At 60.0% G+C, this 57,280-nt stretch carries 51 protein-coding genes (1 of these 51 cut by a window edge); 20 read left to right on the top strand and 31 right to left on the bottom strand.

The window, feature by feature from the left end; translation table 11 throughout:
* Window positions 1–63 precede the first annotated feature (63 nt).
* From hslU to AC07UI_RS27605, 5 genes are all read right to left on the bottom strand, one after another.
* A complete protein-coding gene (gene hslU, locus AC07UI_RS27585) occupies window positions 64–1,401 on the bottom strand; it encodes an ATP-dependent protease ATPase subunit HslU (protein WP_494995468.1) in 1,338 nt (445 codons plus the stop codon).
* A 57-nt stretch (window positions 1,402–1,458) separates the two neighbouring features.
* Complete coding sequence (hslV, locus tag AC07UI_RS27590; RefSeq protein WP_494995469.1) at window positions 1,459–1,989, bottom strand: ATP-dependent protease subunit HslV; 531 nt, start codon at window positions 1,987–1,989, stop codon at window positions 1,459–1,461.
* Between the two features lie 242 nt (window positions 1,990–2,231).
* Window positions 2,232–2,936 (bottom strand): SPOR domain-containing protein, encoded by a 705-nt coding sequence (locus tag AC07UI_RS27595; RefSeq protein WP_494995470.1) that lies wholly within the window; start codon window positions 2,934–2,936, stop codon window positions 2,232–2,234.
* Between the two features lies 1 nt (window position 2,937).
* Window positions 2,938–4,674, bottom strand: a complete 1,737-nt coding sequence (gene argS / locus AC07UI_RS27600) for an arginine--tRNA ligase (protein ID WP_494995471.1) — start codon at window positions 4,672–4,674, stop codon at window positions 2,938–2,940.
* A 150-nt stretch (window positions 4,675–4,824) separates the two neighbouring features.
* Entirely contained in the window at window positions 4,825–7,044 is a 2,220-nt protein-coding gene (locus AC07UI_RS27605; RefSeq protein WP_494995472.1) for a primosomal protein N', read from the bottom strand.
* A 169-nt stretch (window positions 7,045–7,213) separates the two neighbouring features.
* On the opposite strand from AC07UI_RS27605, the gene rpmE reads away from it, so the two are divergent.
* The 3 genes from rpmE to AC07UI_RS27620 all read left to right on the top strand — a co-directional run bounded on the left by rpmE (window position 7,214) and on the right by AC07UI_RS27620 (window position 9,711).
* Window positions 7,214–7,435 carry a 50S ribosomal protein L31 gene (gene rpmE, locus AC07UI_RS27610; protein WP_494995473.1) on the top strand — a complete coding sequence of 74 codons (222 nt, stop codon included), beginning with the start codon at window positions 7,214–7,216 and terminating at the stop codon, window positions 7,433–7,435.
* 41 nt (window positions 7,436–7,476) lie between these two features.
* The gene (locus AC07UI_RS27615; RefSeq protein WP_494995474.1) at window positions 7,477–8,259 is read left to right on the top strand and encodes a thermonuclease family protein; all 783 of its coding nucleotides are present in this window, start codon (window positions 7,477–7,479) and stop codon (window positions 8,257–8,259) included.
* Between the two features lie 183 nt (window positions 8,260–8,442).
* Window positions 8,443–9,711, top strand: coding sequence for a malic enzyme-like NAD(P)-binding protein (locus tag AC07UI_RS27620; protein WP_494995475.1), 1,269 nt, complete (start codon window positions 8,443–8,445; stop codon window positions 9,709–9,711).
* A gap of 285 nt (window positions 9,712–9,996) precedes the next feature.
* Here the strand turns inward: AC07UI_RS27620 and AC07UI_RS27625 are convergent, their stop codons facing one another.
* Window positions 9,997–12,435 (bottom strand): penicillin-binding protein 1A, encoded by a 2,439-nt coding sequence (locus AC07UI_RS27625; protein WP_494995526.1) that lies wholly within the window; start codon window positions 12,433–12,435, stop codon window positions 9,997–9,999.
* 220 nt (window positions 12,436–12,655) lie between these two features.
* Here AC07UI_RS27625 and AC07UI_RS27630 point away from each other — a divergent pair, with 220 nt between their 5' ends.
* The 11 genes from AC07UI_RS27630 to hemE all read left to right on the top strand — a co-directional run bounded on the left by AC07UI_RS27630 (window position 12,656) and on the right by hemE (window position 28,430).
* Window positions 12,656–13,729, top strand: coding sequence for a pilus assembly protein PilM (locus AC07UI_RS27630; RefSeq protein WP_494995476.1), 1,074 nt, complete (start codon window positions 12,656–12,658; stop codon window positions 13,727–13,729).
* The gene (locus AC07UI_RS27635; RefSeq protein WP_494995477.1) at window positions 13,720–14,289 is read left to right on the top strand and encodes a PilN domain-containing protein; all 570 of its coding nucleotides are present in this window, start codon (window positions 13,720–13,722) and stop codon (window positions 14,287–14,289) included. Before AC07UI_RS27630 ends, AC07UI_RS27635 begins: the two co-directional genes overlap by 10 nt.
* On the top strand, window positions 14,286–14,909 hold the full coding sequence (gene pilO, locus AC07UI_RS27640) for a type 4a pilus biogenesis protein PilO (protein ID WP_494995478.1): 624 nt from the start codon (window positions 14,286–14,288) through the stop codon (window positions 14,907–14,909). Before AC07UI_RS27635 ends, pilO begins: the two co-directional genes overlap by 4 nt.
* Window positions 14,906–15,433: a pilus assembly protein PilP gene (locus AC07UI_RS27645; RefSeq protein WP_494995479.1), complete on the top strand. Its 528-nt coding sequence runs from the start codon at window positions 14,906–14,908 to the stop codon at window positions 15,431–15,433. Before pilO ends, AC07UI_RS27645 begins: the two co-directional genes overlap by 4 nt.
* A 13-nt stretch (window positions 15,434–15,446) precedes the next feature.
* Window positions 15,447–17,489 (top strand): type IV pilus secretin PilQ, encoded by a 2,043-nt coding sequence (locus AC07UI_RS27650; RefSeq protein ID WP_494995480.1) that lies wholly within the window; start codon window positions 15,447–15,449, stop codon window positions 17,487–17,489.
* A gap of 4 nt (window positions 17,490–17,493) precedes the next feature.
* The gene (aroK, locus tag AC07UI_RS27655; RefSeq protein WP_494995481.1) at window positions 17,494–18,012 is read left to right on the top strand and encodes a shikimate kinase AroK; all 519 of its coding nucleotides are present in this window, start codon (window positions 17,494–17,496) and stop codon (window positions 18,010–18,012) included.
* A 148-nt stretch (window positions 18,013–18,160) separates the two neighbouring features.
* The gene (gene aroB, locus AC07UI_RS27660; protein ID WP_494995482.1) at window positions 18,161–19,261 is read left to right on the top strand and encodes a 3-dehydroquinate synthase; all 1,101 of its coding nucleotides are present in this window, start codon (window positions 18,161–18,163) and stop codon (window positions 19,259–19,261) included.
* Window positions 19,262–19,271: 10 nt separating this feature from the next.
* A complete protein-coding gene (locus AC07UI_RS27665; protein WP_494995483.1) occupies window positions 19,272–20,882 on the top strand; it encodes an AAA family ATPase in 1,611 nt (536 codons plus the stop codon).
* Window positions 20,883–21,231: 349 nt separating this feature from the next.
* A complete protein-coding gene (gene gltB, locus AC07UI_RS27670; protein ID WP_494995484.1) occupies window positions 21,232–25,680 on the top strand; it encodes a glutamate synthase large subunit in 4,449 nt (1,482 codons plus the stop codon).
* Window positions 25,681–25,712: 32 nt separating this feature from the next.
* Window positions 25,713–27,131, top strand: a complete 1,419-nt coding sequence (locus AC07UI_RS27675) for an FAD-dependent oxidoreductase (protein WP_494995485.1) — start codon at window positions 25,713–25,715, stop codon at window positions 27,129–27,131.
* Window positions 27,132–27,362: 231 nt separating this feature from the next.
* Entirely contained in the window at window positions 27,363–28,430 is a 1,068-nt protein-coding gene (hemE, locus tag AC07UI_RS27680) for a uroporphyrinogen decarboxylase (RefSeq protein ID WP_494995486.1), read from the top strand.
* Window positions 28,431–28,498: 68 nt separating this feature from the next.
* On the opposite strand, the gene AC07UI_RS27685 is transcribed toward hemE, so the two are convergent.
* Complete coding sequence (locus tag AC07UI_RS27685; RefSeq protein ID WP_494995487.1) at window positions 28,499–29,743, bottom strand: MFS transporter; 1,245 nt, start codon at window positions 29,741–29,743, stop codon at window positions 28,499–28,501.
* A 152-nt stretch (window positions 29,744–29,895) separates the two neighbouring features.
* On the opposite strand from AC07UI_RS27685, the gene AC07UI_RS27690 reads away from it, so the two are divergent.
* From AC07UI_RS27690 to AC07UI_RS27700, 3 genes are all read left to right on the top strand, one after another.
* Complete coding sequence (locus AC07UI_RS27690) at window positions 29,896–30,795, top strand: LysR family transcriptional regulator (protein WP_494995488.1); 900 nt, start codon at window positions 29,896–29,898, stop codon at window positions 30,793–30,795.
* 151 nt (window positions 30,796–30,946) lie between these two features.
* Window positions 30,947–31,252 carry a type II toxin-antitoxin system RelE/ParE family toxin gene (locus AC07UI_RS27695; RefSeq protein WP_494995489.1) on the top strand — a complete coding sequence of 102 codons (306 nt, stop codon included), beginning with the start codon at window positions 30,947–30,949 and terminating at the stop codon, window positions 31,250–31,252.
* Window positions 31,249–31,536, top strand: coding sequence for an addiction module antidote protein (locus AC07UI_RS27700; protein WP_092395574.1), 288 nt, complete (start codon window positions 31,249–31,251; stop codon window positions 31,534–31,536). The genes AC07UI_RS27695 and AC07UI_RS27700 overlap by 4 nt, the downstream gene beginning before the upstream one ends.
* A gap of 320 nt (window positions 31,537–31,856) precedes the next feature.
* On the opposite strand, the gene AC07UI_RS27705 is transcribed toward AC07UI_RS27700, so the two are convergent.
* The 20 genes from AC07UI_RS27705 to AC07UI_RS27800 all read right to left on the bottom strand — a co-directional run bounded on the left by AC07UI_RS27705 (window position 31,857) and on the right by AC07UI_RS27800 (window position 49,960).
* Entirely contained in the window at window positions 31,857–33,083 is a 1,227-nt protein-coding gene (locus AC07UI_RS27705; RefSeq protein ID WP_494995490.1) for a beta-ketoacyl-ACP synthase, read from the bottom strand.
* Complete coding sequence (gene fabG / locus AC07UI_RS27710; protein WP_494995491.1) at window positions 33,083–33,811, bottom strand: 3-oxoacyl-ACP reductase FabG; 729 nt, start codon at window positions 33,809–33,811, stop codon at window positions 33,083–33,085. Before fabG ends, AC07UI_RS27705 begins: the two co-directional genes overlap by 1 nt.
* Window positions 33,804–34,268: a hotdog family protein gene (locus AC07UI_RS27715; protein ID WP_494995492.1), complete on the bottom strand. Its 465-nt coding sequence runs from the start codon at window positions 34,266–34,268 to the stop codon at window positions 33,804–33,806. Before AC07UI_RS27715 ends, fabG begins: the two co-directional genes overlap by 8 nt.
* Entirely contained in the window at window positions 34,265–35,461 is a 1,197-nt protein-coding gene (locus AC07UI_RS27720) for a beta-ketoacyl-[acyl-carrier-protein] synthase family protein (protein WP_494995493.1), read from the bottom strand. Before AC07UI_RS27720 ends, AC07UI_RS27715 begins: the two co-directional genes overlap by 4 nt.
* The gene (locus tag AC07UI_RS27725) at window positions 35,458–35,943 is read right to left on the bottom strand and encodes a hypothetical protein (protein WP_494995494.1); all 486 of its coding nucleotides are present in this window, start codon (window positions 35,941–35,943) and stop codon (window positions 35,458–35,460) included. Before AC07UI_RS27725 ends, AC07UI_RS27720 begins: the two co-directional genes overlap by 4 nt.
* Window positions 35,943–36,674, bottom strand: a complete 732-nt coding sequence (locus AC07UI_RS27730; protein WP_494995495.1) for a class I SAM-dependent methyltransferase — start codon at window positions 36,672–36,674, stop codon at window positions 35,943–35,945. Before AC07UI_RS27730 ends, AC07UI_RS27725 begins: the two co-directional genes overlap by 1 nt.
* Window positions 36,671–37,918 carry an NAD(P)/FAD-dependent oxidoreductase gene (locus AC07UI_RS27735; RefSeq protein ID WP_494995496.1) on the bottom strand — a complete coding sequence of 416 codons (1,248 nt, stop codon included), beginning with the start codon at window positions 37,916–37,918 and terminating at the stop codon, window positions 36,671–36,673. The genes AC07UI_RS27730 and AC07UI_RS27735 overlap by 4 nt, the downstream gene beginning before the upstream one ends.
* A complete protein-coding gene (locus AC07UI_RS27740; protein ID WP_494995497.1) occupies window positions 37,905–39,065 on the bottom strand; it encodes a cation:proton antiporter in 1,161 nt (386 codons plus the stop codon). Before AC07UI_RS27740 ends, AC07UI_RS27735 begins: the two co-directional genes overlap by 14 nt.
* Window positions 39,062–41,401 carry an MMPL family transporter gene (locus AC07UI_RS27745; protein WP_494995498.1) on the bottom strand — a complete coding sequence of 780 codons (2,340 nt, stop codon included), beginning with the start codon at window positions 41,399–41,401 and terminating at the stop codon, window positions 39,062–39,064. The genes AC07UI_RS27740 and AC07UI_RS27745 overlap by 4 nt, the downstream gene beginning before the upstream one ends.
* On the bottom strand, window positions 41,385–41,951 hold the full coding sequence (locus AC07UI_RS27750; protein WP_494995527.1) for an outer membrane lipoprotein carrier protein LolA: 567 nt from the start codon (window positions 41,949–41,951) through the stop codon (window positions 41,385–41,387). Before AC07UI_RS27750 ends, AC07UI_RS27745 begins: the two co-directional genes overlap by 17 nt.
* Window positions 41,952–42,103: 152 nt before the next feature.
* Window positions 42,104–42,529 carry an acyl-CoA thioesterase gene (locus tag AC07UI_RS27755; protein ID WP_494995499.1) on the bottom strand — a complete coding sequence of 142 codons (426 nt, stop codon included), beginning with the start codon at window positions 42,527–42,529 and terminating at the stop codon, window positions 42,104–42,106.
* Complete coding sequence (locus AC07UI_RS27760; RefSeq protein ID WP_494995500.1) at window positions 42,522–44,066, bottom strand: HAL/PAL/TAL family ammonia-lyase; 1,545 nt, start codon at window positions 44,064–44,066, stop codon at window positions 42,522–42,524. Before AC07UI_RS27760 ends, AC07UI_RS27755 begins: the two co-directional genes overlap by 8 nt.
* Window positions 44,047–44,991 carry a lysophospholipid acyltransferase family protein gene (locus AC07UI_RS27765; RefSeq protein WP_494995501.1) on the bottom strand — a complete coding sequence of 315 codons (945 nt, stop codon included), beginning with the start codon at window positions 44,989–44,991 and terminating at the stop codon, window positions 44,047–44,049. The genes AC07UI_RS27760 and AC07UI_RS27765 overlap by 20 nt, the downstream gene beginning before the upstream one ends.
* Entirely contained in the window at window positions 44,988–45,722 is a 735-nt protein-coding gene (locus tag AC07UI_RS27770; RefSeq protein ID WP_494995502.1) for a glycosyltransferase family 2 protein, read from the bottom strand. The genes AC07UI_RS27765 and AC07UI_RS27770 overlap by 4 nt, the downstream gene beginning before the upstream one ends.
* Complete coding sequence (locus AC07UI_RS27775; RefSeq protein ID WP_494995503.1) at window positions 45,715–47,394, bottom strand: ApeI family dehydratase; 1,680 nt, start codon at window positions 47,392–47,394, stop codon at window positions 45,715–45,717. Before AC07UI_RS27775 ends, AC07UI_RS27770 begins: the two co-directional genes overlap by 8 nt.
* Window positions 47,391–47,936, bottom strand: coding sequence for a COG4648 family protein (locus tag AC07UI_RS27780; protein WP_494995504.1), 546 nt, complete (start codon window positions 47,934–47,936; stop codon window positions 47,391–47,393). The genes AC07UI_RS27775 and AC07UI_RS27780 overlap by 4 nt, the downstream gene beginning before the upstream one ends.
* Window positions 47,933–48,187 (bottom strand): acyl carrier protein, encoded by a 255-nt coding sequence (locus AC07UI_RS27785; protein WP_494995505.1) that lies wholly within the window; start codon window positions 48,185–48,187, stop codon window positions 47,933–47,935. Before AC07UI_RS27785 ends, AC07UI_RS27780 begins: the two co-directional genes overlap by 4 nt.
* Window positions 48,188–48,196: 9 nt before the next feature.
* The gene (locus AC07UI_RS27790; RefSeq protein ID WP_494995506.1) at window positions 48,197–48,469 is read right to left on the bottom strand and encodes a phosphopantetheine-binding protein; all 273 of its coding nucleotides are present in this window, start codon (window positions 48,467–48,469) and stop codon (window positions 48,197–48,199) included.
* Complete coding sequence (locus AC07UI_RS27795; RefSeq protein ID WP_494995507.1) at window positions 48,438–49,259, bottom strand: lysophospholipid acyltransferase family protein; 822 nt, start codon at window positions 49,257–49,259, stop codon at window positions 48,438–48,440. The genes AC07UI_RS27790 and AC07UI_RS27795 overlap by 32 nt, the downstream gene beginning before the upstream one ends.
* Window positions 49,235–49,960, bottom strand: a complete 726-nt coding sequence (locus tag AC07UI_RS27800; protein WP_494995508.1) for a beta-ketoacyl synthase chain length factor — start codon at window positions 49,958–49,960, stop codon at window positions 49,235–49,237. The genes AC07UI_RS27795 and AC07UI_RS27800 overlap by 25 nt, the downstream gene beginning before the upstream one ends.
* Before the next feature lie 392 nt (window positions 49,961–50,352).
* Here AC07UI_RS27800 and AC07UI_RS27805 point away from each other — a divergent pair, with 392 nt between their 5' ends.
* Window positions 50,353–51,123, top strand: coding sequence for a ParA family protein (locus tag AC07UI_RS27805; protein WP_494995509.1), 771 nt, complete (start codon window positions 50,353–50,355; stop codon window positions 51,121–51,123).
* A 10-nt stretch (window positions 51,124–51,133) separates the two neighbouring features.
* Here AC07UI_RS27805 and trxC read toward each other — a convergent pair whose 3' ends face one another.
* Window positions 51,134–51,568, bottom strand: a complete 435-nt coding sequence (gene trxC / locus AC07UI_RS27810) for a thioredoxin TrxC (RefSeq protein WP_494995510.1) — start codon at window positions 51,566–51,568, stop codon at window positions 51,134–51,136.
* Window positions 51,569–51,752: 184 nt separating this feature from the next.
* Window positions 51,753–52,271: an Hcp family type VI secretion system effector gene (locus AC07UI_RS27815; RefSeq protein WP_494995511.1), complete on the bottom strand. Its 519-nt coding sequence runs from the start codon at window positions 52,269–52,271 to the stop codon at window positions 51,753–51,755.
* A gap of 498 nt (window positions 52,272–52,769) precedes the next feature.
* Here AC07UI_RS27815 and mazE point away from each other — a divergent pair, with 498 nt between their 5' ends.
* A complete protein-coding gene (gene mazE, locus AC07UI_RS27820) occupies window positions 52,770–53,039 on the top strand; it encodes a type II toxin-antitoxin system antitoxin MazE (protein ID WP_494995512.1) in 270 nt (89 codons plus the stop codon).
* Window positions 53,039–53,401, top strand: a complete 363-nt coding sequence (gene mazF / locus AC07UI_RS27825) for a type II toxin-antitoxin system toxin MazF (RefSeq protein WP_494995513.1) — start codon at window positions 53,039–53,041, stop codon at window positions 53,399–53,401. The genes mazE and mazF overlap by 1 nt, the downstream gene beginning before the upstream one ends.
* 8 nt (window positions 53,402–53,409) lie before the next feature.
* Here the strand turns inward: mazF and selO are convergent, their stop codons facing one another.
* Both selO and mscK read right to left on the bottom strand, forming a co-directional pair.
* Entirely contained in the window at window positions 53,410–54,873 is a 1,464-nt protein-coding gene (gene selO / locus AC07UI_RS27830) for a protein adenylyltransferase SelO (protein WP_494995514.1), read from the bottom strand.
* Between the two features lie 58 nt (window positions 54,874–54,931).
* Window positions 54,932–57,280 carry the 3' portion of a mechanosensitive channel MscK gene (mscK, locus tag AC07UI_RS27835; protein WP_494995515.1) on the bottom strand. Its footprint extends 999 nt past the window's final position, so the window shows 2,349 of its 3,348 coding nt (coding positions 1,000–3,348); its start codon lies off the right edge, out of view — the gene reads right to left on this strand; its stop codon occupies window positions 54,932–54,934.

Below are 57,280 nucleotides of genomic sequence, written 5' to 3' on the forward strand. Positions count from 1 at the left end.
GGCGATGGCGGTTTCAAGTGCGCCATCGCCGGCAAGCCGTGCTCCTACAGGAGTTCATGTGACCTACAGGATATAACGGGAGAGGTCTTCGTTCTGCGCCAATTCGCCGAGGTGGCTGTTGACGTAGTCGGCGTCGATCTGGATCGCTTGACCGTCATGGGCGCTGGCCAGATCACCGGCACTGAACGACACCTCTTCAAGCAGGCGCTCGAGCAAGGTGTGCAGGCGACGGGCACCGATATTCTCGGTCTTTTCGTTGACCTGCCAGGCGATCTCGGCCAGACGCTTGATGCCGTCGGGCAAGAACTCGATGACCAGGCCTTCGGTCTTCAGCAACTCGCGGTATTGCTCGGTCAGCGATGCGTGCGGCTCGCAGAGGATGCGTTCGAAGTCGTCCGGGCTCAGTGCCTTGAGTTCGACGCGAATTGGCAGACGGCCTTGCAGCTCCGGTACCAGGTCGCTCGGCTTGCTCAGGTGGAACGCGCCGGAAGCGATGAACAGGATGTGGTCGGTCTTGACCATGCCCAGCTTGGTGTTGACCGTGCAGCCTTCGATCAGCGGCAGCAGGTCGCGCTGTACGCCTTCACGGGACACGTCGACACCACCGGAATTGCCGCGCTTGGCGACCTTGTCGATTTCGTCGATGAACACGATACCGTGCTGCTCGACCGCTTCCAGGGCTTTGGCTTTCAGTTCTTCTTCATTGACCAGGCGACCGGCTTCTTCGTCGCGCACCAGCTTCAGCGCTTCCTTGACCTTGAGCTTGCGGTTCTTGCGTTTGCCCTTGCCCATGTTGGCAAACAGGCTTTGCAACTGGTTGGTCATTTCTTCCATGCCCGGAGGTGCAGAGATGTCGACGCCGGTCGATTCGGCGATTTCGATCTCAATCTCTTTGTCATCCAGCTGACCTTCGCGCAGGCGCTTGCGGAACAGCTGACGGGTATTGGAGTCGTGGCTCGGCGCGGCGTCTTCGTTGAAACCCATGCGTGCCGGAGGCAGCAGTGCGTCGAGGATGCGATCTTCGGCAGCTTCTTCGGCCCGATAACGAACCTTGGTCATTTCCTGTTCGCGCAGCAGCTTGATCGCCGCATCGGCCAGATCGCGAATGATCGACTCGACGTCGCGGCCGACATAGCCGACTTCAGTGAACTTGGTTGCTTCGACCTTGATGAACGGAGCATTAACCAGTTTGGCAAGGCGCCGGGCGATTTCGGTTTTACCGACACCGGTGGGGCCGATCATCAGAATGTTCTTGGGCGTCACTTCGACGCGCAGCTCTTCGGGCAGCTGCATCCGGCGCCAGCGGTTACGCAGCGCGATGGCGACGGCGCGTTTGGCATCGTCCTGGCCGATGATATGGCGATTAAGTTCGTGGACGATTTCGCGGGGAGTCATGGACATAATAATTTGCGGTCCTCAAGCAAGAATAAAAGCCGTGGCGCGATGGCCGAAACAGGCTTACTCGGCGAGGTCCTGCTCCTCAATGGTGAAGGTGTGGTTGGTGAACACGCAGATGTCGCCGGCGATGCCGAGCGCGGTTTCGACGATTTCGCGAGCCGACAGATCGGTTTTTTGCAGCAGGGCGCTGGCTGCGGCCTGAGCGTAACCGCCACCGGAACCCATGGCGATCAGGCCTTCTTCGGGCTCAACCACGTCACCGTTACCGGTGATGATCAGGGACGCGTCTTTGTTGGCGACTGCCAGCATGGCTTCCAGGCGGCTGAGGGAGCGATCGGTGCGCCATTCTTTAGCGAGTTCTACAGCCGCGCGAACCAGGTGACCTTGATGCTTCTCAAGCTGGCCTTCGAAACGTTCGAAGAGGGTGAAGGCGTCAGCCGTGGCCCCGGCAAAACCGGCGATGACTTGACCGTGATACAGGCGGCGAACTTTTTTCGCATTGCCTTTCATCACGGTATTGCCGAGAGAAACCTGGCCGTCGCCGCCCATGACGACTTTGCCATGGCGGCGAACTGAAACGATGGTGGTCAAGGGAGAGTCTCCACGCAGCGGGGCGAAAATGCCCTGATGGAAACTCATATGGGGGTGGTGGGGCGTATTTCAACTGTAGGACACAGTGGGGGACGAGCGGTGATTGTTGGAAATATGTTGATCGTTCCCACGCTCTGCGTGGGAATGCAGCCTTGGACGCTCCGGCGTCTGCCGTTGTGACGCAGAGCGTCACGGGATGTATTCCCACCGCGGAGGGTGGGAACGATCAGTGAGGTCTTCGGTTAGCGGCTCTGGCGTTGTTGTAACAACAGATTGCTAAAGCCGCTGCCTGCCAATTGTTTCTGTGCGGTGGTCAGCTGTTCGCGATTGCTGAACGGCCCTACCAACACCCGATACCAGGTTTCTTCCTTCACGGTGCCGGACTCAACCGAAACCGCCTGCCCAAGCAGGATAATCTGCGCACGAACCTTGTCGGCATCGGCTTCTTTACGGAACGAGCCAGCCTGGAGGAAGAATTTGGTTACTGGCGCCGCTTTCGAAACCGGAGGCGCTGGCGGCGGGGTAATGCCGCTGAGTGCCGCCTGGGCCCGAGCGGTGTCGATCTTCGCCGCTTGGGCCGGGGTCACCGGAGCCACGGGTACGGGCTGCGGTGTCGGCAGGGTTTTCTCCGGCACGGCATCCGGCGGCACGATGACCTCGGATTCCGGCAGCAACGTGTAGAAGTCGTATTTTGGCTTCACCGGTTGTTGTGGGCTCGGAGGCGTCTTGTTCGCTTCGGCGATCTTGGTGGCTTTCTGCTGTTCTTGCTTGACCCGTTTGACGTCGTCGCCCTTGCCGGGTTCGAGCTTCATCAAAAAGACAATAAACGCACCCACGGTGAGGCCGATGGCCATCCACAGCCATCCCGGGATCGGTTTCTTTGCAGGAGCTTGGTAACGGCTGGCGCCACGCTTTGGTGCTGGTGCTGGTTTTTTCTTGGCAGCCAACTTACATACGCTCCAGAGTTTCCAGGCCCAACAACTCCAGGCCTTGCTTGAGTGTGCGACCGGTCAGCGCGGCGAGACGCAAGCGGCTCTGCATTTGTGCCGGCGTTTCAGCAGTGAGGATCGGGCAGTTCTCGTAGAAGCTGGAGAACAGGCCGGCGACGTCATACAGGTAGGTGCAGAGGATGTGCGGTGTGCCCTTGTCGCTGACGTTGTTCAGCACTTCGCCAAATTGCGCCAGTTTGGCGGCCAGCTCATGTTCGTGAGCCGCCTGGAGCACGATTTGCCCTTCAACTTCGCTGAAGTCCTTGCCCAGTTTGCGGAATACACCGGCCACACGGGTGTAGGCGTACAGCAGGTACGGCGCGGTATTGCCCTCAAAGTTGAGCATCAGGTCGAAGTTGAAGCTGTAGTCGCTGGTGCGGTGTTTGGACAGGTCGGCGTATTTCACGGCGCCAATGCCCACAACCTTGGCGATGTTGCGCAGATCGGCTTCGGCAAGTTCCGGGTTCTTTTCCTTCACCAGCGTGTAGGCGCGTTCTTCGGCTTCGATCAGCAGGTCGATCAGCTTCACAGTACCGCCGTCACGGGTCTTGAACGGACGGCCGTCGGCGCCGTTCATGGTGCCGAAGCCCATGTGCTCCATCTGCATCGGGTGAGTCACGAAACCGGCGCGACGGGCGACTTCGAACACTTGCTGGAAGTGCAGGGCTTGCCGTTGGTCAACGAAGTACAGCGCGCGATCAGCCTTCAGCTTGCCGCTGCGGTAGCGCACGGCTGCCAGGTCGGTGGTGGCGTAGAGATAGCCGCCATCGGCCTTCTGCACGATCACCGGCAGCGGGTCGCCGTCGGCATTCTTGAATTCTTCCAGGAACACACACTGGGCGCCGTTGCTTTCAACCAGCAGGCCTTTGGCCTTGAGGTCGTTGACCACGTTGATCAGATCGTCGTTGTAAGCGCTTTCGCCCATGACGTCGGCCGGGGTCAGTTTGACGTTCAGCAGTTCGTAAATTTTCTGGCAATGGGACAGGGAGATGTCCTTGAAATGCGTCCACAGGGCCAGGCATTCCGGATCACCGGCCTGCAGCTTCACCACCAGGCCACGGGCGCGATCGGCGAACTCTTCGGATTCGTCGAAGCGCTGCTTGGCGGCGCGGTAGAAGTTTTCCAGATCTGACAGCTCGTCGCTGGTGATCGGGTTTTCCTGCAAATAAGCCATCAGCATGCCGAACTGGGTGCCCCAGTCGCCGACGTGGTTCTGACGGATCACGGTATCGCCGAGAAACTCGAGAACCCGTGCCACGCCGTCGCCGATGATGGTCGAGCGCAGGTGCCCGACGTGCATCTCTTTGGCCAGGTTCGGCGCCGACAGATCGACCACTGTGCGCTGGACCGGGCCCGCCTTGTGCACGCCGATTTGCCGGTCGGCGAGGGCTGCGTCCAGGCGCGAGGCCAGCGCCTGGGTGTTCTGGAAGAAGTTGAGGAAACCCGGGCCTGCGATTTCTGTTTTGCTGACCTGCTCGTCGGCCGGCAGTGCAGCGATGATTTTTTCTGCCAGATCGCGCGGCTTCATGCCCGCAGGCTTGGCCAGCATCATGGCGATGTTGCTGGCGAAGTCGCCGTGGGTCTTGTCGCGGGAGTTCTCCACCTGAATCGCCGGCGTCAGGCCTTCAGGCAACACACCTTCGTTGACGAGTTGGGTGATGGCTTGCTGGATCAGCTGGCGAATGGTGTCTTTCATGGTCTTCTCTTTCGACCGCAGGCGCGGCGGCGCTTCGATGCGCAGGTGGAAAAACTGGGCATTATCCGTTGCGAAGACGGGCTTGCCAACTATAGCGGTCAGGTTATGGATATGTGGTGACTATTCTTGCCCGCGATAGCAATTTATCTATCAATACAGATCCACAGGGTCAACATCCAGCGACCATCGCACCTGTCGCCCGCTGGGCATTTGCTCCAGCGCCAACAGCCAACCGCTCAGCAGTCGATGCAGTGGCGCCCGGGCGGTGGCTTGCAACAAGAGCTGTGCGCGATAGCGCCCGGCGCGTCTCTCCATGGGGGCCGGCACCGGGCCGAGCAACTCGATGCCGGTCAGATGCTGTTCGCCCAGCAAGCGTTCAGCCTCGCTGCAGGCCTCATCGAGGAAGCCTTCGGCTTGCCCCGGTTTGTGCGCTTCAGCCCGCAACAACGCCAGATGCGCGAAAGGTGGCAGGCCGGCGGCGCGGCGTTCGCTCAGGGCTTGTTCGGCAAAGGCGAAATAACCTTGTTCGGTCAACTGCACCAGCAGTGGGTGATCGGCCAGATGAGTCTGGATAATCACTTTGCCCGGCTCTTCGGCGCGGCCGGCACGCCCGGCGACCTGGACGATCAACTGAGCCATGCGTTCGCTGGCGCGAAAGTCGCCGGAAAACAACCCGCCATCAGCGTCCAGAATCGACACCAGAGTCACACGTGGGAAGTGATGCCCTTTGGCGAGCATTTGCGTACCCACCAGAATGCACGGCTGGCCTTTCTGGATGGTGGTGAACAGCTGATTCATCGCGTCCTTGCGTGAGGTGCTGTCGCGGTCGACTCGTAACACCGGGTAATCCGGGAAGAGAATCCCCAGCCGCTCCTCGGCTCGTTCAGTGCCCGCGCCGACAGGACGCAAATCGACCTTGCCGCATTGCGGACAGTGGCGCGGTACGCGCTCGACATAACCACAATGGTGGCAGCGTAGCTCGCCGGAGCGCTGATGCACGGTCATTCGCGCATCGCAGCGGTTGCATTCGGACATCCAGCCGCAGTCGTGGCACAGCAGCGTCGGCGCGAAGCCGCGGCGGTTGAGAAACACCAGCACTTGCTGCCCGGCCGCCAGCGTCTGGCCGATGGCTTGTTGCATCGGCCCGGAAATGCCACTGTCCAGCGGGCGACTTTTAACGTCCAGACGCAGAAAGCGCGGTTGCTGCGCGCCGCCAGCCCGTTGCTTCAAGTGCAGCAGGCCGTAACGACCGATATGGGCGTTGTGCAGGCTTTCCAGCGAAGGTGTGGCCGAGCCGAGCACGATCGGGATGTTTTCCTGGCGAGCGCGCACCAAAGCCAGATCCCGGGCGTGATAGCGCAGGCCTTCTTGCTGTTTATAGGAACCGTCGTGTTCTTCATCGATGATGATCAAGCCGGGGTTCTTCATCGGCGTGAACAGTGCCGAGCGAGTGCCGATAATGATGTCGGCGTCTCCATCCCGGGCCGCCAGCCACGATTCCAGCCGTTCGCGGTCGTTGACTGCCGAGTGCACCAGCGCGATGCGGGCGTTGAAGCGTTGTTCGAAGCGCGCCAGGGTTTGCGGGCCGAGGTTGATCTCGGGAATCAGCACCAGCGCTTGTTTGCCAGCCTCGAGGGTTTCGCGGATCAATTGCAAATAGACTTCGGTCTTGCCGCTGCCGGTGACTCCGGCCAGCAGGAACGCATGGAAACTGTCGAAACCTGCGCGAATCGCTTCATAGGCCGTGCGCTGTTCTGGATTGAGGGGCAGCTCCGGTTGTGCCAGCCAGTGTTCATGGCGCCCGCTGGGCGCGTGCTTGCGGATTTGCACCTGCACCAACTCTTTGGCCAGCAGCAAGTCGAGGCTGTCCTTGCTCAGCATCAGCTTGCTGAGCAGCTGATGGGCCACACCGTGGGGGTGCTGCGCCAGTGTCGCCAAAGCTTCGCGCTGGCGCGGCGCCCGGCTGATACGCGGATCGTCGAGGCTCGCGCCAGGAGATACCGACCAGAAGCGCTCCTGACGAGCCTCAGCCAGTTCGCCCTGGCGTAACAAAACTGGCAGTGCCCAGCTCAGGGTGTCGCCCAGGCTGTGTTGGTAGTACTGGGAAGTCCACAGGCACAGCTTGAACAGTGCCGACGGCAAGGGTGGTGTGGCGTCGAGCAGTGCCAGTGCTGGCTTGAGCTTTTCAGCCGGGACTTCGCTGTGGTTGGTGACCTCCACCAGAATGCCGATCATCTCGCGTCGACCGAATGGCACGCGCAGGCGCATGCCCGGATGCAGATGAGCGCGCAGTACACCAGCGGGGGCGCGGTAGTCGAACAGGCGGCGTAGCGGCGAGGGCAGGGCGAGGCGCAGAATGGCGTCGGGCACGCGGGGATTTCTCAGTAAGCGGGCGGTGAAGAAGGCCCGGAGCCTAGCAGACGGTCGGTGTAAGGCATAGCTTGCGCGATTGCAAAGGTCTGGTAGAATCCGCGGCCTAATTCCGTGCGGTATTCAACAATAGTGTTGGGTGGCGGCACGCTAGCCTGAGGAATACACCATGAAAGCCGATATCCATCCAGAATACCCGGCAATTGCCGTAACTTGCAGCTGCGGCAACAAGTTCGAAACTCGTTCGACTTACGCTAAGCCTCTGGCGATCGACGTTTGCAACGAATGCCACCCGTTCTACACCGGTAAGCAGAAGACCCTGGATACTGGCGGTCGCGTTCAACGCTTCGCCGATCGTTTCGGTGCTTTTGGCGCAACCAAAAAAGCCTGAGGCTGATCATCCTGGAAAGCCTCAAAGGCTGTTCCTTGCTGATGAAAAAGGCGTCCCTTGCGGGCGCCTTTTTTGTGTCCGCGATTTGGTTCTCCAGCGTCCAGGCCTTCTGCCCGGCACCAGCTGCCTTGACCACGGTTCAGGTCCAGCGCGTGGTCGACGGCGACACCCTTCGGCTGAGCGATGGCCGCAGCGTGCGCATGATCGGCTTGAATACTCCGGAGCTAGGGAAGAGGGGCCGATCGGATGAGCCTTTCGCCGTGGCAGCTCGCAAGCGTCTGGAGGTTCTGGTCAGCGAAAGCGATGGGCGGCTTGGCTTGCTGTTGGGGCAAGAGAGCAAGGATCACTATGGGCGTACGCTGGCCCATATGTATGGTGCCAATGGCGTGAACCTTGAAGCCCAGCTGCTGGCTGAGGGTCTTGGCTATCAAGTGGCCATTGCACCGAATGTCGATTTTGTGGACTGTCAGCAGGCCGCAGAGCGCAGCGCACGCCAGGCGGGTGTCGGGCTTTGGCGGCAATCGTCTGTACAGAAAGCGGATCAGATCAGTACCCCGGGTTTCGCTGTGCTGAGCGGTCGTGTGAGCAATATTCAGCGCAATCGTGGCGGGCTGTGGATCGAATTGCAGGATTCGGTTGTATTGCGCATTGCACCCAATCAGCTGGGTCAATTCGATGTTTCGATGCTGGACCGGCTCAAAGGTCGGCAGATCGAAGCGCGCGGTTGGGTGCTCGATCGCTCTCGGCGTGGTGGGCAGAAATCCGGTCAGGCGCGCTGGTTGCTGCCGTTGTCCCATCCGGGAATGCTTCAACTGGTGCAATAAGAAAAAATTGTAGACATTTTTATTATTGATTGTGAACAGTTAATCCCTTGTGTTCCGTGGCTCTTGGTCCAAAGTCGTAGGGTAGGGCCCTTGACACTGATGACTGGTCAGTCTTGTAGGGACTTTGCGACGCGCGTATCCTCTGCGGTCCGTCTGTCCCACAGTAAAAAGCGGAATGCCCACATGTCTGATTTGAAAACTGCCGCTCTCGAATATCATGCCCATCCTCGTCCAGGGAAGCTGAGCGTCGAGCTCACCAAAGCCACCGCTACCGCTCGCGACCTGTCGCTGGCCTACAGCCCCGGTGTAGCCGAACCAGTCCGCGAAATCGCCCGCGACCCTGAACTCGCCTACAAGTACACCGGCAAGGGCAATCTGGTTGCAGTCATTTCTGATGGCACCGCGATTCTCGGTCTGGGTAACCTCGGCCCATTGGCTTCCAAGCCAGTCATGGAAGGTAAAGGCGTGCTGTTCAAGCGCTTCGCCGGCATCGACGTGTTCGATATCGAAGTCGACTCCGAAAGCCCGCAAGCCTTCATCGACACCGTCAAGCGCATCTCCATCACCTTCGGCGGGATCAACCTGGAAGACATCAAGGCGCCTGAGTGCTTTGAAATCGAACGTGCTCTGATCGAGCAGTGCGACATTCCGGTATTCCACGATGACCAGCACGGCACCGCAATTGTTACTGCCGCCGGCATGATCAATGCCCTGGAAATCGCTGGAAAAACCCTGCCTGAGGCGAAGATCGTTTGCCTGGGCGCTGGCGCTGCCGCGATCTCCTGCATGAAATTGCTGGTGAGCATGGGTGCCAAAATCGAAAACATCTTCATGGTTGACCGTACCGGCGTGATCCACTCCGAGCGTGACGACCTGAACCAGTACAAAGCTGTTTTCGCTCACGCTACCGACAAGCGCACCTTGTCCGACGCGCTGAAAGGCGCAGACGTGTTCGTCGGTCTGTCCGGCCCGAACCTGCTGAGCGCAGAAAACCTGCTGCTGATGGCTGCCAACCCGATCGTCTTCGCCTGCTCGAACCCGGATCCGGAAATCGCTCCGGAACTGGCTCACGCTACCCGCAACGACGTGATCATGGCTACCGGCCGTTCGGACTACCCGAACCAGGTCAACAACGTACTGGGCTTCCCGTTCATCTTCCGTGGTGCCCTGGACGTACGCGCCAAGCGCATCAACGAAGAAATGAAAGTGGCTGCCGCCAACGCCCTGCGCGAACTGGCCAAACTGCCAGTGCCTCAGGAAGTTTGCGACGCCTACGGCGGTATCAAACTGGAATTCGGTCGTGAGTACATCATCCCGAAACCAATGGATGCTCGTCTGATCACTGTGATCTCCGATGCTGTTGCCAAGGCTGCGATCGAGACTGGTGTGGCGACTCTGCCGTATCCGAAGAACTACCCGCTGAAAAGCGTGGATGACGTGTTCAACGGCTAAGCCGTTGTAGCGTCATACAAAAAGCCCCGGCTCGGATGAGTCGGGGCTTTTTGCGTTATGGGGGTTGCCGAGTTGATCGTTCCCACGCTCTGCGTGGGAATGCCTCACTGGACGCGCAGCAATCGCTTCGGCTGTGACGCAGAGCGTCACGGGCTGCGTTACCACGCGGAGCGTGGGAACGATCAGGATACGTTCTATCTGGCATACCGCGGATGCAGGTATTGGGAGCGCTTCGCGCTCCAGCGGGGGCAAGCCCCCTCGCCACAATTGCTCGCCGTAGCTCCTCTAGAACAAATCGATCGGCGCCGCTTCATCCGCGGGCAGCGGGCTGCCCGGTGCGTTGCCGTTACCCAGCTCGTTGATTGACGGTGGGGTGTCTTCGCTCTTGAACAGCTCGAAGTAGGCATTCGGCGTGCCCGGTGTGGCTGCGCGGCCGCTGATCGGGTCGACCCGCAGACTGAGGATGCCTTCCGGTTCGCTCTGGGTGTGTGCCGGCTTGCCCTTGAGGGCTGCACCCATGTAGTCCATCCAGATCGGCAGTGCGACGGTACCGCCGAACTCGCGGCGGCCAAGGCTTTCCGGTTGATCGAAACCGGTCCAGACCGTGGTCACGTAGTCAGAGTTGTATCCGGAGAACCAGGCGTCCTTGGATTCGTTGGTGGTCCCGGTCTTGCCGGCCAGATCGGAGCGGCCCAGTGCCAAGGCGCGACGTCCGGTGCCGAGCTTGATCACGTCTTCCAGCATGCTGTTGAGGATGTAGGTCGTGCGACCGTCGATGATGCGTTCAGCTACCGCTGGAGTTTGCACTTCCGTCTGCGCCACGGGAGCTTCGCCTGGCATCGGGTTGACCGTAAAGGTGTTGGCTGCCGGAGCCACAAATCCGCTGCTGGCAGCGCTGCCGGCCGGGACGCTTGGCGGGTTGGCGGTGAACAGGTTGTCACCGTTGCGGCTATCGATCTTGTCGATGATGTACGGGGTGACTTTGTAACCGCCGTTGGCGAACGTGCTCCACCCTGTGGCGATTTCCATCGGTGTCAGCGTTGCCGTGCCCAAGGCCAGAGACAGGTTGCGCGGCAGATCCTGCTTGTTGAAACCGAACTTGCTGATGTAGTCGATGGTGCGGTCGACGCCCAAGGCTTGCAATAGACGGATCGACACCAGGTTGCGCGACTTGTACAAAGCTTCGCGCATACGGATCGGGCCGAGGAACGTGTTGGTGTCGTTCTTGGGGCGCCAGACCTTGTCCAGATACTCATCGACGAACACGATCGGTGCGTCGTTCACCAGGGTCGCCGGGGTATAACCGTTGTCCAGTGCGGCGCTATAGATGAACGGTTTGAAGCTCGAGCCTGGTTGGCGCTTGGCCTGCATCGCCCGATTGTAGTTGCTTTGCTCGAAAGCGAAGCCACCAACCAGCGAGCGGATTGCACCGTTCTGTGGGTCAAGCGAGACCAGTGCGCCCTGGGCGACCGGGATCTGGCTGAATTTCAGCGAATTGTCCGCCTGACGTTGCACGCGGATCAGGTCGCCGACCTGAGCAACATCCGACGGTTGCTTCGGATTGGCGCCCATGCTGTTGGTGTTCAGGAACGGCCGGGCCCATTTCATGCTGTCCCAGCTGACATGTTCTGCGCCGGAGCGGGTCAGGACTTGCACGCCGTTTTTCTCGACCTGAGTGACGATGGCCGGCTCAAGGCCGCTGATAGGACGCTGTTTGGTCAGTTCCAGGACCCAGGCGTCATGGGTCTTGCCCGGCAGGCGAGACTCAGGGCCGCGGTAGCCGTGGCGTTGATCGTAGGCCATCAGGCCTTCATGAATGGCAGTGTTGGCCATTTCCTGCAGGTTGCTCGGCACCGTGGTCGTGACGCGGAAGCCCTCGGTGTAGGCCTCGCTGCCATAACGGCCAACCATTTCGGCTCGGGCCATTTCAGCGATGTACGGCGCATTAACTTCAGGCGTCGGTACGTGGTAGCTGGCATTGAGCGGTTCGGCCAGCGCCGTCTGATAGGCCTTCTCGTCGATTTTTCCAAGCTTGTACATGCGCCCCAGAATCCAGTCGCGACGCTCCTTGCTGCGTGCCGGGTTGGCCAGGGGGTTGAAGCGCGAAGGAGCCTTGGGCAGGCCGGCAATCATTGCCATTTGTGCCAGGCTGGCGTCACGAATCGACTTGCCGTAATAGACCTGCGAGGCCGCCTCGATCCCGTAGGCGCGGTTGCCCAGATAGATCTTGTTGACGTAGAGCTCAAGGATCTCGTCTTTGGTCAACTGACGTTCGATCTGCAAAGCCAGGAGGATCTCCGTGGTCTTGCGCGAGAAGCTGCGTTCGCTGGTGAGGAAAAAATTCTTCGCGACCTGCATGGTGATGGTGCTGCCGCCGGACTGGATGTGTCCGCTTTTTACCAACTGAGTGGCGGCACGCATCAGGCTGCTGGGATCGACACCATAGTGATTGGCGAAATTGTCGTCTTCAGCAGAAAGTAACGCATTAATGAAATTGGGGGGAATGTCGGCGAAACGGATCGGTGTGCGGCGCATTTCGCCGAATTCTGCGATCAACTTGCCGTCGCTGCTATAGACCCGCAAAGGAATCTGCAACTGGATGCTTCTCAGTGCCTCCACCGAGGGTAACCCGGGACTAAGATAAAGAAACGCGCCGCTGAGACCCAGAAGCAGTCCGCAGAAAACAGCAACGATAGACCACCCGAAAAACTTCAGCAGACGAATCAAGGCTTTTGGATTTCCAGAGAAGAGAATGAATTAGGCGTCAGGATATTCACGGTAAACAGGATCGACCCGCGCTCGAGATAAAGGCGTAAAAAAAACGTTGAGCATTATAAGCATTTTTCGACAGGGAGCGTCATTTGCACTGCTGTCAAGACGCAGCCATTGAATGCTTCGGGTAATAACGAGTCCGTAACTCACGGATAGTCAAAGGGAATTGGTAGTGCGAGGACTCTTCAACAAAAAAGCCGACACGCTTTTGGGGATCGATATCGGCTCCACCTCGGTCAAGCTCCTGGAGCTAAGCCGCTCGGGCAATCGCTACCGGGTGGAGGCGTATGCGGTAGAACCACTGCCGGCAAACGCCGTGGTCGAGAAGAACATCGCCGAGCTGGACGGGGTGGGGCAGGCCCTGTCGCGCTTGCTGCTCAAGGCCAGGACCGGCGTCAGGAGCGTGGCCGTGGCGGTGGCCGGGTCTGCGGTGATCACCAAGTCTATCGAGATGGACGCCGGGCTTTCTGATGACGATATGGAAGGCCAGCTGAACGTCGAAGCCGATCAGTACATTCCCTATCCGCTCGAAGACGTCGCCATCGATTTTGAGGTTCAGGGCTACTCGGCGAGCAATTCCGGGCGCGTCGAAGTGTTGCTGGCGGCCTGCCGAAAGGAAAATGTCGAGATCCGCGAGGCGGCTCTGGCCCTGGCTGGGTTGACCGCTCGAGTGGTCGATGTCGAGGCGTATGCCCTGGAGCGTTCGTTTGGCTTGCTTGTGGCGCAATTGGCCTGCCCCCAGGACCGTTTGACGGCGGCGGTGGTCGACATTGGTGCAACCGTGACCACCCTGAGCGTTCTGCATAACGGGCGGACCATCTACACCCGCGAGCAGCTATTCGGCGGGCGCCAACTGACTGAGGAAATCCAGCGCCGCTACGGCTTGTCGATGGAAGAGGCGGGGTTGGCAAAAAAACAGGGAGGTTTACCGGATGATTACGTCAGTGAGGTTCTGCAGCCGTTCAAAGATGCACTGGTGCAGCAGGTCTCGCGCTCCCTGCAATTTTTCTTTGCCTCGGGTCAGTACAGTGCGGTCGACTTCATCCTGTTGGCGGGCGGTACGGCCTCCGTCACAGGGCTGGATCGACTGATCGAGCAGCGCCTCGGCACGCCGACCCGGGTAGCCAATCCTTTCGCCGATATGGCGCTGAGCGGCAAGGTCAACGCTGGCGCGTTGGCCAGTGATGCGCCGGCCCTGATGATTGCCTGCGGTCTGGCCCTCAGGAGTTTCGACGGATGGCCCTGATCAACCTTTTGCCCTGGCGCGAAGAGCTGCGAGAAGTACGTCGCAAACGATTTCTGATGGCCTTGGCGGGTGTGCTGGTGGCGACGGCAGGTGCGGTGCTTATCGCTGACCAATACATTATTGGCAAGATCGATCGGCAAATGGCTCGTAATGACCATGCCAGTCAGCACATTGCGCTGCTCGATGAGCGGATCAAGCAGATTGTTGGCGTGAAAGCCCGTCGCCAGCAACTCGTGGAGCGGATGAGGATCATCCAGGATTTACAGGGCAACCGGCCGGTCAGCGGTCGAATTTTCGATCAGTTGGCCCGCACCCTGCCGGACGGCGTGTATTTCACTGAAGTGAAAATGACTGGCAAGACCCTTTCCATTACGGGCGCTGCCGCGTCGAACAACCGTGTCTCGGACTTGATGCGCAATCTCGACGCGTCCGACTGGTTCGATGCGCCGAGTCTGATTGAGGTCAAGGCAAATACCGTGGGTGCTATAGATCAGGTCAGCGTCTTTCAGTTGACCGTTCGTCAGACCCGGCCCGCCGTCGAGGAGCAAGCCTCGACATGACTCCGTCCGAATGGTTCGAGGGGCTGCGCAAGATCGACCTGAACGATCTGGACATGAACAACATGGGGGCATGGCCGGCGGTGGTCAAAGCCACGGTCGGCGCCTTGCTCATGGTTCTGGTACTGGCGCTGGGCTACAACTTCTACCTCAAGAATCTTCAGGATCGGTACGACCAGCAGCGTGCGGATGAAGTCACCTTGAAGGAGCAGTACGCGAGCAAGGCCCGTCTAGCGGCGAATCTGGAACCTTACACCGAGCAGATGAGGGATATGGAAAACTCCTTCGGCGTGCTGCTGCGTCAGCTCCCCAGTGATACCGAGGTGCCCGGTTTGCTGGAGGACATCACTCGCACGGGGTTGGGCAGTGGGCTGGAGTTCGAGGAAATCAAGCTGCTGCCGGAGGTGGCTCAGCAGTTCTACATCGAGTTACCGATCCAGATCACCGTCACCGGTGCTTACCATGACCTGGCGACCTTCGTCAGCGGCGTGGCCGGTTTGCCGCGAATTGTCACCCTGCATGATTTCGAGATCAAACCGGTCACGCCGGATATTGGCTCGAAACTGCGCATGAGCATCCTGGCCAGGACCTACCGCTACAACGACAAGGGCCTGCCGAAATGAAAGCGGCCCACTGGATCTCAATGCTTGTAGCGCTGACGGGGTTGTCTGGCTGTAGCGACGATAACGACTTCAGTGATCTGGACGCCTACATGAGCGAGGTGCGTCTGCGGCTTCCCGGCAAGATTGAACCAGCGCCGGCGTTCAGGTCTTACCAGGCATTCACGTATAACGCCACGTCCTTGCGCAGCCCGTTTTTACCGGCGGGCAGGGTGGATCCGGCGGGGCGACAGAATGGATCGCGCAATGTACAGCCGGACCTGGATCGGATGAGGCAGTTTCTCGAAGGTTTCAATATCGAGCAGTTTGAAATGGTCGGCACCATCTCCAGTGCCTCTGGTTCTTTCGCCTTGCTGCGTGGTGCTGGCGGCGTACATCGATTGACAGTCGGCGACTACCTGGGACGCAACGATGGCCGGATCGTGGCCATCAGCGACTCGCAAGTCGATGTGGTCGAAATCGTTCCCGATGGTGAGGGTTTCTGGCTGGAGCAACCTCGAACCATCCCTTTGAAAGAGCACTCATAGTGGAACCCCAATAATGGACAGGACTATTTCGTCCCTCGGTATTGCGCTATGGATAGCGCTGATGTCGCCGATGGTACAAGCGGCCAACCTCAACGCGCTGGATGTTACCGCGCTGCCGGGGGACCGCGTTGAGTTGAAGCTGACATTCGATGGGCCGCCCCCCGCTCCCCACGGCTTTACCACCGGACAGCCTGCGCGGATTGCCCTCGACTTACCGGGAGTGTCCACTCGACTGGCGAGCAAGAATCGCGAATTGGGCACCGGCAATGCGCGCAGCGTGACGGTGGTCGAGACCAGGGATCGCACTCGTCTGATCGTCAATCTGACGGCACTGGCTCCCTATAGTGCTCGCGTAGAGGGTAACAATTTGTTCGTTGTGGTCGGTCAGGGCGTGGTGGTTTCACACAAGCCCCTGTCTAGAGCCCCGCGAGTGGGTAAAGCCATCAGAGGTGTGGATTTTCAGCGTGGAGAGCTTGGTGAGGGCAACGTGGTCATCGAGTTGTCGGATCCGGGCGTCAGCCCGGATATCCAGGAATACGATGGCAAAATCACCCTGAATTTCACAAAGACCCAATTGCCCGAGCCGCTGCGGGTCCGGCTGGACGTCAAGGATTTCGCCACGCCCGTGCAGTTCGTCAACGCCAGTGTGCGCTCCGGTGAAGCCAGCATCACCATCGAACCCAGCGGTGCCTTCGACTATTCGACTTATCAGACCGACAACAAGCTGACGGTCAGTGTTCGGCCAATGACCACTCACGACTTGCAGCAGCGTAATGCCGATCGCCTCGTCTACAGCGGCGAGAAGCTGTCGCTGAACTTTCAGGACATCGAGGTGCGTTCAGTGCTGCAACTGATCGCCGATTTCACCAATCTCAATCTGGTTGCCAGTGACACGGTGCAAGGCGGCATCACGTTGCGCTTGCTGAACGTGCCATGGGACCAGGCGCTGGATCTGGTACTGAAAACCAAGGGGCTCGACAAGCGCAAGATCGGCAACGTCCTGCTGGTCGCCCCGGCGGACGAAATCGCCGCCCGCGAACGTCAGGAGTTGGAGTCACAAAAGCAGATCGCCGAACTGGCACCGCTGCGTCGTGAGCTGTTGCAGGTCAATTACGCCAAGGCTGCTGACATCGCGAAACTGTTCCAGTCGGTGACCGGCACCGAGGCGAAAATCGGCGAACGTGGTTCTATCGCGGTGGATGAACGAACCAATAACATCATTGCTTACCAGACTCAGGACCGTCTTGATGAGTTGCGTCGTATCGTCGCCCAACTGGATATTCCAGTGCGTCAGGTGATGATCGAGGCGCGAATCGTCGAAGCCAATGTCGATTACGACAAAAACCTCGGCGTGCGCTGGGGTGGTTCGATCCAGAACAAGGGTAACTGGAACACCTCTGGCGTCAGCAACGGAGCCACTCCCTCGTCCACCATTGGCACACCGGGCAGCACCAGTACCCATTCTCCGTTCGTCGATATGGGCACGGTCGGTAATACTTCGGGTCTGGGCATCGCGTTCATTACCGATAACGTGCTGCTGGATCTGGAACTGACGGCCATGGAGAAAACCGGCAACGGGGAAATTGTCTCTCAGCCCAAAGTGGTCACTTCCGACAAGGAGACCGCGAAGATCCTCAAGGGCACGGAAATCCCGTATCAGGAGTCCAGTTCCAGCGGCGCGACTTCGGTCTCCTTCAAGGAGGCGTCGTTGTCGCTGGAGGTGACGCCGCAGATCACTCCGGACAATCGCATTATCATGGAGGTCAAGGTCACCAAGGATGAGCCGGACTATCTGAACAAACTCAACGATGTCCCGCCGATCAAGAAGAATGAAGTCAACGCCAAGGTGCGGGTCAACGACGGCGAGACCATCGTAATTGGCGGGGTTTTTTCAAATTCTCAAAGCAAGGTTGTAGATAAAGTGCCATTTCTCGGAGATGTGCCGTATCTTGGCCGCCTTTTCCGAAGGGATGTGGTGTCGGAAAAAAAATCCGAGCTGCTGGTATTCCTGACTCCGCGTATCATGAATAACCAGGCGATTGCTGTGAGTCGTTGATTCTGTGCGAAATTTGATTCTTGTTGGGCCAATGGGGGCTGGAAAAAGCACCATTGGTCGCTTGCTGGCCAAAGAGCTGCGCCTGCCGTTCAAAGATTCCGATAAGGAAATTGAATTGCGCACGGGCGCCAATATCCCGTGGATCTTCGATAAAGAAGGAGAGCCGGGCTTTCGTGACCGCGAAGAGGCGATGATTGCCGAGCTCTGCGCCTTTGACGGCGTGGTGCTGGCGACCGGCGGCGGCGCAGTGATGCGCGATGCCAATCGTCGGGCGCTGCATGCCGGCGGCCGCGTGGTTTATCTGCATGCCTCCGTGGAGCAGCAGGTCGGCCGCACCGCCCGGGATCGTAACCGCCCGCTGTTGCGTACTGCCGATCCGGCAAAGACTCTTAGAGATCTGCTGGCGATTCGCGACCCGCTTTATCGGGAAATCGCGGATCTGGTGGTGGAAACTGATGAGCGGCCGCCGCGAATGGTGGTGCTGGACATTCTTGATCGCTTGCAGCAGCTTCCTCCCCGTTAATGCGCAAGGCGAAATGCGCTATCCTCGACGTCCGGTCATGGGCGCTTTAGCTCGTGGCTTCTGGCTATCGGATGACGTCAGAAAACCAGGCGTTACTGGCCGTTGATGCAGGGCAGGGCGCCAGCTTCCATTTTCACTGTGGGGACACATGCAGACACTTAAGGTCGATTTAGGCGAGCGTAGCTACCCGATTCATATTGGCGAAGGTTTGTTGGACCAGCCTGAGCTGCTGGCACCGCATATCGCCGGGCGGCAGGTGGCAATCATCTCAAACGAGACCGTCGCGCCGCTTTATCTCGAGCGTCTGACCCGCAGTCTCGCGCAATACTCGGTTATTTCCGTGGTGCTGCCCGACGGCGAAGCCTTCAAGAACTGGGAAACCCTACAGACTATTTTCGACGGCTTGCTCACTGCGCGGCATGACCGGCGCACCACTGTGATCGCCCTCGGTGGCGGCGTTGTTGGTGACATGGCCGGTTTTGCTGCTGCCTGCTATCAACGGGGTGTCGATTTCATCCAGGTGCCGACCACGTTGCTGTCGCAAGTCGACTCGTCAGTGGGGGGTAAAACCGGGATCAACCATCCGCTGGGCAAAAACATGGTCGGCGCCTTCTATCAGCCCAATGTGGTGCTGATTGACACCTCGACGCTCAATACGCTGCCTCCTCGCGAGCTGTCTGCAGGCCTGGCGGAAGTCATCAAATACGGATTGATCTGCGACGAGCCGTTCCTTGCCTGGCTCGAAGAAAACGTCGATCGACTGCGTGCCCTGGATCAAGCGGCCCTGACCGTTGCCATCGAACGCTCCTGCGCGGCCAAGGCTGCGGTGGTTGGAGCCGACGAACGTGAGTCCGGCGTGCGTGCCACGCTTAACCTGGGGCATACCTTCGGTCACGCCATCGAGACCCATATGGGCTATGGTGTCTGGTTGCATGGTGAGGCGGTTGCCGCCGGAACCGTGATGGCCCTTGAAATGTCCACGCGACTGGGCTGGATCACCGCACAAGAGCGTGACCGCGGGATTCGCCTGTTCCAGCGCGCCGGGTTACCGGTCATTCCTCCAGCGGATATGACCGAAGCAGATTTTCTCGAACATATGGCAATTGACAAGAAAGTGATCGACGGTCGTTTGCGTCTGGTGCTGTTGCGCCGAATGGGCGAAGCCGTAGTGACCGACGATTATCCGAAAGAGGTTTTACAGGCCACGCTGGGAGCGGATTACCGCGCTCTGGCTCAGCTTAAAGGTTAATAAGATCCCGATGACTAGTTTGCATGCCGACGAGGCTTTCCTCGGCCATTACCAGTTGAGTCATGACCCTTTTGCTCCACGGGTGCCTGGCTTCAAATTCTTTCCTGCCCAGCGCAAACCGGTGTTGGGGCAATTGCACCACCTGGCTCGTTACAGCCAGCTGCTGCTGGTCGTGACCGGGCCGCAAGGCAGCGGTAAGACCTTACTGCGGCAGGCGCTGGTAGCCAGTACCAACAAGCAGTCGGTGCAAAGCGTGGTGGTTTCTGCCCGTGGCGCCGGCGATGCAGCAGGTGTACTGCGGCAGGTGGCTCAGGCGCTGAACGTTGCCCAGGCTGAAATCGGCTCGATTCTGGCGCAGGTGGTGCAACTCGCGCTGACCGGCCAGGAAGTCTATTTGCTGGTGGATGATGCCGAGCAACTCGACGAGTCCGCGCTCGAGGCGCTGCTTGCGCTGGCCGCGGGTGCTCCCGAAGGTCGTCCGCATGTGTTCCTGTTCGGCGAGTCTTCGCTGATCGCAGCTCTGGAGCAGTTGAGCACCGAGGAAGAGCGCTTCCACGTCATCGAGTTGCAACCCTACGCCGAAGAAGAAACCCGCGAATATCTGGCTCAGCGTCTGGAAGGGGCCGGTCGGGGAATCGAACTTTTCTCCGCGGATCAGATCTCTGATATTCATGAAAGCTCCGATGGCTGGCCTGGCACCATCAACCAGGTCGCTCGCGATGCAATGATCGAAGCCATGATTGCCAGCCGCTCTGCGGTCAAGCGTCCAAGTATGGGGTTCAATATGCCGAAGAAACACGTATTGGCGATATCTGCCGTCGTCGTGGTGGCGGTAGCAGCAGCCTGGTTGATGCCGGGCCGTAACAAGGCACCGGCTACCGCTGTTCCAGCCACTGAACAGGCTCAACTGCCATTGGGGCAGGCGACGCCAAAACCGAACAGCAGCGGCAGCCCGGCTGTCGAGTTCGCAGGGTCTTCGCAGCCGATGCCTCTGCCGCTGGTTGGGCAGGCGCAACCGGTCATGCGTGCTCCTTTGGCTGAAGCCGCTGGCGGCATCACCGAAGGCAACGACGGCGTACCGGTCAAAGGTTCGAGCGCAACGCCACCTACCGTGACCACAACAGCGCCTCCGGCAGGCGTATCGGCCGGCCCGGCGCCAACCCCGGCTGCACGTCCAGCTCCAACTCCAGCTCCAGCACCGACTCAGGTGGCTGTCGCCAAGCCCGCTCCAGTCGCCAAGCCTGCACCGGCTCCGGTGGTCAAGCCCGCGCCGGTCATCAAGCCTGTTGAGAAACCTGTCGAGAAACCGGTTGCCGTGGCTAAAGCGGCTACTGGCGGTAGTTGGTACGCCGGCCAGGCACCAGGCAACTTCGTGGTGCAGATCCTCGGCACCAGCTCCGAAGCCACTGCGCAAAACTTCGTCAAAGAGCAGGGCGGCGAGTACCGCTATTTCAAGAAAACCCTGCAAGGCAAACCGCTTTACGTGATCACCTACGGTAACTTCGCTAACCGCGATGCAGCCGTTGCCGCCATCAAGGTCTTGCCAGCGAAGGTTCAGGCTGGTAAACCTTGGCCTCGCACTGTCGCCAGCGTCCAACAGGAACTGGCAACAACCCGCTGAAGATTCGGCGGCCTTACCCAGGCCGCCTCTCCCGGCACCTCAAAATTTCCGCAGGCGCATGCTGCCCTCCAGGCCGCGTGCCTTGTGGTGTCTGCGTCATAGTAGTCTTTGAGTCGTTGCGGTCAGCATTAAAAATGTTTTGACTAGCACAGCATATCGCTTTAAACCTTTCACATATGCGACATAGATTTGCGACATTTCGTCGTCGAATTTGTGAGCCCCTGTGTCGGTGTGTACAATGACCTCCCTTTTGCCCCCGCAAAGCTGGCGTACGTTCAGCGTGGATGGTAAACGGTTGAATTGAAAAGAAATTTGCCTCGATAAGAGGCAGCCTGGTGAGAAAGTGTCTATGAAAGCAGGTCTGTACCAACCAGATGAATTCAAGGATAACTGTGGTTTCGGCCTGATAGCCCATATGCAGGGCGAACCCAGTCATACCCTGTTGCAAACGGCCATTGAGGCCCTGACCTGCATGACCCACCGCGGTGGGATCAACGCGGACGGCAAGACCGGTGACGGTTGCGGTCTGCTGATGCAAAAACCCGACGTGTTCCTGCGCGCCATCGCCCAGGAAACGTTCGGTATTGAAATGCCCAAGCAATACGCCGTGGGCATGGTGTTCTTCAATCAGGACCCGGTAAAAGCGCAAGCCGCTCGCGAGAACATGAACCGCGAGATCCTGGCCGCCGGCCTGCAGCTCGTCGGCTGGCGTAAAGTGCCAATCGACACCAGCGTCCTCGGCCGTCTGGCTCTGGAGCGCTTGCCGCAAATCGAGCAAGTGTTCGTAGGTGGTGAAGGCCTGAGCGATCAAGAGTTCGCCATCAAGCTGTTCAGCTCCCGTCGTCGTTCGTCGGTGAGCAACGCGGTGGATACCGACCACTACGTCTGCAGCTTTTCCCACAAGACGATTATCTACAAAGGCCTGATGATGCCGGCGGATCTGACCGCCTTCTATCCGGACCTCAGTGACCAGCGCCTGCAAACCGCGATCTGCGTGTTCCACCAGCGCTTCTCCACCAACACCCTGCCGAAATGGCCGCTGGCTCAACCGTTCCGCTTCCTGGCGCACAACGGCGAGATCAACACCATCACCGGTAACCGCAACTGGGCACAGGCCCGTCGCACCAAGTTCGCCAACGATCTGATTCCTGATCTGGAAGAGCTCGGCCCGCTGGTCAACCGTGTCGGTTCCGACTCCTCGAGCATGGACAACATGCTCGAGCTGATGGTCACCGGCGGCATCGACCTGTTCCGTGGTGTGCGGATGATCATTCCGCCTGCGTGGCAGAACGTCGAGACCATGGACGCCGATCTGCGCGCGTTCTACGAATACAACTCCATGCACATGGAACCGTGGGACGGCCCGGCCGGCGTGGTCATGACCGATGGCCGCTATGCGGTCTGCCTGCTCGACCGTAACGGCCTGCGCCCGGCGCGCTGGGTTACCACGAAAAACGGCTTTATTACCCTGGCCTCGGAAATCGGTGTCTGGAACTACCAGCCTGAAGACGTGATCGCCAAGGGCCGTGTGGGTCCTGGGCAAATCTTCGCGGTGGATACCGAGACCGGCCAGATCCTCGATACCGACGCCATCGACAACCGCCTGAAGTCGCGTCATCCGTACAAGCAATGGCTGCGCAAGAATGCCCTGCGCATCCAGGCGACCATGGAAGACGACGACCACGGTTCGGCGTTCTACGACGTCGACCAGCTCAAGCAGTACATGAAGATGTACCAGGTCACCTTCGAAGAGCGTGACGAGGTGCTGCGTCCGCTGGGTGAGCAAGGCTATGAAGCGGTCGGCTCCATGGGCGATGACACGCCGATGGCGGTGCTGTCCCAGCGTGTGCGCACGCCGTACGACTATTTCCGTCAGCAGTTCGCGCAGGTCACCAACCCGCCGATCGACCCGCTGCGCGAAGCCATCGTCATGTCGCTGGAGATCTGCCTCGGTGCCGAGCGCAACATCTTCCAGGAGTCGCCGGAGCATGCCTCGCGTGTGATTCTCAGCTCGCCGGTCATTTCCCCGGCCAAATGGCGTTCGTTGATGAATCTCGATCGCCCGGGCTTCGAGCGTCAGATCATCGATCTCAACTACGACGAGAGCGTCGGCCTTGAAGCTGCGGTGCGCAATATCGCCGACCAGGCTGAAGAAGCTGTGCGCTCCGGTCGCACCCAGGTCGTTCTGAGTGACCGCCACATCGCGCCGGGCAAACTGCCGGTGCACGCTTCGTTGGCCACCGGCGCGGTACACCACCGTCTGACCGAAAAAGGCCTGCGTTGCGACAGTAACATTCTGGTCGAGACCGGCACCGCGCGTGATCCGCACCATTTCGCGGTGCTGATCGGCTTCGGCGCATCGGCGGTCTATCCGTTCCTGGCCTACGAAGTGCTGGGCGACCTGATCCGTACCGGTGAAGTGCTGGGCGACCTCTATGAGGTGTTCAAGAACTACCGCAAAGGCATCACCAAAGGCCTGCTCAAGATCCTCTCGAAGATGGGCATCTCGACCATCACTTCGTACCGTGGTGCGCAGCTGTTCGAAGCTATCGGTCTGTCCGAAGAGGTCTGCGAGCTGAGTTTCCGTGGCGTACCGAGCCGCATCAAGGGTGCGCGCTTCGTTGACATTGAAGCCGAGCAGAAAGCCCTGGCCGCCGAAGCCTGGAGCCCGCGCAAGCCAATCCAGCAAGGGGGTCTGCTGAAGTTCGTCCACGGTGGCGAATACCACGCCTACAACCCGGATGTGGTCAGTACCTTGCAGGCCGCCGTGCAGCAGGGCGACTACAGCAAGTTCAAGGAATACACCGCGCTGGTGGACAACCGTCCGATCTCGATGATCCGCGACATGTTCCAGGTGAAAACCCTTGAACAGCCGCTGGATATCAGCGAAATCGAACCGCTGGAATCGGTTCTCAAACGTTTCGACTCCGCCGGGATCTCCCTTGGCGCATTGTCGCCGGAAGCTCACGAAGCCCTGGCCGAAGCCATGAACCGCCTGGGTGCGCGTTCCAACTCCGGTGAAGGCGGCGAAGACCCGGCGCGTTACGGCACCATCAAAAGCTCGAAAATCAAGCAAGTGGCCACCGGCCGTTTCGGGGTGACCCCGGAATACCTGGTCAATGCCGAAGTGCTGCAGATCAAGGTCGCTCAGGGCGCCAAGCCCGGTGAAGGCGGTCAACTGCCCGGCGGCAAGGTCAACGGTCTGATTGCCAAGCTGCGTTATGCAGTGCCTGGCGTCACCCTGATCTCGCCACCGCCGCACCACGACATCTATTCCATCGAAGATTTGTCGCAGTTGATTTTCGACTTGAAACAAGTCAACCCGAAGGCGCTGGTTTCGGTGAAACTGGTAGCAGAAGCGGGCGTTGGCACCATCGCGGCCGGTGTGGCCAAGGCCTACGCGGACTTGATCACCATCTCCGGCTATGACGGTGGCACCGGTGCTTCGCCGCTGACCTCGATCAAATACGCCGGTGCTCCGTGGGAACTCGGCCTGGCCGAGACCCACCAGACCCTGCGCGGCAACGACCTGCGTGGCAAGGTTCGGGTACAGACCGATGGCGGCCTGAAAACCGGCCTCGACGTGATCAAGGCCGCGATTCTCGGTGCTGAAAGCTTCGGTTTCGGCACCGCGCCAATGATCGCGCTGGGTTGCAAATACTTGCGTATCTGCCATCTGAACAACTGCGCCACCGGCGTTGCGACTCAGAACGAAAAACTGCGCAAGGATCACTACATCGGTACTGTCGACATGGTGGTGAACTTCTTCACCTACGTCGCCGAAGAAACCCGTGAGTGGCTGGCCAGGCTGGGCGTGCGTTCCCTCCAGGAGCTGATCGGGCGTACCGATCTGCTGGAAATCCTCGAGGGTCAAACCGCCAAGCAGAACCATCTGGACCTGACCCCGTTGCTGGGCAGCGATCACATCCCGGCGGACAAGCCACAGTTCTGCCAGGTTGAGCGCAACCCACCATTCGACAAAGGTCTGCTGGCCGAGCAAATGGTCGAGATGGCCACTTCGTCGATCAACGACCTGAGTGGCGCTGATTTCTCCCTGGATATCTGCAACTGCGACCGTTCCATCGGCGCGCGGATCTCGGGTGAAATCGCCCGTGCTCACGGCAACCAGGGCATGGCCAAAGCACCGATCACCTTCCGCTTCAAAGGCACTGCCGGTCAGAGCTTCGGGGTATGGAACGCCGGTGGTCTGAACATGTATCTGGAAGGCGACGCCAACGACTACGTCGGCAAAGGCATGACTGGCGGCAAACTGGTCATCGTTCCGCCGGTCGGCAGCGCCTACAAGACTCAGGACAGCGCCATTATCGGCAACACCTGCCTGTACGGCGCCACTGGCGGCAAGCTGTTCGCCGCCGGTACTGCGGGCGAGCGTTTCGCGGTGCGTAACTCCGGTGCTCACACCGTGGTGGAAGGCACTGGCGATCACTGCTGCGAGTACATGACCGGCGGTTTCGTCTGCGTACTGGGCAAGACCGGCTACAACTTCGGCTCGGGCATGACCGGCGGTTTCGCCTACGTGCTGGATCAGGACAACACCTTCGTTGACCGGGTCAACCACGAACTGGTGGAAATCCAGCGGATCAGCGGCGAAGCGATGGAAGCCTATCGCAGCCACCTGCAACGCGTGCTGAACGAATACGTCGAGGAAACCAACAGCGAGTGGGGTCGTAACCTCGCCGAAAACCTCGATGACTATCTGCGTCGGTTCTGGTTGGTCAAGCCTAAGGCTGCCAGCTTGAAATCGTTGCTTTCCAGCACCCGTGCCAACCCGCAGTGATATGCGCCTGAAGAGTTTGATGAGGTTTTAACATGGCTGAACGTCTGAATAATGACTTCCAGTTCATCGAGGTCGGGCGCAAGGATCCGAAGAAGAAACTGTTGCGTCAACGCAAGAAAGAGTTCGTGGAAATCTACGAACCCTTCAAACCCCAGCAGTCGGCCGATCAGGCCCACCGTTGCCTGGGTTGTGGTAACCCGTATTGCGAATGGAAGTGCCCGGTGCACAACTTCATTCCCAACTGGCTCAAATTGGTGGCCGAGGGCAACATCCTCGCCGCCGCCGAGCTCTCCCACCAGACCAACACCCTGCCGGAAGTCTGTGGCCGGGTGTGCCCGCAGGATCGTCTGTGCGAGGGTGCTTGCACCCTCAATGACGGCTTCGGCGCGGTGACCATCGGTTCGGTGGAGAAGTACATCACCGACACCGCGTTCGCCATGGGCTGGCGTCCGGACATGTCCAAGGTCAAACCGACCGGCAAACGTGTTGCGGTGATTGGCGCCGGGCCTGCGGGTCTGGGGTGCGCCGACGTGCTGGTACGCGGCGGTGTGACTCCGGTGGTGTTCGACAAGAACCCGGAAATCGGTGGCTTGCTGACCTTCGGTATCCCCGAGTTCAAGCTGGAAAAGACCGTGCTGAGCAATCGTCGCGAAGTCTTCACCGGCATGGGCATCGAGTTCCGCCTCAATACCGAAATCGGCAAAGACGTAACCATCGAGCATCTGCTTGAAGAATACGATGCCGTGTTCATGGGCATGGGCACCTACACCTACATGAAGGGTGGCTTCGCCGGGGAAGACCTGCCGGGTGTGCACGACGCGCTGGATTTCCTGATCGCCAACGTCAACCGCAACCTGGGCTTTGAAAAGTCGCCGGAAGACTTCGTCGACATGAAAGGCAAGAAGGTCGTGGTACTCGGTGGCGGCGACACGGCGATGGACTGCAACCGCACCTCGATCCGCCAAGGCTCCAAATCGGTGACCTGCGCTTATCGTCGTGACGAAGCGAACATGCCGGGCTCGCGCAAAGAGGTGAAGAACGCCAAGGAAGAAGGCGTGAAATTCCTCTACAACCGTCAGCCAATCGCGATTGTCGGTGAAGACCGGGTCGAAGGAGTGAAGGTGGTCGAGACCCGTCTCGGCGCACCGGATGCCCGTGGCCGCCGCAGCCCGGAGCCGATTCCGGGTTCCGAAGAGATCATCCCGGCTGATGCCGTGGTCATCGCGTTCGGTTTCCGTCCAAGCCCTGCGTCGTGGTTCGAACAGTTCAGCATCCAGACCGACAGCCAGGGCCGCGTCGTGGCCCCGGAACAAGGCCAATACAAGCACCAGACCAGCAACCCGAAAATCTTCGCCGGTGGCGATATGGTTCGCGGTTCTGACCTGGTGGTGACGGCGATCTTCGAAGGCCGTAATGCCGCCGAAGGGATCCTGGACTACCTGGGCGTCTGATCCACTCCGATCGTTCCCACGCTCTGCGTGGGAATGCTGCCCGGGACGCTCCGCGTCCCTGACGGCGTGACGCAGAGCGTCACAAGAGGCGTTACCACGCAGAGCGTGGGAACGATCATCAGCTGTTGAAACCTGCGATAAATTGACCCGATAGACAAAAGGCGCGGCTCTTGCCGTGCCTTTTGCGTCGAGCTCTGAGAAAATGTCCGCACTTTTTTTCCGGATGCCGACATGACTGCCCTGAAGAACGACCGTTTCCTTCGTGCCCTGCTCAAGCAACCCGTAGACGTCACCCCTGTGTGGATGATGCGTCAGGCCGGTCGCTATCTGCCTGAATACCGTGCCAGCCGTGCCAAGGCCGGTGACTTCATGAGCCTGTGCATGAGTCCGGAGTTCGCCTGCGAAGTCACCCTGCAGCCGCTCGACCGTTATCCACAGCTGGATGCGGCGATCCTCTTCTCCGACATTCTGACCATCCCCGATGCCATGGGCCAAGGCCTGTACTTCGAATCCGGCGAAGGCCCGCGCTTCAAGAAGGTCGTCAGCACCCTGGCCGACGTTGAAGCCCTGCCGATCCCTGATCCGCACAAAGACCTCGGCTACGTCATGGACGCGGTCAGCACCATCCGCCGCGAATTGAACGGCCGCGTGCCGCTGATCGGCTTCTCCGGCAGTCCATGGACACTGGCCACCTACATGGTTGAAGGCGGCTCCTCGAAAGACTTCCGCAAGACCAAGGCCATGCTCTACGACAACCCGCAAGCCATGCACTTGCTGCTGGACAAGCTGGCGCAGTCGGTGACCTCCTACCTCAACGGTCAGATCATGGCCGGCGCCCAGGCTGTGCAAATCTTCGACACCTGGGGCGGCAACCTCTCGGCGGCGGCGTACCAGGAATTTTCCCTGGCCTACATGCGCAAAATCGTCAGCGGTCTGATCCGCGAACACGAGGGCCGCAAAGTGCCGGTAATCCTCTTCACCAAAAACGGCGGCCTGTGGCTGGAAAGCATCGCCGACGCCGGTGCCGACGCTCTCGGCCTGGACTGGACCTGCGACATCGGCGAAGCCCGCCAGCGCGTCGGCAGCAAAGTCGCTCTGCAAGGCAACATGGACCCGACCGTGCTCTACGCCAAACCTGAAGCCATCCGCGCCGAAGTCGGTCGCATCCTTGCCAGCTACGGCAAAGGTACCGGCCACGTGTTCAACCTCGGCCACGGCATCACCCCGGAAGTCGACCCGGAACACGCTGGCGCGTTCCTGCGCGCCGTGCATGAGCTGTCGGCGCAGTATCACGAATAACCAAACATCGAAAACAAAAACGCCCGGCTTATGCCGGGCGTTTTTGTATCGCAAAGATCTTTAGCGGTTCAGGCTTTCACATTCCCGGCCAACACCGGCAACTTCGCCAGCTTCAGCGCCACCAGCAGCGCAATGACCAGTAAACCGGTGATAAACAAACCGATGCCGTTCCACCCAGCGTAGTGCCAGAACATTCCGCCTGCGGTTCCCGCGATGCTTGAGCCGGCGTAGTAGCTGAACAGGTACAGCGACGATGCCTGGCCCTTGGCTTTGGTGGCGCGGCGGCCGATCCAGCTGCTGGCCACCGAGTGCGCGCCGAAGAAGCCGAAGGTGAACAGCAGCATGCCGATCAGCACTGCTGCCAGTGGGCTCAGCATCGTCAGAGCAACCCCCACCAGCATCAGCACAATGGTGCCCCAGAGCATTTTGCGACGACCGAATTTGTCGGCCAGTGCGCCGACTTTGGCTGAGCTGTAGATTCCCGACAGGTACACCACCGAGAGCAGACCGACGAATGCCTGGTTCATGTGATACGGCTCGGCCAGCAAGCGATAGCCGATGTAGTTGAACAGCGTCACGAAGGCGCCCATCACCAGGAACCCTTCGAGGAACAGCCACGGCAAACCGGCATCACGAAAGTGCATGGTGAAGCCGTCGAGCAGGCTGCGTGGGTGCATCGAGCGGGCGTGGAAGTTGCGCGACTCTGGCAGTATCTTCAAGAACACTGCCGCGGCAATGAGCGCCAGACCGCCGATTACCAGCATCGCGGTGTGCCAACTGACGAAATCGATCAACACGCCGGTGATCAAGCGTCCGCACATCCCGCCAATCGCGTTGCCACCAATGTACAACCCCATCGCCAGACCAATATGTTGCGGGTGGATTTCTTCACTCAGGTACGTCATGGCTACTGCGGCCAGCCCGCTCAGCGACAACCCGGTCAGCGCGCGCATTACCAGCACGCCTTGCCAGCTTGGCATCATTGCGCTGGCGATTGTGCACAGTGCGGCGGCGAACAGGGCCGCGACCATCACCGGTTTACGGCCGATGCGGTCGGAAATCGGGCCCGTGATCAACAGACCGATGGCAAGCATCCCGGTGGCGACCGAGAGGATCAAACTGCTCTGCGCCGCGTTGATGGAAAACTCGTGGGACAGCAGCGGCATCATCGGCTGTACGCAGTAGAGCAGGGCGAAGGTGGCGAAGCCGCCGGAAAACAGCGCCAGCACCGTGCGCATGAACATCGGCGTGCCTTTTTCGATGTAGATGTCGCTCCGTTCAGCGACCCCATCGTGTGGCGCAGAAGCTGGCATTTCGTGGGCTAGGGGGGCGACAGCAGTTTTCACGGGGTACCTCGGAGGGGCGCAGCCGGTCAGGCAATGAAAAAAGCATATAGCTGGCTAATGATTCTTTCCAATATATTGTTCGACCTGTTTGATAGGTTGTACGACCTAATGGAGTTTTCATGGAACTGCGTCATCTGCGCTACTTCATCGCCGTTGCCGAAGAACTGCATTTCGGCCGCGCCGCACAGGTGTTGGGCATCTCCCAGCCGCCGTTGAGTCAGCAGATTCAGGCGCTGGAGCAAGAGGTCGGCGCGCGCTTGTTCGAGAGGACCAATCGTCGGGTCGAGCTCAGTGAAGCCGGGCGGCTGTTTCTGGAAGAAGCGCGGTTGGTATTGGCACAAGTCGACAAAGCCGCCGACGTGGCCAGACGTGCGCAGTTGGGAGAGCTTGGGGAACTGAAGATCGGATTTACTTCGTCGGCGCCCTTCAACTCGAACATCCCGCAGGCGATTTTCACCTTTCGCCAGCGCTTCCCGGCGGTACATCTGAACTTGCGGGAAATGAGCAGCACCCAAGTGGCCGATGCGTTGGTGGATGAGTCGATTCAGGTCGGCATAATGCGACCGTTGCCACTGCCGGATTCACTGAGTGTGGTCGAATTGATGCGCGAGCCTTTGGTGGCGGTACTCAGTTCCAAGCACCCACTGGTGGTCGGCAGTGAGGAGGGTTTGTACCTGTCGGCGCTGGCCCCTGAGCCTTTTGTGTTTTTCCCGCGCAGCTATGGCAGCGGGCTGTATACGCAACTGCTCAGCCTGGCGCGTGATGCCGGGTTCAGCCCGCACTTCGCTCAAGAGGCCGGCGAGGCAATGACCATCATCGGTCTGGTGGCTGCGGGGCTCGGTGTGTCGGTGTTGCCAGCGTCTTATCGGCGAATGCGCATCGATGGCGTGGTCTATCGACCACTGCTCGACCCACAAGCGATCTCGGCGGTGTGGCTGGTGCAGAGAAAGGATCAAAGCTCACCGATGGCCAAAGCGTTTGTCGAGTTGCTGACCCATAAGGCCGAGCCCGTAGGTTAAGGCGCAAGGACTCTCTAGGAAATGTCCTGCAAGTTAAAGAGATTTGCCTTGCTGGCCTTAAAAGATCGCCGCCTGCGGCAGCTCGTGCGTTGAGAGCCGTCAGCAAAAATGTCAGTTGAGGCGGTGTAGCTCAAGCGCTACACTTCGCCAAATGACGGAGATTATTCGAAGCTCAACATTCTCAGGCTGGCTGTCGAAACTGGCTGATAGCCGCGCCCGAATACGTATTCAGGTACGAATTGATCGCATGGCTGATGGCAATTTTGGTGATGCCAAACCGATTGGCGATGGGTTAAGTGAAGCTCGTATCGACTATGGTCCCGGTTATCGGGTGTATTTCATGCAACAAGGTCGACAATTAGTCATTCTTCTCTGTTGTGGTGACAAGAGCAGTCAGATCCGAGATATCAAACAAGCCAGGCTCATTGCGAAATCCTGGCAGGAGCAAAACCCATGACCGAACAATTCACTCGCTGGGACTCTGCCGAGTACCTCAAGACCGAAGAGGACATGGCCAACTATCTGGACGCGTGCATGGAGGAGGCAGGAGATGATCCGGCCTTCATAGCCAAGGCTCTTGGGACCATTGCGCGTGCGCGTGGTATGACCCAGGTTGCACGCGACGCCGGACTTTCGCGCGAAAACCTCTACCGCGCTTTGTCCGGTGAAGGAAATCCCGAGTTCGGTACGATCCTCAAAGTCGTCAAGGCGCTTGGGCTGAAGTTGCACGCCAGCACCTGAGTTCAACGCAAGAGAAAGAATGACCGCCGTGAAGGTTTGGGCAATACTGGCCGCGTTTCCGAAAGGGGCTTGTGAGACTCTGAGGATCCTGGGTAACCAGCCATCGCAGAGCCAGACAGGCATGGGGCGATGACACGCCAGCCTGTTTGTGAATGGGGCGCCGAAAGGCGCCCTTTGTCGTTGTGCGCCAGGCATTGATCGTTCCCACGCTCTGCGTGGGAATGCCTCATTGGACGCTCTGCGTCCGCTCCGGATTGTGACGCGCAGCGTCACGGGCTGCATTCCCACGCGGAGCGATGGGAACGATCAACTAAACGCAGTTACTGCCAGCGGCGGAAGATCAGCGAGGTGTTGACGCCGCCAAAGGCAAAGTTGTTGTTCATCACGTACTGGTTGCTCATCTGCCGGAACTCGCCGCGCAGGTAATCCAGCGCGCCGCATCGCGGGTCGATGTTCTCGAGGTTGAGGGTGTGCACGTACAGGTCGCGGTTCATCATCTCGATGCTGAACCACGACTCCAGCGCCCCACAGGCGCCGAGGGTGTGACCCAGGAAGCTTTTCTGCGAACTGATGGGCATGTGGCTGCCGAACAGGCTGCTGGTGGCCAGGGTTTCGGCGATGTCGCCCTGTTCGGTGGCGGTGCCGTGACCGTTCACGTAGCCGATGTCGGATGGCGCAAGCCCGGCATCTTCCAGCGCCAGCTCCATGGCCCGGCGCATTGTGGTTTGCTCGGGACGGGTGGCGTGCAGGCCGTCGGCGTTGCAGCCGAAACCGACGATCTCTGCGTGTATGTGTGCACCGCGAGCCAAGGCGTGTTCCAGTTCTTCGAGCACCAGCATGCCGCCACCTTCACCGATCACCAGGCCATCGCGGCCGCTGTCATAAGGACGCGGGCTGGTGTGTGGCGCATCGTTTTTCAGACTGGTGGCGTAGAGCGCGTCGAAGACCATGGCTTCGGTCGGGCACAGCTCTTCGGCGCCTCCAGCGAGCATCAGCGGCAAACGTCCGAATTTGATCGATTCATAGGCATAACCGATGCCCTGGCTGCCGCTGGTACAGGCGCTGGACGTGGGGATCAACCGGCCGGTGAGGCCGAAGAAGATGCTGATATTCGCCGCCGTGGTGTGGGGCATCATGCGCACGTAGGAGTTGGCGTTGAGGCCCTCTGCCATCGAGTTCAGCAGCATCTTGCTGAATGCTTTGATCTCGTCGGTGCTGCCGGTCGACGAGCCACAGGACACGCCCATGCGGCCGTCCTTGATCGAAGCATCGCCCAGCAGCCCGGCATCGGCCAGGGCTTGCTCTGCCGCGGCGACCGCCAGACGCGAAACCCGGCCCATGCTGCGCAATTGCTTGCGAGTCCAATGGGCGGGCACCTTGAAGTCATCGATCGGCCCGGCCAGTCGGGTGTTCAATTCAATAAAGCGATCCCACTCATCCATGCGCCGAATGCCGCTGCGGTTGGCGCGGAAGTTGGCGGCGATGGTTTCCCAATCTCTGCCCAATGAGGTGATGCCGGCCATGCCGGTGACGACGACGCGCTTCATCAGCACAGGCCTCCATTGACGGCCAGAACCTGCCGGGTGATATAAGCCGCTTCCGCAGACATCAGGAAATTCACCGCGCCGGCGACCTCTTCAGGCGTACCCATGCGTTGCGCGGGGATCATTTTCATCAGCTCTTCGACCGGTACGTTTTCGTCGAGCATGGCCGTGTCGATCAAACCCGGTGCCACACAGTTGACGGTGATCTTGCGCTTGCCCAGTTCGATGGCCAAAGCCTTGGCGGCACCGATCAAGCCTGCCTTGGATGCGCTGTAATTGACCTGTCCGCGATTGCCGATCAGCCCGGAAACGGAGGTGATGCAGACAATCCGCCCGGCGGCGCGACGACGAATCATCGGCATCATCAGCGGGTGCAGCACGTTGTAGAAACCGTCGAGATTGGTGCGCATCACCACGTCCCAGTCTTCCTCGCTCAGCGCCGGGAAAGCGCCGTCGCGGGTCAGGCCGGCGTTGAGCACTACTCCATAATAGGCGCCATGGGCTTCGACGTCGGCCTCAAGAATCGCTTTGCAGGTGGCGCGCTCGGACACGTCGAATTGCAGGATGCGTGCATTGCGCCCCAGCGCCTGGACTTCGGCCTGCACCGCTTCGGCGTGGCTGAGGCCGCTGCGGCAATGCAGCACCAGATCATGGCCAGCCTGGGCCAGACGTAAAGCAATGGCGCGGCCGATACCACGGCTGGAGCCGGTGACCAGTACGGATTCAGTCATGACTGGACTCCCGAGATTCGTGAAGATAGTGAGCCGGCTTAGGCGGGCAGAACACATTCAGGCGCGCCGTGGCATGGATACCGGGTGCATTGATGTGGCATTCGAATACGCCCATGCCGTTGTCGTCCTCCAGTGTGCGCAAGGCGTGGATGGTCAGTTCGGTGCCGACAGGGAAGCGTTCCACATTGCATTCAAATTTACGCGTACCGAGCAGAAATCCAAGCTCGACGGCGTTGCCTTGCAGGCGCGCGCGACAACCGGCATAGGCGGCGACGCTCTGGGCCATCAGCTCGACGCCGACCCAGGCTGGCAGGCTGGCGTCTGTCTGGTTGAACAAACCACCGGGTTTGACGGTAAGGCGGGTGTGGATTTGCTCTTCATCGAACGACAGGACTTGATCGATCAGAATCATGTCGCCAGCGTGGGGAATCAGTTCGGCGAGCGGCCAGTCAATCATGGGGCGTCTCCGATAATCAGGCTGACGTTATTGCCACCGAAGGCAAAGGAGTTGCTCATCAGGTAGCGCGGTGTGGTCTGGTCGAGGCGATCGGCGGTCGTCACCCAGCTCAGCGCCGGCAATTCGGGATCGGCCTGGCCGTCCCAGACGTGCGGCGGCAAGGCGTGCCTGGTGTTGTCGGCGGACAGGCTCAACCAGCAGAAGGCAGCCTCCAGCGCCCCGGCCGCGCCGAGGGTGTGGCCGCTCATGGGTTTGGTCGAGGAGCAGCGCACGCCGCCCGGGAACAGCGCTGCGACCGCCAGGCTTTCCATGGCGTCGTTATGCTGCGTTGCCGTGCCGTGCAGGTTCAGGTAACCGATTTGCTCGGGCTGCAAGCGTGCGTTGCTCAAGGCTTTACCCATGGCTTGCAGGGCGCCCAGACCGCTCGGTTCGGGCGCGGAAATATGGTGCGCATCTGAACTGGCACCACCGCCGAGCAACGCAATGGGCTGGCTGTCGCCGGCGCTTTTACTCATCAGGAACAGCACCGCCGCTTCGCCAATATTGATGCCGTTGCGATTGACTGAAAACGGATTGCAGCGCTGCCCGGACACGGCTTCCAGCGCCGAGAAACCGTTGAGCGTCAGCTTGCACAAACTGTCGGCACCACCGCATAGCACCGCGTCGCACAGGCCCAGGTCCAATAGCCGTTGAGCGCTCATCAAGGCGCGGGCGCTGGAAGTGCAGGCGGTGGAAATCACATAGGCCGGGCCGCTCAGTTGCAGCCAGTCCGCGAGGAAGTTCGCTGGGGAGCTGAGTTCCTGTTGCTGATAGTCGTAGTCGGCGGGGAACTGCCGGTCGCGTACGTAGCTGGCGATAGCGCGACTGCCCTCTTCGATGCCCGAGGTGCTGGTGCCCAGGACGATGCCGATGCGACCACGGCCATAGGTCTGAATCGCCTGGTCGATGTCATCACGAATTTGCAGCGCGGCTTCCAGCAACAACCGGTTATTGCGGCTGCTTTGCTGGTTCAGTTCGGCGGGAATACTTGCCAGCTCGCCCTGTACCGCCGCCACGGGCAACGCACGATCAGGTACCCAGCCGGCTTCGACACGCATGCCCGAGCAGTCGCCGGCAAACAGGTTACGGGCGACTTCGTGCTTGTTGCGGCCTAAACCGCAGATCAGCCCGAGGGCATTCAAATAAGCCGTCATGGCGCAGTCTCGGCGGTCAGCGGGGTGATGTGATAGTGCAGGCTTTGAGGCAGGTTCAGCTTAAAGTCCAAAGGCTGTTGATAGCGAATGTTCCAACGTGGGCCGAGGGAGCGCTGCGAACCTTGTTGCTGCGCCGTTGGATAGTTGCCCAGCAGTTCGCCCGCAGGCGTCAAGGCAAACAGCAGCGCGGCAAACAGCTCGCGGGCTTCGGGGTTGGGTGGCAGCAAGCCGTCGGCCTGCCAGGTGCCGTCAATCAGCCGCTGACGGGCCAGCGGGATCCCCAGCGGGTCGATCAGCGACCAGCGCAGGCTTTGCCCTTCACGCTGAATCACCAGCAGCCAGTCCTGGCGTTGCTCGGCTTGCTGGCGTTCGATGTGCAATTGCAGCGGCAATGGCAGGTTCGGGTTTCTCTCGGGCAGCGGCGCCTGGCTGGCGCAGGCGCTCAGCAACAGGACACAGCTCAAGAGCAGGGGGCGAATCATCAGACCTTACCTTCAAGGGGTTTGCGCGCGACCACGTTGACCAGTGTTTCTTCCCGTTGGCCGAAGGGTTTTGGACGGCGCAGGCCAAGGAGTTCCAGCAGGCCGAAATCCTTTGAACGGCTCCACCACAGATAAGGGTAAGACACGTTTTGCGCGCTGAATTCAAAACCTTGATCGCGGATCATCTGCAGGTACTGTTGGGCGCTCTTTTGTACATGCATCGGATGGCGGAACAACCAGCGGATCACCCAAGTGTCGATGTAGGCTTCGGTGGACTCGGCGAACAGCAGATAGCCGCCAGGCTTGAGCACCCGATAGAACTGGGCGAGGGCTTGTTCCTGTTCCACCAAGTGGTGAAAGGTCTGGTGGCAAAACAGCAGATCGACGCTGGCGTCCGGCACCGCAAGGGTCGCGCAGTCACTGCCGATCAGCTCGACGTTGATGTTCTGGCGACGGGCCTCTTGCGCGCTCACGGTCAGGCTGTGGGGGTCGGCATCCAGTCCGATCAGACGTTGTGGAGCGAACACCTGACACAGGTACTGGAATGACTTGCCCTGGCCGCAACCGGCATCCAGCAGCACCGGATTGCTCGGCAACTCATCGCTGAACAGTTTGCGCAAATCGTTGATTGCCACCCGCAGCACACGGTATTGCCAGGTGTGGCTGCGCAGGAACCAGAGGCCGAAACGGGTTTCTTCGACGTAGTTGTCGCTGAAGTATTGACGGGTCATGTTATGTCACTCGCGCAGATTTCAGACAGCATCCGCAGTCGGCGTTTGGGTTCGCTGACGAACGGGTTGCGTTCATCCCACGCATAGCCGGCGAGGATCGAACTGATCATACGGCGAATCTCCGACGAGCTGCCGGGGTGGAAAATCACATCCTGGAAGGTCCCGGCGTACCAGCCTTCGACGTAGCAGCGGAAAGTATCCACGCCACGCTTCAAGGGTCGCGCAAACTCACTCTGCCAGTCGACGTTGTCGCCCTGCAATTGGCGATGCAGCAACCCGGCGGCCATGCTCGCCGAACGCATGGCGATGGTTACGCCGGAGGAGAACACCGGGTCGAGGAACTCCGCTGCGTTGCCGAGCAAGGCGAAGCCCGGCCCGTGCAGGGTTTTGACGTTGGCCGAATAGCCGCCGATGGTCCTGGCCTCGGTGTCCCACACCGCGTTCTGCAGCACGCTTTGCAGGCTTGGGGTTTGAGCGATAAAGCCGCGCAGGCACGCATCCAGATCGCTGGAGCCGCTTTCAAAATGCTCCTTTGCCGCGACCACGCCCACCGAGCAGCGACCGTTGCTGAACGGGATGGTCCAGAACCAGATATCGCGATGGATCGGGTGGGTGGTGACAAGGATTTTCTCGCGTTCGAAACGCGGGCTGTCGATACGGTCTTCAACGTGAGTGAACAGCGCCTGACGCACCGGAAAATTCGACGGTGCTTCCAGGTCCAGCAAGCGCGGCAACACACGACCGTATCCGCTGGCATCGAGCACGAAGTCGGCCTCGACGCGGTACTCGCTGCCGTCTTCGCGACGAGCTCTCAACTGCGGTTTGGGCAGGTTGAAGTCGACATCGATGATCTCTTCGCCGTAGCGGATGTCCACGCCCTGCAACTCGGCCTGATCGGCCAGCAGCTTGTCGAAATCGGCGCGCTGGACTTGAAAGGTGGTTGGCTTGCCGTTGCTGAAGGTGTCGCCGAAATCGAAGACGCTGTAGCGCTCGCCCCAGGCGAAGGCTGCACCGTTCTTCATCTGAAAACCGGCGGCCTTCACGGCGTCGAGCATGCCGGCTTCTTCGACGAAATCCAGGCAATGGGACAACAGACTTTCGCCGATGGAAAATCGTGGAAAGTGCTGACGCTCGATAATCAATACATCGTGGCCTTTACGCTTGAGTAGCGCGGCCGCGATCGCACCGGATGGGCCGGCTCCAATCACCACAACCTGGCGACGTTCCATTTCAACTGTTGGCACTGGGGCTCCTTGCCGAAACGGCGGCGTGTGAAGGAATGCGGCGGATACCGGCAAGTGCCGGTAGCAACGTTGCGATCAAGCCCATCAGCATCAGCGCGAAGTACAGTGCCGGGCTGATCAGCTGTTGTTGCAGCAGCAGGTTGAGAAAGACGATTTCGCTCAACCCGCGAATATTCAGCAGCAAGCTTTCCCGCCAGCGACTGGCGCCGGCAAAGGAGGAGCCGGCCCAGCCCAGACCGAGCCAATTGCCCAGCAGCTTGCTGAGGATCGGCAAGACCAGCAATGCACCAAGCTGAACCCGGCTGAGGCTATCCATGGCGCTGTGTACGTTGATCTGGACAATGCCGAAAGTCAGGATCAGCGGAATCGCGATATGGGTCTGTATATGACTCATCCAGGCAGCCTTTAACGGCAGCACCAGTGGCAGCTTGAGGACGGCCATGCACAACAGATAGCCGATGCCGAAAATCAGCGCGTTGAGCTTGTAGTGTTCGGCGACCACCAACAGCCCGAAGAAGCCCAGGCTGTGGAGCATCGGCTGACGCATACCCAATACACGCAACAATATCGGCAGGCAGGCGCCGGCCAGCGGCAGCAGTAAGCTACTGAGGTGCAAGCTGCCTTGGGCAATGGCGAACAGGCTCCAGCAAGTCAGGTCGATCAGGATCGCGGTTTGCACCAGCCGGCGGGTTGCCGCCGGCGGATAGTCAATGTGTCGCAGGTACAGATAGAGCACCGGAATAGCAGTGATCGCGAACAGCAAGCCCACCGCCAGTGAGCTCAGCCACGGCTGGCTCGGCAACATCCAGAAGGCAGTGGCAAGTCCGCAGGCGAACGGAATGCAGAAACTCGGCAGGGCGATTTTCAGGCTTTGACGATCCAGCCGCAGGTCGATCACGTCGCTGAGGATATGCCCCAGTAGCAGTGCGAAACTCAGGCTGTAGAGGTTTTTCAACCAGCCCGGCGACACCAGTTCGGCGCCGCTCAGCTGCCAGTGCGGTTCGATCCACAACAGCATCAGCAGCGGCAGGCCGAAAGTCGCCAGCAGCAACTGGCTGACGATCGGGATCAAACCGTAATGACGACCCACACGGGTCGCCACGGCGAACAGCGCCAAGGCCAGCAGCCAGAACAACGCGACCATCATGCTGCCGGCTCCGCGACGGGTGTGGCGTGGGCATGATGCCTGGCCCATGGCGCGAGGATGAAGCTGAAGGCAAGACCCAGGCTCACCGACAAGCCAAAGTTGCTCACCGCCGGCGTGCTGGAAATCGCCAGCAGGCCGAACGACAGCCAGGTGGTCGCTGCCGCCAGCAGGGTGCCGAGCAGGCTTACCGCCGCGCCGCCAATTTGCTCACGCATGAGAATCGCGTAGTCGACACTGATGGCCGTCACCAGCAGCAGGCCGAACAGGCTGAACAATGTCAGCGGCTGCCCCAGCCAACCGAGGCTGGCCAGGCTGCACAGCGCGGCCAGCAGCGGTAGTGCGACGATCCGTAGCGCACCGCCCAAGCCAAACGGCAGGATCAGCAGCAGCACAATCAGGATGCAAGACATCAACTTCAATTCAGCGGCGCTGATCTGGGTCGCGGCGAAGACTTTGTTCAGGTCCCCCAGTCGATCGACTAATTGCACGCCGGGTAAATCCAGCGCCTGAACCCGCAGCAACTGCGCGTTATTCAACCCTTGCAGGCTGACCATCGCGGCCACGCCATCGCTGGTGGCTCCCAGCCACAGCGGGCGCCACGGCTCGGCCAGCGGTCCGCTCAGGGCTGCGTCGATGTCTTGGGTGGGGAGCGTCTGCAACTGCGTCAGTTCGGCTTGCAGGGCGCTGGCCGGTATGCCGAGGTCGAGCAGCGGCTGCCAGAATTGCGGCAGTTTGTTCAGCGCTTCGCGAACCCGTTGTTGTTCGCTGGGTTGGCTGACCAGTTGATTGAGTGACAGGTAGCCCTGGAGTTTTTCCAGGTTGATCAGTTGATCCAGACGCTGGCTCAGGGCGCTCGAACGCTCAAGCAGTTGTTGCTGATCGGCCGCCCGCACCAGGAAGAACTGGCTGGTAGGTTGATAACCGGTTATCCGCGCAATCACCTGAGCTTCGTTCATCAGTTCTGGCGGTGTGCTGATCCATTGGCGGATATCGTTTCTGGTCGTGAGTTGCCACAGTCCGCCGGCACAGAACAACACCAGCAACCCCAGCAGAACCGGGCTGCGAACCCGACGCAACAAGGCCTGGCGCGCGTTCACCAGCCATTGTGCGACTTGCAGCGGCCACTGCGCCGGGCGCAGATCGGTGCCCTTGAGCATTGCTGGCAGCAAGCACACGGCAGACAAATAAGCGCCGAGCAAACCGGCGGCGGAGAACACCGCGATCTGGGTCAATGCCGGGAACGGCGTCCAGGCCAGCGCCAGATAGCCGATGCAACTGGTGGCCAGGCTCAGGGTCAACCCCGACAGCGTCAGGCGCAACGCCGGCCAACTGTGCCACGGCTTCAGACTCCAGCTCTTGGACAGGTAATGCAGCGGGTAATCCACCGCCACGCCGATCAGGCTCGAACCCAACACCAGCGTTATCACATGCATATGGCCGAACAGCGCCACGCAAGCCACGGCGCCAAACAGCATGCCCACCAGCACCGGAACGAAGGCCAGCAGCACGCGAAAGCGGCGGAAGGCTAGCAGCAGCAACAACAGAATGCCGACGGTGGCACCGCCGCCGACCCAGGTGATCTCGCGGGTCGCCTGTTGCTGGCCGTTGGCCGCGTATAGCAGGCCGCTGGCGGCGAGCAATTGCACGTTGGCCTGTGCTGCTTGTTCGCGACTGTGTTTCAGTAGCTCGGCCACTTGCAGCGGCAAGTGCATGTCGAAAGCGTTGCCCTGAGTGCGAGCCCGCAACAGCACCCAACTTTTGCCGTCGGCATCGGCGATCAACGCGCCGCTGCCAATATCCAGTTGCACCGCGCCGCGCTGCGGCTGGCTGTTCTGAATACGCCCGGTCAAACCCAGCCAGTCATCCTGGCTCGGCACCAGACTGAATCCGGTAAAGGGGTCGAACAACGCTTGTACGCGTTGTTGGATAAACGCCTGCGGCTGCTCGATCAGCTGTTGCCGATCTGCCGCCGAGAGCATCACCACTCGCCCTCGCAGCAGCTGTGAGCGCAGCGCCGGCAAGTCGGCTTGCAGATTCCACTGGACCTTCTCGAACAAGCCGCTGGCCTGCCAGCGCTCGCCCAATTGCTGAGCCATGGCGATGGCCTGCTGGCGATCGGTGTGGCCAACCAATACCAGCATTTCGCGGTTCAGCGGCTCTTGCATGCGTTGTTCGGCGCGCAGCTCCAGTGCATCCGGCGCAGTGCCCGGTACCAGTTCCATCAGGTTGGCGGACAGCGGTGCAGCGCCGCGCCATTGCCAGCCGGCCAGGACCAATACGGCCACCAGCAGGATGAGGAACAGTCGGGGCAACCAGCGTTCACTCGGCAAAGTCATGTTGCTCCGCCTCGCTCAGAGGTTTGAAGCGGGTGGTGTCCTGCATGCGCAATATGGTGCTGTCGCCCTGGGTTTCCAGCAACTCGATACGTTGCACCAGCGTGCCGCCGTCGATGTTGATCCGGGTGAAGACTTGCTTGAGCAGCATGGAGCGCGGCGTCAGCGTCAACTTCCATTGCTGGGCGTCGCCTTGCAGTTGCAAGTCGAAGTCCCGTTGCAGGCCACTGCTGTCGCCCTGCAGTACGGCGAGGAAGATACGGTTCTGCTCGGCGCCGGCGCTCTTGTTCGGCAGCATTTGCCAGCCGTTGTCATTGCGCCGGGCAATGCCTTTGGCGCTGATGCGATAGTCCTGTTGCAGCGGAGTCTTGAGCAGCCAGAGCAAACCGTGATCCTTGGCCAGGACGAAAGTGCCTTTGCTGGTCAGCGGCTGCGGCAGGGCACGCAGGTGTTTTTCCTGAATGAAGCTGCCGTGGATAACCTCGGGCCTGGCCAGCTGATCGCTGAGTTGTTGCAGGTCAAAGGCGAAGGCCTGCGATGACAGGCCAAGCATTAGCAGCAAACTCACCCACTTCCCGTAGCAGCTGCCGCCAGGCTGCGTTCGGCCGCGAAGCGGTCGTAAAACCTGAGTCCCGGATTGCGACTGCTGCGCAGCCGAACGCAGGCTTCGCCAGCTGCTACGCAGGCGCGTGTACCCAAACAGGCTCATGGCAGCACCTTTTCAACCGCATCGACAAACACTCGCGGCGATGCCAGCTGCATTTCGCTGCTGGCCATGTCCACTGCAACCTGCACGGAGCTGCCTCGGGTCAGACGTTCGGCGCTTTCGAGGTCGCTGATCAGGTAGTTGATCTTCAGGCGATTTTCCCACTCCACGAGGCTGGCGCGCACGTTGAGCTTCTGGCCGAAAATGGCGCCACGCACGTAGCGCAGTTGCAGGTCGATCACCGGCCACGCGTAGCCGGACTCTTTCATTTGCGTGTAGTTGTGGCCGATTTTGTCCAGCAGGGCGCAGCGGGCAACTTCCAGGTATTTGACATAATGGCCGTGCCAGACCACGTCCATCGTGTCGATGTCGAAGAACGGTACGAGGATTTCCGTATCGACGTGAATCACTCCCTTGCTACGCATGCAGCCTCCAGTGTTGTTCGGCGATACGTTGCAGGCACAGACGCAGTTCGGCTTCCAGCGCGCGGTCCTCGATAACCGGCGGGAAGTCCTTGGCCAGATCGATGTGCATCTGGGCCAGAGCCGGCGGCAATGGTCGCGCATCTTCAGCCTGGCTGCGCAGCCAGACGCCTTGGTTGGCGGCCAGGAGGGTGGCGGCGGCGACTTGTTCGGTCAGCTCCAGTACACGGATCGCGTCGCGGGCGGCGATGGTGCCCATGCTGACTTTGTCCTGGTTATGGCATTCGGTGGAGCGCGAGAACACGCTGGCCGGCATGGTGTTTTTCAGCGCTTCGGCAGTCCAGGCGCTGCTGCCGATCTGCACCGCTTTGAAGCCGTGATTGAGCATCGCCCGCTCGGCGCTGGCGCCGGACAGGTTACTCGGTAAGCCGTGGTTGTAACGCACGTCCACCAGCAGCGCGAGTTGTCGGTCCAGCAGGTCGGCGACATTGGCCACCAGGGTTTTCAGACTGTCCATGGCGAAGGCGATATGCCCACCGTAGAAATGCCCACCATGCAGCACACGTTCGGCTTCAGCGTCGATGATCGGATTGTCATTGGCGCTGTTGAGCTCGATTTCAATGAACGAGCGCAGCCAGTTCAGGCTGTCGGCCAACACACCGAGCACGTGGGGTGCGCAGCGCAGTGAGTAGCGATCTTGCAGGCGATGCAGCGGCGCGGTTGGCGCGTCGATTGCCAGATCCTTGCGCAACCAGGCGGCGACCTGCATTTGCCCCGGGTGCGGTTTGGCGGCGAACAGACGCTCGTCGAAATGCTCCGGATTGCCTTGCAGCGCAACCACGTTCAGCGCGGTGATGCGCGTGGCCAGTTGCAGCAGGTAGTCGGCACGGGCGAAGGCCAGACAGGCGAGGCCGGTCATTACGGCAGTACCGTTCATCAGCGCCAGGGCTTCTTTGGGGCGCAGCACCAACGGGGTCCAGCCGAGTTCGTGGTGTACGTCGGCGGCTTGTCGGCGTGCACCTCGGAACATCACTTCACGCTCGCCGGACAAGGTCGCGGCCACATAAGACAGCGGCGTCAGATCACCGCTGGCGCCCACTGAACCCTCTTCGGGAATCAGCGGCAGAATGTCTTGATCGATGAAGGCTTGCAGACGTTCCAGCAGCTCCACGCGAACCCCGGACACACCGTGGCACAGCGACTGCAGACGTGCCGCCAGCACTGCGCGAGTGGCCTGAGCATCGAGCATTTTGCCCAGGCCGCAGCCGTGGAAGGTGTACAGATGACGGGGCAACGCCTCGACGTGGTGCAACGGCACCGCAACCACGCAGGAATCGCCATAGCCAGTGGTGACGCCGTAGATCACGCCTTCCTTGTCCAGCAAGGAGTCGAGGAACTGTGCGCCCTTGGCAATGCGCTGACGGAACTCAGGGTCGCTTTGCAACTGCGTCGGCACCTGACGGTTGGCCAGGGCCAGCACGTCTTCGATGCGCAAAGGGAGTTCGCCGAAGGTTACCGGCTCAAGCGGATGCATCGTCATCGGTCTTCCAGTAAGGGTAAAAATTGAACCATTGTTGGGGTGCTTCGAGGCAGTAATGCCCCAGGCGTTCGGCGTAGCGTGCAGTCCACCCGGCGATGACTTGCTCGCGGTCGCTGCGTTTCCACAGTATGGCGTCGGCGAAAGGCTCGAGGATTATCCGATAGCGCCCATTGTTCTTGAGACAAAACAACAGATTGACCTGGCACTTGAGCAGCCCGGCCAACAGCCACGGACCTTGCGCAAAGGCCGCCGGATGACCCAGGAAGTCGACTCGCACAGTGCGCCCGCCATGTAATGGGACGCGGTCGCCGGCAATCGCCAGCCACTCGCCGCGATCCAGCCGCTGGTTAAGTTGCAGCATGATCACCGGGTTCAGCTCGCTGACCTGAATCAGCCGCAGATGGGTAGCGCCGGCTTCGCCAAGCAGGCGGTTGAAGCGTTCAGCGTGCTTGGTGTGTACCAGCACGTTCATCGTCACTTTCCCGCCCAATTCGGCCAGAGCGCGACAAACCTCAAGGTTGCCCAGGTGGGCGCCCACCAGCATTTGCCCGCGCTCACCGCGCAACTGGTTGCGCAGCAGCGCCGGGTCGACGATTTCGATTTGCTCGATGCGCAGCTTCCGGTTCCACACGTCGAGCTTGTCGAGCAAGGAGTCGGTGAAGGCCATGAACTGGCCGAACACCCGCGAGTGGGTTGGACGCAATTCGGTGCGTCCACTCCAGTCGGCGAGGCGTTGCTGGTATTGCCATGCGCTTTGCCGGGCGCTGCGACCGAACAGAAAAAAGTACAAAACGATACCGTGCAGCACGGGGCTCAACACCCGACGACCCAACATTTTGACGCTGAACGCGAAGAGCTTCATCAGCCAGAAACTGCCGCGCTCCTTGTGCTCGGCCCAGTGCTCTTTGTGGGGGTTGATGCTCATGCCCGCCACCGTCGCCAAAGGATCATCGGCGCGCGCAACAACATCCCGAAGAACAACCGGGTGTGCATGCTCGTGATCAACGCGTTGTCGTGGAACAGACGGAAATGCGAGATCCCGTCCTGCGGGTAATGGACTTTGGTTTGCAGCCAATGCATCGGCTGATTACGCCAGGCCAGCCGCACGATGATGTCCGAGTCGAAGTCCATGCGCTCGCCGATCTTCACCGAGTTGATGAGGGCCAGCGTCGGCGGCAATGGGTAGACGCGAAAACCGCACATGGAATCGACAATCTGAAACGACAGGGTGTTGATCCAGACGCAGATGTGAGTCAGGTAACGTGCGTATAACCGGACCTTTGGCACACTGGAGTCGTATTGCGGGTATCCGCAAATCAGCGCTTGCGGGTGCGTGCGTGACGCGTCGATGAAGGTCTCGATATCGTGCAGGTCGTGTTGGCCATCGGCGTCCACTTGCAGGGCGTGACTGAAGCCCAGGCGCGAAGCTTCACGAAAGCCGGCCATGACCGCCGCGCCCTTGCCTTGGTTGACGGTGAATTTGACCAGGAAGATCTGGTCGCGCCTGGAGAGTTGCTCCAGCACGGCTGCGCAGGCAGGGCTGCTGGCGTCGTCCACCAACACGCACGGCAGACCGTTGGCGAGCAGGGCCTCGACCACCGCAGGGACAGTGGTTTCGTGGTTGTAGACCGGGATGATGGCGCAGGGGTTATGCATGTGCCGCCTCCAACAGGATCCTGCCGCTGGAGCAGGTCGCGGTGTCGTTGCGATAAGCGAAATACAGCTTGCCGCGCACACTGTCGAACCGCAGATGCAGCTGAACCTGGTCGCCTGGGCGGACCAGTTGCTGAAACTTCAACACCTCCATCCCCGCGAATTTTCCCGGCAGCGGCAGTAACTGCTGACCCAGGCTCAGCGCCCAATCGATTTGCACCACGCCCGGCAACACCGGCGTTTGTGGGAAATGGCCGCTGAAACAGGCCAGGTCCGGCGGGACTGCCAGTTGCAGGCTCCACTCGCCCTGGGCCTCGACTTGCTCCAGCACTTCCGGCGTTTTCGGGCGCGGGGCCAGTAGCAGCGCTTCGACCTCGGATTGCGGCAGCTTGCCTTGGGCGTTCAGCGGCAGTTGTCGCAACAAGCGCCAACGCCGTGGCAAGGCCAGGGCCTCGCAATGCTGGTGCAGGTGTTGACGCAGCTCCTGGGTCAGGGTGCGTCGACCCTGATTGCGCAGGGCATGCAGGCCTTGTTCGCTCAGCACCAACAGGGCGCCAAGGAACGCGCGGTTCTCCTGAACCACACCGAGACGCGCTTCGGCGACCCATTCGTGGTTGACCAGTGCCTGTTCGAGCATTGGCAGTGAGATACGTTTTTCTTCCAGCTTGACGATCCGGTCCAATCGCCCAAGCAGTTCGAAGCGCCCGTCGGCGGCGATTCGCGCGGCATCAGAGGTCTGCTCGACATGACCTGCGGGCAGGTACGGCGAAGCAATGCGCAGCGCGCCTTCGCTGTCCTGGCTCAGCTGTACATCGGCGAACGGCTGCCAGAGTCTGTCGCCCTGACGCCAGGCAATGCCGCCGGTCTCCGAGCTGCCGAAAATTTCCGTCGGCCATTGCTGCAAGCGTTGCTGCAGGCGTTGCGCGGCCTCGGCGGGCAACGCTCCGCCGGAAGAAAACACTCGTCGCACACCGCTCAGCGCCGGCCAGTCAAGGTTATCGCCCATGCGCTTGAGCAATGCCGGGCTGGCGACCCAGGCGAAGGCCGGTTGCTCACGGCTGGCGCGCTGCAGGTCTTCGGGGAACGGCAGTTGTTTACGCACGAACTGGCGTCCGGCACACAGTGGCCAGAGCACACGGAACAGCAAACCGTAAATATGCTGGGTGGCGACGCTGCCAATGATGCAGGCCTGGCCCAGATCGGCGCCCCACAGCTGCTCCAGGGCCTGGACTTCGCTGGCCAGTTGCCGCAGGTTTTTTTCGATGCGCTTGGGCTCGCCGCTGGAGCCGGACGTGCACAGGCTCAGGCGGCATCGGTCCAGATCCAGCCCCGCGGCGGGCAACGGGGCTTGAAACAGATCGCTGAGCGCTACGTCGTCCGCCTGATCGGTCAGCCACAGGTCGACCTCGTTGGACCAGCGTTGGCGGGTCTGGGCTTGCAGGTCAGCGGGTAACAGCACGCTGACCCCGGCGCGCCAGGCACCGAGTAAGGCAATCGCCAGTTCACCGGCGTCTTCCAGATACACGGCAATGCGCTGCACACCGTGGGCTTGCAGGCCGGCAGCGAGGCTTAACGCCTGCTCGCATAGCTCAACGTGATTCAATCCAGGGTCAGCCGTGACGGCGCGCCCAGGCTGAGCCTTGAGCAATAAATGCTCAAGTTTTATCCAATTCATGCGCGGCCTCGTACGCGTTGTCGTAATAGCCATTCAATGGCGAACAGCAAACCCATCAACCCGTAGGAGATCAGGCCGGTGTACAACGCCCACCAACTCAGCGGCGCCCAGAGGGTCAGGGCGGCGGCGAGCATACCGTTACAGAGAAAAAACACACTCCAGGCAATCGTTACCTGGCGGGTATAGCGAATCACCTTGTCCGGTAGTTCCGGCTCGCTCAAGCGCGCCAGACGTTCAACCATCGGCGGTCCGTATTTCAAACTCAGGCCAAACAGCGCCAGCATGAAACTGGTGATCAGCACCGGGTACCAGCGCAGCAACAGCGGGCTATCGAACAGCGCCAGCAACAGACAAAAAACCATTGCAACAACCGCCACCCACAGGCTGCCGGGACGCCGTTTGCCGGTCAGCGCGCGGGCCAGCCACAGGCCACCCAGCAGCAGACCGAACTGCCACGGCGCGAAATGCTCCATGCCGTAATACACCGCGAGGGGGTACAGCAGGCCTGCCAGCAGCAGGCCAAGGCCGATCAAACGGCTCATGCGGCCGGTTGAACCAGACGGTAGACCGCCTCGACCACGTCGCTGACAGTGCGCACCGACTTGAACTCTTCGGCGGCGATTTTCTTGCCGGTCTGGCGTTTGATATGGTCAATCAGGTCAACGGCGTCGATGCTGTCGATTTCCAGGTCCTGATACAGATTGGAGTCAAGGCTGATACGCGCCGGCTCCAGCTCGAAGAGTTCGACCAGGGCATCGCGCAGGGTGTTGAAAATGTCGTCACGAGTTTGCATGGTCCGGTCTCAAGCTGCCTGTTTTGCGGTGACGAACGCCGCAAGGCTCGCCACGTTGGTGAAGTGATTGCGGGTGTCCTTGGCGTCGGCGTCGATCTTGATGCCGTACTTTTTCTGGATTGCCAGGCCGAGTTCGAGGGCGTCTACCGAGTCAAGACCCAGGCCCTCCCCGAAAAGAATCTGCTCGTCGCCGATGTCTTGTGGGCTGATGTCTTCGAGGCCCAGGGCGTCGATGATCAACAGTTTGATTTCAAGGTGAAGGTCGTGCTGCTGATCGCTCATCTTCGGCGAGTTCCTGAATGAAGTAGTGGTGCAGATAATCGTTGAGCTTGCGCGAGGCCTTTGGTGGCGGGCCCTGCGTTGCAAAGGTCTGTGGGTCTATATCGGCGCCGACACGGAAACTGAAGTGTACGCGGCGTGACGGGATGCGATACCAGGGTTCGGCTTTGGTCAGCGTGGTCGGGCTGACCTTGATAATCACCGGGGTCACGATTCTCGCACCGCGCAGGGCGATTGCCGCAGCGCCCCGATGAAAGGCCGGCGGCTGGCCGGGCCGGGTGCGGGTGCCCTCGGGGAAAATAATCAACGTTTGCCCGCTTTGCAGCGCATCCGCGGCGGCATCGAGCATGTCCATGCTGCCATCATTGCTGATGTATTCAGTAGAACGCAGGGGGGCCCGAGTGAAGGGGTTTTGCCAGAGACTTTGCTTGACCACGCAGTTGGCATTGCGCACCAGGCCGATCAGAAACACCACATCGATCAGCGACGGGTGGTTGGCGATGATCACTTGTCCCGGACGGCCGAGTTTTTCCGCGCCTTCGACCTCATAGGTCAAAACCCCGGCGCGGGCCATGAAGCGGATAAAAAACCAGAACAACCAACCAATGGTGCGCCGTGCCCGTTGCCGATGCACCTGAGCATCGCCCGGCAGGCGGTTGAGCAGCGGGAAAACCACCAGCCGCAGACATAACCCGACCAGGCCGAACAGCGTAAAACTTGCGGCGGTAGCCAGCAGGCGCCAGTAATAGGCGTCACGTTTTTTAGCGGTTATTGATTGCGTTGCCAGTTCCATACACGGTTCTTCCAGGCATGTTGGCAGGTGGTCTGCTCACTGAGCAGAATACGCAACAGATTCAGGGCATGGGGCCAGTCGGCTTTGGTCGATTTGCCGGTGGCGCTGGTCAGTGACAGTTGCCAGTCATTGCCCGGGGTCAGCAACAGGCCAACGGCGTACGGGAAGGGTACGTCATCAATCCAGGTGGCATAGGCCTCGGGCGGCTGCTCTTCGGTGATCACCAGCAACACTGCCGGTGCGCCTTCGTTGAGCAGCGCGGCGGCCTCCAGCATGCCGTGTTCCAGTCCATCGCCAGTGGCGGTGAGAGCGGTCATTTCACTGGTTTCGCCGCGCATGATCGACCACAGGCCAATCACCGCGTTGTGTACCGAGAGGCTGAACTGGGTCGGCGACAACGGCTGGTCGGTCGCCAGATCGATGAGAATGTCGAGGGTCCGCTGGGCTTCGCCATGGCGGGAAATAAAGACCAACGGTAGCTGTTCACGGCCCTCGGCCAATGGCCAGCCAACACTGAAGGCCATCCGCGCCAGACGACTGAGGCGCCGGCGCTGCATCGCGGGGAGAAATGAGACGTCGGGTGCGGCATCGCTGCTGTCGCGCACGACCGGTTGTCGACTCCAGGACCGCCAGTCGCCCACGCTTTCGAGCCCAGGGGCCCAGGCGCGCCATTGGGCGATGTTGAAGTTGATCTCAGACATTCATTCCGCCCCTGCGGGCTTCCTTGACGCGATGGATCGCTAAGGGCGACCGGCGTTACATGGCGCTATTGCCGAGTGACGCGCATTATCCCGGCACAGCTGGCTTGTAGCAAATGCTGGTTACATTTTGCTCAAGTCAATTGACACATGTTCCAGGAAAAAGTGCCGTTCGGTCATCGGCCGGATTTTCGCAGCTGCGCCTGTAGGAGCGAGCTCGCTCGCGATGGACGTTAACGATAACGCGTGTTTTCTGAACAAACGCGTCGCCCTTGAGTCCATCGTCGGAGCGCCGCCCGGAGCAAGCTCGCTCCTACATCTCCCACCGGCGAGGTAGCTAAGCAGAGGCGTGGGCAACTACACTCGGTCATTCTTTGATACACGGAGGTTTTGACATGCGGCGCGTGGTGTTCAATCAGAAAGGTGGTGTAGGCAAATCAAGCATTGCCTGCAATCTGGCAGCGGTGAGTGCCCATGAAGGCTATCGGACACTGCTGGTGGATCTCGATGCCCAGGCCAACTCCACTCAATACCTCACGGGGCTTACCGGCAACGACATCCCCATGGGCATTGCCGACTTCTTCAAGCAGACCCTGTCTTCCGGACCGTTTTCGAAGAAAAACCAGGTAGATATCTACGAAACCCCGTTCGACAACCTGCATGTGGTCACCGCGACCGCTGAGCTGGCCGACCTGCAACCCAAGCTTGAGGCAAAACACAAGATCAACAAACTGCGCAAACTGCTGGATGAGTTGGCAGAGGACTACGACCGGATCTACCTGGACACCCCGCCTGCATTGAACTTCTACGCGGTATCGGCATTGATCGCAGCCGACCGCGTGCTGATCCCCTTCGATTGCGACAGCTTCTCGCGCCAGGCGCTCTACGGCCTGCTGGCGGAAATCGAAGAGCTCAAGGATGACCACAACGAAAGCCTGCAAGTGGAAGGCATCGTGGTCAACCAGTTCCAGGCCCGCGCCAGCCTGCCGCAGCAGATGCTCGACGAACTGATCAGCGAAGGCCTGCCGGTGTTGCCGGTGTACCTGGGCAGCTCAGTGCGCATGCGCGAATCCCATCAGGCCAACATGCCGCTGATCCACCTTGACCCACGGCATAAACTGACTCAGCAGTTCGTCGAGCTGCACAACCTGCTGGAAAACGCCTGACGGCCAGCAGTCAGATGCCCTGACTGCGCAACCAGTCCAGTAACTGCTGCAACGGGAAGGCCCCGCTCTGGCGCGCCACTTCCTGGCCATTCTTGAACAGGATCAGGCTGGGAATCGAGCGAATGCTCAACTGCGCTGACAACTGCTGATTGGCCTCACTGTCCAGCTTGGCCAGGCGACACTTGCCCGCCAACTGCCCTGCGGCCTGTTCAAACACTGGCGCAAACGACTTGCACGGCCCGCACCAGTCTGCCCACACATCCACCAGCAACGGCAAGTCGCCTTTGATCTGACTGGCGTAATCGCCCTGTTTCAACTCGAACGGCTTGTGGAGCAATACCTCGGCTTTGCAACGACCGCATTTGGGTTTGTCGTTCAGGCGTTCGGCGGGAATGCGGTTGAGACCGTTACAGTGGGGGCAGGGGATCAGCAGTGGATCGGACATGAGCGGTCTCCGGGAGAATAGGCAATGACGCTTATCTGGAGTCGCAGGCAGGAATTATCAAGGCGCGGGCGGTCAGGGAGCGCAGGAAACAGACCTGGCCCGGATGCAGAGGTTCTGAACTGTTGAGCGCTGCAAACAACATCGACCAGCAGAGCTGGCCGATGCGGTGCGACGGTCGGCCAGACTAGCCAGCGACCGGACTACGCCAGTCATCGGAACCGGAAGTGCCAGAGACTTCGTGGGTCCAGGTGATTTTGCGGTAAGTGAAGTGCACGTCTTCCTGGTGGGTGAAGTGCGACATGTTCGGATCCTGGCAGTTGTGCATGTAGTCTTTGATGTCGACGATGATCGCGTCTTCCAGTTTGGTGGTGTAGTAGTGCTCCTGGGTGCCGGCAGCGGAAGTGCGGTACCAGTGGATAGTGATCTCGCTCAGGCGCTCGCCCGAAGTCAGCGCAGCCAGCAGCAGCGGCGAAGCCTTGTCGAAGACTTTGGTGATGCATACCGGCTTGTGAACGCGCTGACCAGTGGGTTGGCCGGACAGTGGATCACGCGGGATGATCACTTCGTGGCTGAAGCCCTGAACCATCACCTGGTCTTCGTGGCCTTCCTGATAAGTGTTGCCAACGGAGTCTGCGGTGAACGCGCCAGCGGTGATCAGCCCTTGTTTCTCACCAGTGATGGACATGTACGCGGGTGTAGCCATGGATGCTCTCCTTGCTTGAATAACTGAGGGTGCCCGGGAGGCGAAAACGCCCGGTGGGCGCCTGACAGTTATCAAGCTCCATGCCACTAAAAAATAATCTATATAAATCAATAAGATAAATATTATCTGTGATGCTTTTCGAGCGTTGCTCAACGATTAACGAAGAAAGTTGCGCAGGAACTTGCGCACCACCGCGCAAGTTCCTGCGCAGCGGGTCAAGAGCCTTTTGCTGCAAGGTTCACGAGGAGATATCAACAGAGTTATGCACAGGCTTTTGCGCAAAAAGTTGCGCATCATGGCTGAGCGCCGCTTTGCCTTGCGGTCACATGCGTTCACATATTTGAGGTTGGCTGTTTACGACCTGGATCTAGGCTGGGAACAGCGTTCAATACTTTCAAGTGACTGAGTGAGGAATTCGCTTTGCTCCCATCTGCGTGCTACTTTTGTTGCACTTATCGAGACGTCGATATCAACCTTATTTTGGATCGGAGTCCACTTATGTCCGTGACTTCCAAAATCCGCCGACAAGGCGGTGCTGCGGTGATGACCATCCCGCCGACTTTATTGAAATTGCTGCATCTGGAGGTGGGGGCGCAATTGGAGCTGAATGTAGTCGATGGTGAGTTGATCGCTCGGCCAGTCTTACAGCCAGTGCGCAAGCGCTATACCTTGGCTCAACTGCTAGAGGGTTCCGATGAAATCGCCGAGCTCAACGCTAAAACAGCCTGGGCTCGTGAAGGCGACCCGGTTGGCCGGGAGTTGGGCTGATGGTTCGTCGACAGGCCCCGCAGCGAGGCGATGTTTACTGGATTGATCCGAACCCGGTGGCAGGTCGAGAGATGATGAATCGCCACCGTTTTGTTGTGATAACACCGCGAGAGATCAATGCCTTGGGTGTGAGTATGACTGTCCCGGTGACCAGTGGCGGTAGCTTCAGCCGAAACTCAGGTTTGGCGGTGGTTGTCACCGGGCACGAAACCAATGGCGTAGTGGTGTGTAATCAGGTGCGCAGTTTTGATATCGAACAACGAGTCCGAGAGGGTTCTGCCAAGTTTATCGAACGTCTCGACGATGTGACGATGATGGACATCGTTTCGCGAGTTGTCAGTGCAATTGACCCTCAAGACTGAATCCATTCTCACGACGAACAACTGATCTCCAGATGCTTGCCCCACTCGGGCGGGCGCTCTGCATAGTTTTCCATTCCCGGTTGTTCTTCGAACGGGTTGCTCAGCACCGTATGTAGACGCCGCACCTCTTCGTAATTACCGCTTTCAGCCGCTTCGATAGCTTTTTGCGCCAGATAGTTGCGCAGGATGTAGAGCGGGTTGACCGCGTGCATGCGGCTGCGGCGCCGCGCTTGATCATCGGCACCTTCACGGGCGACGCGGGCTGTATAGCGCTCGGCCCAGGCGTCGAAACCTTTGAGATCGATGAAGTCGTCACGCAGGCGGGCGACGGCCTGTTCGGCGGTCTCATTACCCAGTCGACGGAAGAACAGGTTGTAGTCGATGCCGCTGTTTTGCATCAATTGCAGCAAACCTTCGACGAGCTTCTGATCGTCGTCTTCGGCGCTGGTCAATCCGAGACGGCGGCGCATCAGGTCCAGGTAGTGGGCCTGGTACAGCGGAAAGTACAGGCCAAGGGTTTCGCGCAGGGCCTCGACGCTGATGAACGGCGTCAGGGCTTGCGCCAGCGCGCTGAGGTTCCATTGACCGATGGGCACCTGATTACTGAAGGAGTAGCGGCCCTGATCATCGGAATGGTTGCAGATGAAGTGGGCGTCGAAGTCATCGAGGAAGGCAAAAGGGCCGAAGTCGAAGGTGATCCCGAGGATCGACATGTTGTCGGTGTTCATCACGCCGTGGCAGAAGCCATAGGCCTGCCATTTGGCGATCAGCTCGGCATTGCGCTCGACGATCTCGCGGAACATCGCCAGGTACGGCTCGGGTTGCTCCAGGCACTCAGGAAAATGCATCGCCAACACATGCTCGCCGAGCTGCTTCTGCTGCTCGGGTTTTTTGGTGTAGTAAAAGTATTCGAAATGCCCAAAGCGCACGTGACTTGGCGCCAGGCGCAGCACCATCGCCCCGCGTTCCTGCTTCTCGCGCCAGACGGGCGTATTTGAGCCAATCACACACAGCGCGCGGGTAGTGGGAATACCCAGGGCATGCAGCGCTTCAGAGGCCAGAAACTCGCGGATCGATGAACGCAGCACCGCTCGACCATCGCCCATACGCGAATACGGCGTTTGCCCGGCGCCCTTGAGGTGCAGATCCCAATGCTCGCCGGCGTCGTTGTAGACCTCGCCCAACAGCAGCCCGCGACCGTCCCCCAGTTGTGGGTTGTAGGAGCCGAACTGATGCCCGGAATAGACCATCGCCCGTGGCTCGGCTTCGGCCCAGAGCTTGTGGCCGCTGAACAGCTCGGCGAACACCGGCGTCTCGGCTACCGCCGGGTCGAGGTCGAGCAACTCCATGGCTGCCGCGCTGGCAACCACCAGTCGCGGATTGTCGATAGGCTCGGGCAGTACATCGGTTGAGAACGCGTCGCCCAGGCGGGCAAAGCGATTGTCGAAGGTCAGTTCGTCGAGGGCTTTCAACGGCCATCTCCAGCAGAATGTCCAGGTATTCTGCTGGGGATTGGCGCGTGGCGTCCAGTCAGTCGAGACGCGCCGATGGTGGCTCAGGTGGTGTCTTGCCTTTATCGGGAGGCGTGGCGGGTTTGACAGCATCGGTGGCCAGTAATATCTGTTCCTGGCCCGTCAGGTTTTTCAGGTGCACATCCACCTGACGGAAAGCGATGTTGATGTTGTGCTTTTTGAACTCGCTGTTGATGAACCGGTTGATTTCATCGAGTGCCGGGTTACGGTCGCCAAGGTCACGCACATGAATACGCAGTTCGTGATCCAGGGTGCTTTCACCGAAGTTCAGGAAGAACACCGAGGGCGAAGGGTCCTTCAGCACGCGCGGGTTTTCCATGGCGGCTCTGAGCAGCAGGGTTCGCACCAGCTCCAGATCCGAATCATAGCCCACGCCCAGCTTGAGGGTCACCCGGGTCACGGTGTCGGTCAGCGACCAGTTGATCAGTTGCCCGGTGATGAACGTCTTGTTCGGGACGATGATGTCCTTGCGGTCGAAGTCGGTGATGGTGGTGGCACGGATACGGATTTTGCTCACCGTGCCCGACAGGTTGCCGATGGTGATCGTGTCGCCGATCCGGACCGGGCGCTCGAACAGGATCATGATCCCGGAGATGAAGTTGGCGAAGATCTCCTGCATGCCGAAACCCAGACCCACCGAGAGCGCCGCTACCAGCCATTGCAGTTTGTCCCAGCTCACGCCGAGGGTCGACAGGGTCGAAACAAAACCCACACCGGCAATCACGTAAGTCAGCAGGGTGGTTGTGGCGTAAGCGCTACCCTGGGCCAGGTCGAGCTTGGACAGCACCAGTACTTCCAGCAAGCCTGGCAGGTTTCGCGCCAGCGCCAGAGTGATGCCGATGATGATCAATGCGCCAAGCATGTCGCCGATGCTGATCGGCACCATGCTCATGTTGGCGCCGGTACCGCTGGTGTATTCGTACAGGGTGATGTTGTCCAGGTACGAGAACACCGTGATCAGGTCCTTCCAGACCCAGTACAGTGCAGCGATGAACCCGCCGAGCAAGGCCAGGCGGATCAGTCGCAGGGACTGTTCGTTGACTTTCTCGATGTCCAGTGTTGGCTCTTCGACGATCGCTTCGCCGTCGCCGGCTTCCTTGGCCGCCTGGCGTTTGGTCAGGGCCCGCTGGTAGGCCAGACGCCGCGCCGCGACGGCCAGGCCGCGCACGAAGGTGGCCTCGATCACCAGCCAGAACATCAGCAGGTACAGGGTGTTGATCAACCGGTCGCTGAGTTTCAGTGCGGTGTAGAAGTAGCCAAAACACACAGCAATGAACAAGGCGATCGGCAGCACGGTAAACAGTATGCCGACGGCTTTGCGAATCAGTGAGGCGCTGTTATGTGTCGGGCTGTTGAGCAGCAGGCGGCTGAGCAACCAGGCCATCAAGGCATAGCAGGTCAGCACCACGGCGATGCCGATAACGTCATCCGCCAGGGATGCCGGTTGCAATTCGGCAACCGCCACCACGGCCACCAGCGCCAGTACGACCAGCCCAAGACGGCGGATCCAGCCGCGAAGGAATTCCACCTGAGGTCTTTCCCAGCGGAAATGCAGTTCCGCCACGCCACCCGGCGCCAGGATCCGGTACGCGGTGTAGAACACCAGCCACGCCTGTGCGATCTGCAGCAGAGCGGCGCCGAGGTTGGCGTTTTGCCCGCGGGCGTCGATCTGCAGTGCGAGGCCGCACAGGGCCAGGGCCAGCGATACCGGCATCGCCAACAAGATATTGATCAGAATCGCCTGGGGCGTATGCCACTGGCTGTCGCGTTTGAAATGGCCGATGTCCCGGTGAACCTTGATCAGCCGGGCATAGAGGTACTTGCGTCTCCACAGCAAGGCGCCGATCAGTAACGCCAGCGGCAGGAACAGCAGCGGGCGTTGGGTCAGGCCGTCGGCCAGCTCGCTCAGGCTTGAAGCCCATGGCAGCGTGGTGATCTGTTTATCCAGACGATCAGGCACGGCTCGCATCCATTCGAGGTCCAGTGGCTTGTTGCTGGGAATCCAGAACATCTGTTCGTCAAGGGTCGCGCGCAGATTTTGCGCGGTGCTGAGCAGCTGTTTCTGATTCAGCTGCAGGGTGATGGACTCGTTGAGCACGGCGCTCAGTTCACGGCTCAGCCGTTCCAGCAGATCGGCGCGGGTGATCGCCAGATCGAGCAGGTTCTTGCGCAGCTGTGGTGTGACTTGCTCCGGCGGTTGAGTCGCCAGCAGCGTGTCGACGTAGCTGCTCGGGTTGCCGAGCAGCTCTCGTTGTTGGCTGACTTCGAATTGGTACAAACGTATGTCGGCGATCTGGTCGGCCAGATTGCGGTCGAGCTTGAGGCGCGGCAGGGCCTGTTTTTGTTT

It is taken from the genome of Pseudomonas sp. GW821-FHT04C07 (assembly GCF_059420325.1).

What these genes read in the sequence shown, in the direction of transcription:
- hslU (WP_494995468.1), bottom strand. Translation starts at nt 1,401, where the DNA reads ATGTCCATGACTCCCCGCGAAATCGTCCACGAACTTAATCGCCATATC.
- argS (WP_494995471.1), bottom strand. Translation starts at nt 4,674, where the DNA reads ATGAAAGACACCATTCGCCAGCTGATCCAGCAAGCCATCACCCAACTC.
- rpmE (WP_494995473.1), top strand. Translation starts at nt 7,214, where the DNA reads ATGAAAGCCGATATCCATCCAGAATACCCGGCAATTGCCGTAACTTGC.
- AC07UI_RS27615 (WP_494995474.1), top strand. Translation starts at nt 7,477, where the DNA reads ATGAAAAAGGCGTCCCTTGCGGGCGCCTTTTTTGTGTCCGCGATTTGG.
- AC07UI_RS27620 (WP_494995475.1), top strand. Translation starts at nt 8,443, where the DNA reads ATGTCTGATTTGAAAACTGCCGCTCTCGAATATCATGCCCATCCTCGT.
- AC07UI_RS27635 (WP_494995477.1), top strand. Translation starts at nt 13,720, where the DNA reads ATGGCCCTGATCAACCTTTTGCCCTGGCGCGAAGAGCTGCGAGAAGTA.
- pilO (WP_494995478.1), top strand. Translation starts at nt 14,286, where the DNA reads ATGACTCCGTCCGAATGGTTCGAGGGGCTGCGCAAGATCGACCTGAAC.
- AC07UI_RS27645 (WP_494995479.1), top strand. Translation starts at nt 14,906, where the DNA reads ATGAAAGCGGCCCACTGGATCTCAATGCTTGTAGCGCTGACGGGGTTG.
- AC07UI_RS27650 (WP_494995480.1), top strand. Translation starts at nt 15,447, where the DNA reads ATGGACAGGACTATTTCGTCCCTCGGTATTGCGCTATGGATAGCGCTG.
- aroB (WP_494995482.1), top strand. Translation starts at nt 18,161, where the DNA reads ATGCAGACACTTAAGGTCGATTTAGGCGAGCGTAGCTACCCGATTCAT.
- AC07UI_RS27665 (WP_494995483.1), top strand. Translation starts at nt 19,272, where the DNA reads ATGACTAGTTTGCATGCCGACGAGGCTTTCCTCGGCCATTACCAGTTG.
- gltB (WP_494995484.1), top strand. Translation starts at nt 21,232, where the DNA reads ATGAAAGCAGGTCTGTACCAACCAGATGAATTCAAGGATAACTGTGGT.
- AC07UI_RS27675 (WP_494995485.1), top strand. Translation starts at nt 25,713, where the DNA reads ATGGCTGAACGTCTGAATAATGACTTCCAGTTCATCGAGGTCGGGCGC.
- hemE (WP_494995486.1), top strand. Translation starts at nt 27,363, where the DNA reads ATGACTGCCCTGAAGAACGACCGTTTCCTTCGTGCCCTGCTCAAGCAA.
- AC07UI_RS27685 (WP_494995487.1), bottom strand. Translation starts at nt 29,743, where the DNA reads ATGCCAGCTTCTGCGCCACACGATGGGGTCGCTGAACGGAGCGACATC.
- AC07UI_RS27690 (WP_494995488.1), top strand. Translation starts at nt 29,896, where the DNA reads ATGGAACTGCGTCATCTGCGCTACTTCATCGCCGTTGCCGAAGAACTG.
- AC07UI_RS27695 (WP_494995489.1), top strand. Translation starts at nt 30,947, where the DNA reads ATGACGGAGATTATTCGAAGCTCAACATTCTCAGGCTGGCTGTCGAAA.
- AC07UI_RS27700 (WP_092395574.1), top strand. Translation starts at nt 31,249, where the DNA reads ATGACCGAACAATTCACTCGCTGGGACTCTGCCGAGTACCTCAAGACC.
- AC07UI_RS27705 (WP_494995490.1), bottom strand. Translation starts at nt 33,083, where the DNA reads ATGAAGCGCGTCGTCGTCACCGGCATGGCCGGCATCACCTCATTGGGC.
- fabG (WP_494995491.1), bottom strand. Translation starts at nt 33,811, where the DNA reads ATGACTGAATCCGTACTGGTCACCGGCTCCAGCCGTGGTATCGGCCGC.
- AC07UI_RS27715 (WP_494995492.1), bottom strand. Translation starts at nt 34,268, where the DNA reads ATGATTGACTGGCCGCTCGCCGAACTGATTCCCCACGCTGGCGACATG.
- AC07UI_RS27720 (WP_494995493.1), bottom strand. Translation starts at nt 35,461, where the DNA reads ATGACGGCTTATTTGAATGCCCTCGGGCTGATCTGCGGTTTAGGCCGC.
- AC07UI_RS27725 (WP_494995494.1), bottom strand. Translation starts at nt 35,943, where the DNA reads ATGATTCGCCCCCTGCTCTTGAGCTGTGTCCTGTTGCTGAGCGCCTGC.
- AC07UI_RS27730 (WP_494995495.1), bottom strand. Translation starts at nt 36,674, where the DNA reads ATGACCCGTCAATACTTCAGCGACAACTACGTCGAAGAAACCCGTTTC.
- AC07UI_RS27740 (WP_494995497.1), bottom strand. Translation starts at nt 39,065, where the DNA reads ATGATGGTCGCGTTGTTCTGGCTGCTGGCCTTGGCGCTGTTCGCCGTG.
- AC07UI_RS27745 (WP_494995498.1), bottom strand. Translation starts at nt 41,401, where the DNA reads ATGACTTTGCCGAGTGAACGCTGGTTGCCCCGACTGTTCCTCATCCTG.
- AC07UI_RS27750 (WP_494995527.1), bottom strand. Translation starts at nt 41,951, where the DNA reads ATGCTTGGCCTGTCATCGCAGGCCTTCGCCTTTGACCTGCAACAACTC.
- AC07UI_RS27755 (WP_494995499.1), bottom strand. Translation starts at nt 42,529, where the DNA reads ATGCGTAGCAAGGGAGTGATTCACGTCGATACGGAAATCCTCGTACCG.
- AC07UI_RS27760 (WP_494995500.1), bottom strand. Translation starts at nt 44,066, where the DNA reads ATGACGATGCATCCGCTTGAGCCGGTAACCTTCGGCGAACTCCCTTTG.
- AC07UI_RS27765 (WP_494995501.1), bottom strand. Translation starts at nt 44,991, where the DNA reads ATGAGCATCAACCCCCACAAAGAGCACTGGGCCGAGCACAAGGAGCGC.
- AC07UI_RS27770 (WP_494995502.1), bottom strand. Translation starts at nt 45,722, where the DNA reads ATGCATAACCCCTGCGCCATCATCCCGGTCTACAACCACGAAACCACT.
- AC07UI_RS27775 (WP_494995503.1), bottom strand. Translation starts at nt 47,394, where the DNA reads ATGAATTGGATAAAACTTGAGCATTTATTGCTCAAGGCTCAGCCTGGG.
- AC07UI_RS27780 (WP_494995504.1), bottom strand. Translation starts at nt 47,936, where the DNA reads ATGAGCCGTTTGATCGGCCTTGGCCTGCTGCTGGCAGGCCTGCTGTAC.
- AC07UI_RS27785 (WP_494995505.1), bottom strand. Translation starts at nt 48,187, where the DNA reads ATGCAAACTCGTGACGACATTTTCAACACCCTGCGCGATGCCCTGGTC.
- AC07UI_RS27790 (WP_494995506.1), bottom strand. Translation starts at nt 48,469, where the DNA reads ATGAGCGATCAGCAGCACGACCTTCACCTTGAAATCAAACTGTTGATC.
- AC07UI_RS27795 (WP_494995507.1), bottom strand. Translation starts at nt 49,259, where the DNA reads ATGGAACTGGCAACGCAATCAATAACCGCTAAAAAACGTGACGCCTAT.
- AC07UI_RS27800 (WP_494995508.1), bottom strand. Translation starts at nt 49,960, where the DNA reads ATGTCTGAGATCAACTTCAACATCGCCCAATGGCGCGCCTGGGCCCCT.
- AC07UI_RS27805 (WP_494995509.1), top strand. Translation starts at nt 50,353, where the DNA reads ATGCGGCGCGTGGTGTTCAATCAGAAAGGTGGTGTAGGCAAATCAAGC.
- trxC (WP_494995510.1), bottom strand. Translation starts at nt 51,568, where the DNA reads ATGTCCGATCCACTGCTGATCCCCTGCCCCCACTGTAACGGTCTCAAC.
- AC07UI_RS27815 (WP_494995511.1), bottom strand. Translation starts at nt 52,271, where the DNA reads ATGGCTACACCCGCGTACATGTCCATCACTGGTGAGAAACAAGGGCTG.
- mazE (WP_494995512.1), top strand. Translation starts at nt 52,770, where the DNA reads ATGTCCGTGACTTCCAAAATCCGCCGACAAGGCGGTGCTGCGGTGATG.
- mazF (WP_494995513.1), top strand. Translation starts at nt 53,039, where the DNA reads ATGGTTCGTCGACAGGCCCCGCAGCGAGGCGATGTTTACTGGATTGAT.